The 56,493-nt window shown below is 52.4% G+C and carries 62 protein-coding genes and 1 pseudogene; 24 read left to right on the top strand and 39 right to left on the bottom strand.

Annotated features, from left to right (window positions below):
- Positions 1–106: 106 nt before the first annotated feature.
- Together JW885_11715 and JW885_11710 are read left to right on the top strand one after the other, a co-directional pair.
- Entirely contained in the window at positions 107–928 is an 822-nt protein-coding gene (locus tag JW885_11715; protein ID MBN1882833.1) for an epoxyqueuosine reductase, read from the top strand.
- 503 nt (positions 929–1,431) lie between these two features.
- Positions 1,432–2,253, top strand: a complete 822-nt coding sequence (locus JW885_11710) for a tetratricopeptide repeat protein (GenBank protein MBN1882832.1) — start codon at positions 1,432–1,434, stop codon at positions 2,251–2,253.
- Positions 2,254–2,304: 51 nt separating this feature from the next.
- Here the strand turns inward: JW885_11710 and JW885_11705 are convergent, their stop codons facing one another.
- Positions 2,305–2,850, bottom strand: a complete 546-nt coding sequence (locus JW885_11705) for a hypothetical protein (GenBank protein MBN1882831.1) — start codon at positions 2,848–2,850, stop codon at positions 2,305–2,307.
- A 261-nt stretch (positions 2,851–3,111) separates the two neighbouring features.
- Here JW885_11705 and JW885_11700 point away from each other — a divergent pair, with 261 nt between their 5' ends.
- Both JW885_11700 and JW885_11695 read left to right on the top strand, forming a co-directional pair.
- Positions 3,112–3,564 carry a hypothetical protein gene (locus JW885_11700; protein MBN1882830.1) on the top strand — a complete coding sequence of 151 codons (453 nt, stop codon included), beginning with the start codon at positions 3,112–3,114 and terminating at the stop codon, positions 3,562–3,564.
- Between the two features lie 144 nt (positions 3,565–3,708).
- Complete coding sequence (locus JW885_11695; GenBank protein ID MBN1882829.1) at positions 3,709–4,203, top strand: polymer-forming cytoskeletal protein; 495 nt, start codon at positions 3,709–3,711, stop codon at positions 4,201–4,203.
- Positions 4,204–4,329: 126 nt separating this feature from the next.
- On the opposite strand, the gene JW885_11690 is transcribed toward JW885_11695, so the two are convergent.
- Positions 4,330–4,899 carry a hypothetical protein gene (locus tag JW885_11690; protein MBN1882828.1) on the bottom strand — a complete coding sequence of 190 codons (570 nt, stop codon included), beginning with the start codon at positions 4,897–4,899 and terminating at the stop codon, positions 4,330–4,332.
- A gap of 64 nt (positions 4,900–4,963) precedes the next feature.
- Entirely contained in the window at positions 4,964–5,899 is a 936-nt protein-coding gene (locus JW885_11685; protein ID MBN1882827.1) for a DUF2156 domain-containing protein, read from the bottom strand.
- A gap of 29 nt (positions 5,900–5,928) precedes the next feature.
- On the opposite strand from JW885_11685, the gene JW885_11680 reads away from it, so the two are divergent.
- The 5 genes from JW885_11680 (at position 5,929) to JW885_11660 (ending at position 11,520) form a co-directional block, all read left to right on the top strand.
- On the top strand, positions 5,929–6,357 hold the full coding sequence (locus JW885_11680) for a hypothetical protein (GenBank protein MBN1882826.1): 429 nt from the start codon (positions 5,929–5,931) through the stop codon (positions 6,355–6,357).
- Positions 6,358–6,612: 255 nt separating this feature from the next.
- Positions 6,613–8,526 carry a KAP P-loop domain protein gene (locus JW885_11675; GenBank protein MBN1882825.1) on the top strand — a complete coding sequence of 638 codons (1,914 nt, stop codon included), beginning with the start codon at positions 6,613–6,615 and terminating at the stop codon, positions 8,524–8,526.
- Between the two features lie 26 nt (positions 8,527–8,552).
- Positions 8,553–9,365 (top strand): hypothetical protein, encoded by an 813-nt coding sequence (locus JW885_11670; protein MBN1882824.1) that lies wholly within the window; start codon positions 8,553–8,555, stop codon positions 9,363–9,365.
- Positions 9,365–10,744 (top strand): 7-cyano-7-deazaguanine synthase, encoded by a 1,380-nt coding sequence (locus tag JW885_11665; protein MBN1882823.1) that lies wholly within the window; start codon positions 9,365–9,367, stop codon positions 10,742–10,744. Before JW885_11670 ends, JW885_11665 begins: the two co-directional genes overlap by 1 nt.
- On the top strand, positions 10,741–11,520 hold the full coding sequence (locus JW885_11660) for a TatD family hydrolase (protein ID MBN1882822.1): 780 nt from the start codon (positions 10,741–10,743) through the stop codon (positions 11,518–11,520). The genes JW885_11665 and JW885_11660 overlap by 4 nt, the downstream gene beginning before the upstream one ends.
- Before the next feature lie 43 nt (positions 11,521–11,563).
- Here the strand turns inward: JW885_11660 and JW885_11655 are convergent, their stop codons facing one another.
- Positions 11,564–11,782: a hypothetical protein gene (locus JW885_11655; protein ID MBN1882821.1), complete on the bottom strand. Its 219-nt coding sequence runs from the start codon at positions 11,780–11,782 to the stop codon at positions 11,564–11,566.
- 226 nt (positions 11,783–12,008) lie between these two features.
- Here JW885_11655 and JW885_11650 point away from each other — a divergent pair, with 226 nt between their 5' ends.
- Both JW885_11650 and JW885_11645 read left to right on the top strand, forming a co-directional pair.
- Entirely contained in the window at positions 12,009–13,406 is a 1,398-nt protein-coding gene (locus JW885_11650; GenBank protein ID MBN1882820.1) for an MATE family efflux transporter, read from the top strand.
- Complete coding sequence (locus JW885_11645) at positions 13,403–14,743, top strand: MATE family efflux transporter (GenBank protein MBN1882819.1); 1,341 nt, start codon at positions 13,403–13,405, stop codon at positions 14,741–14,743. Before JW885_11650 ends, JW885_11645 begins: the two co-directional genes overlap by 4 nt.
- A gap of 182 nt (positions 14,744–14,925) precedes the next feature.
- On the opposite strand, the gene JW885_11640 is transcribed toward JW885_11645, so the two are convergent.
- Positions 14,926–15,342 carry a hypothetical protein gene (locus JW885_11640; protein MBN1882818.1) on the bottom strand — a complete coding sequence of 139 codons (417 nt, stop codon included), beginning with the start codon at positions 15,340–15,342 and terminating at the stop codon, positions 14,926–14,928.
- A 316-nt stretch (positions 15,343–15,658) separates the two neighbouring features.
- On the opposite strand from JW885_11640, the pseudogene JW885_11635 reads away from it, so the two are divergent.
- Positions 15,659–15,964: pseudogene (locus tag JW885_11635) on the top strand (hypothetical protein).
- A 594-nt stretch (positions 15,965–16,558) separates the two neighbouring features.
- On the opposite strand, the gene JW885_11630 reads toward JW885_11635, so the two are convergent.
- Entirely contained in the window at positions 16,559–17,293 is a 735-nt protein-coding gene (locus JW885_11630; GenBank protein ID MBN1882817.1) for a CPBP family intramembrane metalloprotease, read from the bottom strand.
- A gap of 28 nt (positions 17,294–17,321) precedes the next feature.
- Here JW885_11630 and JW885_11625 point away from each other — a divergent pair, with 28 nt between their 5' ends.
- Complete coding sequence (locus JW885_11625; GenBank protein ID MBN1882816.1) at positions 17,322–17,498, top strand: hypothetical protein; 177 nt, start codon at positions 17,322–17,324, stop codon at positions 17,496–17,498.
- Positions 17,499–17,614: 116 nt separating this feature from the next.
- Here JW885_11625 and JW885_11620 read toward each other — a convergent pair whose 3' ends face one another.
- Positions 17,615–18,469 carry a class I SAM-dependent methyltransferase gene (locus JW885_11620; protein MBN1882815.1) on the bottom strand — a complete coding sequence of 285 codons (855 nt, stop codon included), beginning with the start codon at positions 18,467–18,469 and terminating at the stop codon, positions 17,615–17,617.
- A gap of 485 nt (positions 18,470–18,954) precedes the next feature.
- Between JW885_11620 and JW885_11615 the strand changes: the two genes are divergently transcribed.
- Positions 18,955–19,164 (top strand): molybdopterin-binding protein, encoded by a 210-nt coding sequence (locus tag JW885_11615; GenBank protein MBN1882814.1) that lies wholly within the window; start codon positions 18,955–18,957, stop codon positions 19,162–19,164.
- A 163-nt stretch (positions 19,165–19,327) separates the two neighbouring features.
- Here the strand turns inward: JW885_11615 and JW885_11610 are convergent, their stop codons facing one another.
- The 11 genes from JW885_11610 to JW885_11560 all read right to left on the bottom strand — a co-directional run bounded on the left by JW885_11610 (position 19,328) and on the right by JW885_11560 (position 29,557).
- Positions 19,328–19,621: a hypothetical protein gene (locus JW885_11610; GenBank protein MBN1882813.1), complete on the bottom strand. Its 294-nt coding sequence runs from the start codon at positions 19,619–19,621 to the stop codon at positions 19,328–19,330.
- A gap of 125 nt (positions 19,622–19,746) precedes the next feature.
- A complete protein-coding gene (locus tag JW885_11605) occupies positions 19,747–19,974 on the bottom strand; it encodes a hypothetical protein (GenBank protein MBN1882812.1) in 228 nt (75 codons plus the stop codon).
- 324 nt (positions 19,975–20,298) lie between these two features.
- Entirely contained in the window at positions 20,299–20,475 is a 177-nt protein-coding gene (locus JW885_11600) for a hypothetical protein (GenBank protein MBN1882811.1), read from the bottom strand.
- A 13-nt stretch (positions 20,476–20,488) separates the two neighbouring features.
- Complete coding sequence (locus tag JW885_11595) at positions 20,489–20,932, bottom strand: hypothetical protein (protein MBN1882810.1); 444 nt, start codon at positions 20,930–20,932, stop codon at positions 20,489–20,491.
- Between the two features lie 5 nt (positions 20,933–20,937).
- Positions 20,938–21,324, bottom strand: a complete 387-nt coding sequence (locus JW885_11590) for a hypothetical protein (GenBank protein MBN1882809.1) — start codon at positions 21,322–21,324, stop codon at positions 20,938–20,940.
- Positions 21,324–21,911 carry a hypothetical protein gene (locus JW885_11585; protein MBN1882808.1) on the bottom strand — a complete coding sequence of 196 codons (588 nt, stop codon included), beginning with the start codon at positions 21,909–21,911 and terminating at the stop codon, positions 21,324–21,326. Before JW885_11585 ends, JW885_11590 begins: the two co-directional genes overlap by 1 nt.
- Positions 21,908–25,177 carry a hypothetical protein gene (locus JW885_11580; protein MBN1882807.1) on the bottom strand — a complete coding sequence of 1,090 codons (3,270 nt, stop codon included), beginning with the start codon at positions 25,175–25,177 and terminating at the stop codon, positions 21,908–21,910. Before JW885_11580 ends, JW885_11585 begins: the two co-directional genes overlap by 4 nt.
- Positions 25,174–25,677 carry a hypothetical protein gene (locus tag JW885_11575; protein ID MBN1882806.1) on the bottom strand — a complete coding sequence of 168 codons (504 nt, stop codon included), beginning with the start codon at positions 25,675–25,677 and terminating at the stop codon, positions 25,174–25,176. Before JW885_11575 ends, JW885_11580 begins: the two co-directional genes overlap by 4 nt.
- Positions 25,678–27,513 (bottom strand): hypothetical protein, encoded by a 1,836-nt coding sequence (locus JW885_11570; GenBank protein ID MBN1882805.1) that lies wholly within the window; start codon positions 27,511–27,513, stop codon positions 25,678–25,680.
- Positions 27,514–27,887: 374 nt separating this feature from the next.
- Positions 27,888–28,277: a hypothetical protein gene (locus tag JW885_11565; GenBank protein ID MBN1882804.1), complete on the bottom strand. Its 390-nt coding sequence runs from the start codon at positions 28,275–28,277 to the stop codon at positions 27,888–27,890.
- A 269-nt stretch (positions 28,278–28,546) separates the two neighbouring features.
- Complete coding sequence (locus JW885_11560; GenBank protein MBN1882803.1) at positions 28,547–29,557, bottom strand: DUF128 domain-containing protein; 1,011 nt, start codon at positions 29,555–29,557, stop codon at positions 28,547–28,549.
- Between the two features lie 446 nt (positions 29,558–30,003).
- Here JW885_11560 and JW885_11555 point away from each other — a divergent pair, with 446 nt between their 5' ends.
- The gene (locus JW885_11555; protein ID MBN1882802.1) at positions 30,004–31,599 is read left to right on the top strand and encodes an FMN-binding glutamate synthase family protein; all 1,596 of its coding nucleotides are present in this window, start codon (positions 30,004–30,006) and stop codon (positions 31,597–31,599) included.
- A 390-nt stretch (positions 31,600–31,989) separates the two neighbouring features.
- On the opposite strand, the gene JW885_11550 is transcribed toward JW885_11555, so the two are convergent.
- The 11 genes from JW885_11550 to JW885_11500 form a co-directional block, all read right to left on the bottom strand.
- Positions 31,990–32,553 (bottom strand): hypothetical protein, encoded by a 564-nt coding sequence (locus tag JW885_11550; protein ID MBN1882801.1) that lies wholly within the window; start codon positions 32,551–32,553, stop codon positions 31,990–31,992.
- Positions 32,546–32,797 (bottom strand): hypothetical protein, encoded by a 252-nt coding sequence (locus tag JW885_11545; GenBank protein ID MBN1882800.1) that lies wholly within the window; start codon positions 32,795–32,797, stop codon positions 32,546–32,548. Before JW885_11545 ends, JW885_11550 begins: the two co-directional genes overlap by 8 nt.
- On the bottom strand, positions 32,784–33,545 hold the full coding sequence (locus JW885_11540) for a TIGR04255 family protein (GenBank protein MBN1882799.1): 762 nt from the start codon (positions 33,543–33,545) through the stop codon (positions 32,784–32,786). Before JW885_11540 ends, JW885_11545 begins: the two co-directional genes overlap by 14 nt.
- Positions 33,546–33,909: 364 nt before the next feature.
- A complete protein-coding gene (locus tag JW885_11535) occupies positions 33,910–34,680 on the bottom strand; it encodes a hypothetical protein (protein ID MBN1882798.1) in 771 nt (256 codons plus the stop codon).
- A 43-nt stretch (positions 34,681–34,723) separates the two neighbouring features.
- The gene (locus tag JW885_11530; GenBank protein MBN1882797.1) at positions 34,724–35,170 is read right to left on the bottom strand and encodes a hypothetical protein; all 447 of its coding nucleotides are present in this window, start codon (positions 35,168–35,170) and stop codon (positions 34,724–34,726) included.
- A 34-nt stretch (positions 35,171–35,204) separates the two neighbouring features.
- Positions 35,205–35,546, bottom strand: a complete 342-nt coding sequence (locus JW885_11525) for a hypothetical protein (protein MBN1882796.1) — start codon at positions 35,544–35,546, stop codon at positions 35,205–35,207.
- Between the two features lie 275 nt (positions 35,547–35,821).
- A complete protein-coding gene (locus JW885_11520; GenBank protein MBN1882795.1) occupies positions 35,822–36,364 on the bottom strand; it encodes a cytochrome P460 family protein in 543 nt (180 codons plus the stop codon).
- Between the two features lie 186 nt (positions 36,365–36,550).
- The gene (deoC, locus tag JW885_11515) at positions 36,551–37,249 is read right to left on the bottom strand and encodes a deoxyribose-phosphate aldolase (protein ID MBN1882794.1); all 699 of its coding nucleotides are present in this window, start codon (positions 37,247–37,249) and stop codon (positions 36,551–36,553) included.
- Positions 37,250–37,297: 48 nt separating this feature from the next.
- Positions 37,298–38,791 carry a hypothetical protein gene (locus JW885_11510; GenBank protein ID MBN1882793.1) on the bottom strand — a complete coding sequence of 498 codons (1,494 nt, stop codon included), beginning with the start codon at positions 38,789–38,791 and terminating at the stop codon, positions 37,298–37,300.
- A gap of 24 nt (positions 38,792–38,815) precedes the next feature.
- Positions 38,816–40,036 (bottom strand): iron-containing alcohol dehydrogenase, encoded by a 1,221-nt coding sequence (locus JW885_11505; GenBank protein MBN1882792.1) that lies wholly within the window; start codon positions 40,034–40,036, stop codon positions 38,816–38,818.
- A gap of 103 nt (positions 40,037–40,139) precedes the next feature.
- A complete protein-coding gene (locus tag JW885_11500) occupies positions 40,140–41,588 on the bottom strand; it encodes a hypothetical protein (GenBank protein MBN1882791.1) in 1,449 nt (482 codons plus the stop codon).
- A 607-nt stretch (positions 41,589–42,195) separates the two neighbouring features.
- Here JW885_11500 and JW885_11495 point away from each other — a divergent pair.
- On the top strand, positions 42,196–42,720 hold the full coding sequence (locus JW885_11495) for a hypothetical protein (protein MBN1882790.1): 525 nt from the start codon (positions 42,196–42,198) through the stop codon (positions 42,718–42,720).
- An 11-nt stretch (positions 42,721–42,731) separates the two neighbouring features.
- Positions 42,732–43,217 (top strand): GNAT family N-acetyltransferase, encoded by a 486-nt coding sequence (locus tag JW885_11490; GenBank protein MBN1882789.1) that lies wholly within the window; start codon positions 42,732–42,734, stop codon positions 43,215–43,217.
- A gap of 86 nt (positions 43,218–43,303) precedes the next feature.
- Here the strand turns inward: JW885_11490 and JW885_11485 are convergent, their stop codons facing one another.
- The 6 genes from JW885_11485 to JW885_11460 form a co-directional block, all read right to left on the bottom strand.
- Complete coding sequence (locus JW885_11485) at positions 43,304–43,510, bottom strand: hypothetical protein (GenBank protein MBN1882788.1); 207 nt, start codon at positions 43,508–43,510, stop codon at positions 43,304–43,306.
- Between the two features lies 1 nt (position 43,511).
- Positions 43,512–43,778, bottom strand: a complete 267-nt coding sequence (locus tag JW885_11480; protein MBN1882787.1) for a hypothetical protein — start codon at positions 43,776–43,778, stop codon at positions 43,512–43,514.
- A complete protein-coding gene (locus JW885_11475; GenBank protein ID MBN1882786.1) occupies positions 43,778–44,065 on the bottom strand; it encodes a hypothetical protein in 288 nt (95 codons plus the stop codon). The genes JW885_11480 and JW885_11475 overlap by 1 nt, the downstream gene beginning before the upstream one ends.
- Positions 44,066–44,127: 62 nt before the next feature.
- On the bottom strand, positions 44,128–45,111 hold the full coding sequence (locus tag JW885_11470) for a hypothetical protein (protein ID MBN1882785.1): 984 nt from the start codon (positions 45,109–45,111) through the stop codon (positions 44,128–44,130).
- 11 nt (positions 45,112–45,122) lie between these two features.
- A complete protein-coding gene (locus JW885_11465) occupies positions 45,123–45,593 on the bottom strand; it encodes a hypothetical protein (protein MBN1882784.1) in 471 nt (156 codons plus the stop codon).
- A gap of 23 nt (positions 45,594–45,616) precedes the next feature.
- Positions 45,617–46,354 carry a hypothetical protein gene (locus JW885_11460; protein ID MBN1882783.1) on the bottom strand — a complete coding sequence of 246 codons (738 nt, stop codon included), beginning with the start codon at positions 46,352–46,354 and terminating at the stop codon, positions 45,617–45,619.
- A 136-nt stretch (positions 46,355–46,490) separates the two neighbouring features.
- Here JW885_11460 and JW885_11455 point away from each other — a divergent pair, with 136 nt between their 5' ends.
- Positions 46,491–47,069: a nitroreductase family protein gene (locus JW885_11455; protein ID MBN1882782.1), complete on the top strand. Its 579-nt coding sequence runs from the start codon at positions 46,491–46,493 to the stop codon at positions 47,067–47,069.
- A gap of 168 nt (positions 47,070–47,237) precedes the next feature.
- Here JW885_11455 and JW885_11450 read toward each other — a convergent pair whose 3' ends face one another.
- Entirely contained in the window at positions 47,238–48,806 is a 1,569-nt protein-coding gene (locus tag JW885_11450) for a pentapeptide repeat-containing protein (protein MBN1882781.1), read from the bottom strand.
- Between the two features lie 260 nt (positions 48,807–49,066).
- Between JW885_11450 and JW885_11445 the strand changes: the two genes are divergently transcribed.
- Both JW885_11445 and JW885_11440 read left to right on the top strand, forming a co-directional pair.
- Complete coding sequence (locus JW885_11445) at positions 49,067–49,507, top strand: NfeD family protein (protein MBN1882780.1); 441 nt, start codon at positions 49,067–49,069, stop codon at positions 49,505–49,507.
- A gap of 4 nt (positions 49,508–49,511) precedes the next feature.
- Positions 49,512–50,393 carry an SPFH/Band 7/PHB domain protein gene (locus JW885_11440; GenBank protein ID MBN1882779.1) on the top strand — a complete coding sequence of 294 codons (882 nt, stop codon included), beginning with the start codon at positions 49,512–49,514 and terminating at the stop codon, positions 50,391–50,393.
- A gap of 190 nt (positions 50,394–50,583) precedes the next feature.
- Here JW885_11440 and JW885_11435 read toward each other — a convergent pair whose 3' ends face one another.
- From JW885_11435 to JW885_11425, 3 genes are read right to left on the bottom strand one after another with little or no spacing between them, the layout of a single operon-like run.
- Entirely contained in the window at positions 50,584–51,048 is a 465-nt protein-coding gene (locus JW885_11435) for a hypothetical protein (GenBank protein MBN1882778.1), read from the bottom strand.
- 1 nt (position 51,049) lies between these two features.
- Complete coding sequence (locus JW885_11430; protein MBN1882777.1) at positions 51,050–51,496, bottom strand: CoA-binding protein; 447 nt, start codon at positions 51,494–51,496, stop codon at positions 51,050–51,052.
- 56 nt (positions 51,497–51,552) lie between these two features.
- Entirely contained in the window at positions 51,553–52,545 is a 993-nt protein-coding gene (locus tag JW885_11425; protein MBN1882776.1) for a 50S ribosome-binding GTPase, read from the bottom strand.
- Positions 52,546–52,709: 164 nt separating this feature from the next.
- On the opposite strand from JW885_11425, the gene JW885_11420 reads away from it, so the two are divergent.
- From JW885_11420 to JW885_11405, 4 genes are read left to right on the top strand one after another with little or no spacing between them, the layout of a single operon-like run.
- Complete coding sequence (locus tag JW885_11420) at positions 52,710–53,840, top strand: 2-hydroxyacyl-CoA dehydratase (GenBank protein ID MBN1882775.1); 1,131 nt, start codon at positions 52,710–52,712, stop codon at positions 53,838–53,840.
- Between the two features lies 1 nt (position 53,841).
- A complete protein-coding gene (locus tag JW885_11415) occupies positions 53,842–55,092 on the top strand; it encodes a 2-hydroxyacyl-CoA dehydratase (protein MBN1882774.1) in 1,251 nt (416 codons plus the stop codon).
- 36 nt (positions 55,093–55,128) lie between these two features.
- The gene (locus tag JW885_11410; protein ID MBN1882773.1) at positions 55,129–55,830 is read left to right on the top strand and encodes a transglutaminase domain-containing protein; all 702 of its coding nucleotides are present in this window, start codon (positions 55,129–55,131) and stop codon (positions 55,828–55,830) included.
- Positions 55,830–56,063: a hypothetical protein gene (locus JW885_11405; protein ID MBN1882772.1), complete on the top strand. Its 234-nt coding sequence runs from the start codon at positions 55,830–55,832 to the stop codon at positions 56,061–56,063. Before JW885_11410 ends, JW885_11405 begins: the two co-directional genes overlap by 1 nt.
- The last annotated feature ends 430 nt before the right edge of the window (positions 56,064–56,493 follow it).

The following is a 56,493-nucleotide window of genomic DNA, read 5'->3' as shown; positions in this document are numbered from 1 at the left end:
ATGACCAAGCCGGTTTTCACACGCCGCCGCCCGCATGTCCGGGCGGCGGTCGCCTTTCGACACCGTATCGGCACCGATACCGATCTCTTCGATAAGGAACGCTCCGATGGATATCCATGATCTTACCGCGGTCATAACCGATTTCGTACGAACGGACACACGAAATCGCCTCCCCAACGGCGGCTACCCCATATACGACGATCCCCTGGTGGGGGCGGCGGCCGCCGACGACCCGATCTTTTGCGAGTATAAACAGGAGGGGATCGTCGGCCCGCACCATTTCCTCCCGACGGACTGGCTGGAGTCCGCCCAAACCGTCATCAGCTATTTTCTCCCCTTTTCAGAACCGATTGTCGAAAGCAACGAGGCGCCCGGTCCCCCGTCCGACGAGTGGTACCTGGCACGGTACTGGGGGGAGGTGTTCAACGACGCCCTGCGGGGGTATCTTCGGGATCACATTGAATCCTCCGGCGGGAGCGCCGTGGCGCCGATCATCGATGAGCGGTTCGAATCGCTTTTCGGGGTCACCAGCAACTGGTCGGAGCGCCACGCCGCCTATGCCGCCGGTCTGGGGACCTTCTGTCTGACCTACTCCTTCATCACGGAGAAGGGATGCGCCGGGCGGTTCGGCTCGGTGGTGACCGACCTCGCCCTCACGCTCACCCCCCGAACGGCGGTCTCCCTGATGGAGAACTGCATCTACGACAACGACGGCGCCTGCGGGATATGCATCCAGCGTTGTCCCGCCGGGGCCGTCACTCCCGAGAAGAAGGATCACGGCCTCTGTCTTCAGTATCTCCTTGATGAGGTGCTCACGAACTATCCGCCGCGCCACGGGAACATCCACGCGGGAGGCTGCGGCAAGTGCCAGACCGCCGTGCCCTGCTCCCGGACGAATCCGAGACGAAGCAGGGCGTCGGGCGGGTAGCGACGGGGCGCACCGATACGCGGCGCGGGCCGTGTCCCACAAATTCCGATACGGGCATCACGTGCGTGTCTATGTAGACCATAGGTGCATACGGAGGGTGTACGGATCTCGCCGGGAACGGGTAGAACAACATGCAGATATGAGAACGGCGTCCGTAGAAGGGACGGCACACCCGGCCCGATCGGCTGTGGGAAGACGGGCCTCCGCCATCCCCCGTCTCCCCTCTCCGTCTACGATGGGATATCGTCTCCCCGCGGCCACGGCAATAACAACATGAAGGCACCCTCCCACCCGGGATAGGACGCTTCCCCGAGTAGAGGAAATCGACCGTATATTGATCAAAATATCTCCTCTGTGTGAAGCTCCGATTCCCGATTCCGGTGCATACCCGCAGACACGGGGCCGCTTCCTTGTGAGAATATCCGAAGACTTTATCCTTGCACGGAGACCCCCCATCTGTTATAGTTTTGTGCCTTTCTCTCAAACGATACGGGACCTTTGGGATGCGTGAAAATCGAATCGTCTTTATCATCGTCGCCCTCTTCGGCATCGTTCTGGCCGCAGGCACACCGTCGTTCGCCCAGTCGGCCGCGGAGCTGACCGACCAGGGCAATCGTCTGTATACGGAAGGCGACGTCAAGGGCGCGCTGGAATCCTACGATGCTGCCATCGCGGCAGATCCAAAATACGCACCCGCCTACAAGATGCGGGGTATGGTGTACTCGATACTGGCGAAATACGACGTTGCGGCGGACGACCTGACCAGATACATCGAGCTTGTGCCGGAGAGCGTCTCCGCCTACGCCAACCGGGGAAACGCCTACTTCAATATGAACATGCTCGATGAGGCCATCGAGGATTACACAACGGCCCTCAGCATGGAACAGAACGACCCCGATATTTGGTATAATCGCGGTGTCGTCTATACCGTTTCGGGGGGCCTGGAAAACGCCGTGGATGACTTCTCCCGGGCGCTGGCTCTCTCCCCGAACGATCTGGACGCGCTGTATGATCGGGGCAACACCTATATCGACCTGGGTGAGTATGACAAGGCGATCGAAGATTTGACGGACTTCATCGAATTGGAATCGAACGCAATCATGGCCTACATCAACCGCGGCATCGCCTACGGCAGCCTTGAGCAATACGACCGGGCGATCGATGATTTCTCAACCGCCATCAAGCTGGATGATGAATTCGCCCTGGCGTATTATTGCCGCGCCCTCGCGTATTCCCGCACGGGCAAAGAAGACAAGGCCGTTTCGGACCTGAATACCGCCTGCGACTACGGGATGATCGATGCCTGTGAGGTCATCGGGAGATAGAACATCACCCGATCACCCAAGGCGAATTAAACGAAATCGGCTCCCCCGCCCTTAATAGTATACGACCTCCGAGCCGAGATAGATAATCCTCACCTCTCCCGGCATCGACAGCTCCCCGGTATCGGGAATCGTCACCTCAAACGAATCACTGGCGCCGGATTCCAGCGCATCCAGAACGAACTCGCCTGTGTATTCATCGGTCAGCGCCACCCGAAACGTCGCGTTGTAATGATCCAGGGCCGTTGAATTGATAACGGAGCCGTTCAACGTCGTCCCGTCTTCAGTTTCTTCCATCGTCAGGTCCACGAGCAAAAATCCCCACCCCAAGGGCTGCACGTCGGTGAAATCCGACCTGACCCAGCCGGGCTGGGCCCGCTCCTGGGCCTCCGTGAGCGCCGCCAGGTCCGCATCCGTCCCCAGCAGCGCTGCGGCCGAATCCTTCCGCATGCTCGAGACGTTTAAAGATAACAGTATCAACCCCGCCACGAGCAGCAGCGTGACGACCGTGAGTATCGTCACGATCAATCCTAGGGTGGATTTGGGTATTTCCCGCAATTCCTTCAGGCGGGAGTGTTCCCCCGCATCGGTCTGAGCCATGGTTTCTCCTTGCCTGTATGTATGTCGGTTTTTTTCATCACGGTGGATGAATCCCGTCGATACACCCACACTATCAGTGTATGGTGAGGCATCCATGCTGTCAACGGTGAAAATGAGCCGCAGGGCATCGCGAACGAACCGACGACGGCTTCCCACGCGCCTTCTTCATAAGCATATTTTAATAATAATTTTAGTTGACTTATGTATCATTTTATATATAATTTAGCTATATTATACTATATATTTTAATCGGGGGGCTTCATGGGACGTTCATACCCGTCTCGAAAAAGGCGGGCGGGTCCGCCTTTTTCGGTTACGGCCCTGCTTCTGTACGGTCTTATGGTATGTGCCTGTTCGCTTTTGGTCTTGGCCCAGGAGGGAAAATACGATGCCGTCTATGAATCCCTCCATGACACACCGACCCCGCCGGGCGACAGGCTGAAGACAGGTGCGCCGGAGCCGGTCACGGATGATGCGATGTCGCTTCATCCGGATGCGGATACACGAAACGCCGACGATATCTCGACCTCCATATCCAACAGACACGAGATGCCCCCGCTTCTGTCGGTTCCCGCCAGCTCCAACTCTTCGGTGGATGCCGGAGTGAACCGACGGGGCGCCTCTTACGACAGCCCCAGCGAATTTCACCGGGCAACGGACAGCAACCACAACGACGACGAGGTATATTACCTCAATCTGAATATACGCTTCTGACGGGTCGTACGCCTCGGGGGCCGTCCCGCCTCCCGCAGGGAGGGGATGCGCCTGTGTGCATCCTCGTTGTCCTTAAGAAATGCTTGACAAGTATGAGGAGATTGGTATATCTTGTTTTTACTATAAAAGGAGGACACACAACTCATGGGTTTTTTCGATAAAAAGATCGACGAGGAGCCGAAAGTCGAACCCGTATACACACCAAAAAGCTCGAATGACGATATCCGCCCCCGCCGTGACTGCGAATGCTACATCGCCAGCGGGGTTACGGTGGAAGGAAAGATAACCGGATCGGCCAGCGTCGGTATCGACGGTGACTTCGACGGACAGCTCGATATTTCATCCACGCTGATGATCGGTGAAGCCGGCACGTTCCAGGGTGAAATCAAGGCCAAGGATGTGGTAATCTCGGGAACGGTGAAGGGCAATATCGCCGCGGAAAACCTGTTGGAGGTCCACCCCACCGGAAAGATCCACGGGGATATCTATGCCAACCGTCTGGTCATCGCCGACGGCGTTATCTTCGAGGGAAATATCACCATGAGCCGGGAGCAATCACCGGAGCCCTATTCTCCTCCCGAGCCGACGCCCGATGAGGAGGAGCCGGAAGAAGATCTCGGCCCGATTTCCAACTACTGATCCGCAACACCAGACGCCCGGAGAATCCGGGGTCTCATTGAAAAACCCCCGTTCGAAGGACGGGGGTTTTCATATTCCGTGCGGAACACGTGCGGGACGCCTCCCATCACCATTCACCTGCCCCCTTTACCTGACATACAAGAGCAGCATCAGCCCCGCCACGACACACCGCCGGTCCAAAAAACCTTCGCCTTCCGGGCAGAACTCCACGTCGCACTCAATTCCCCCGGCGGCCCATTTTTCTTTAAATCCCGCCGCGACCCGGCCCGAGGACACATCCACCACCTCCCAGGTTCGGGGGACTATCCTCGAAAGCGCCGAGGAGAAAAGAGACGCCGCCGACGTCATACGAATACGGGCGACTTCCCGCCCGGCGGTGTCACACAGGCGCCACCTGGCCCGATCCGTCGAGAGAAACCCCGGGCGGCACACGCTTCCAAGGGGAGTGCGGGCCGCCGTGTCGGTGACGTCGTACCTCATGCAAAACCCGACGATCTCCCGTCCGGTGATTGTGAGAATCGGGCGAGTGAGGTCGATGTCCGAATAAACGGTGATCCGCCGCCTCAGGCGGGTCATATCCGCCCGGGCCGCGGCGATCACCGTTCCGCCGGTGTCTTTCAGATACACCCGGGGACGGAGAAACGTCACGTCCCGCCGTGCGATATATCGATCGTCGTCGAAGCGGATCATAGGCAAAAGAAACGCTCATCCCACAGCCCGCGTGCATCGGACCGGCATGAATGACCGGCCGACGCACCGCCTACCGGGGACGGATCACGAATTTTTCCACCATCTTCACCGGGTGGTAGGATTCCTTCGCCCGGCGAAGCCCCTCCACGCCCAGGTCCTGCTCACGGTTCATGAAGCGTATGGAGTCCCGGTGCGCGAACTCGTGCTCGCAGAACTGCTGGTTGATGAGGGCGTAGAGTCCCGGCATGTCCGGGTCGGCCTTTTCCACGTGGGTCACCGCCGTATCGTTCGTGAGCGGCTCTGCAAAAGAAAACGCCGCCACGCGATCATCGATGATAATTGCGCCGCCGATCAATGAAAGCTCCGTCATGTGATCCAGCGCCTCGTACACCGCGTCCCACTCGCCCATCAGGTTCAGGTCGTCCTCGCACCGGCGCACCTCACACCAGCAGTCCACCAGATCCCGGCACTGGGAGATGTTCGACGCGTCCACGGGCGCGTAGCGAAAGTTCCCTTCCTTCCTGAACCGGTTGACGAAGTTCTTCTTCGAATGGTACTTTTTCCCGGAAAGCGCCACAAGATCATCGATCCGATAGACGTAGTCGAAGTGTTCCCGACAGGCCTCGACGGCGACATCCTCCGCACCGGAAAGCTCGTCGACAAGTCGCCCGTCCGCCCGGCGAATCGCGGGGTCCTTCGCCCCCCGGACATCCGCAAGGTGACGAAACAGCTCTCGGACGGCGTCGACCCGGGGCGCCGATCCCACCGGCATCATCGCGAAGGCCTGGCTTCCCTCGACATCCCCGGGCAGCGTGTGCGGCCTCTTTGGGGATACCAGCACCAGGAGGTCGTCCAACACCGACCACTCCCACCAGAAATGATGGCGCCAGATAAAGAGATTCGTAAACGTCAGCTCGCTGGTCTCGGGGCGGTACGCCTCCAGGTATCTCACGATCTCCGGGCGGTCATCCAGGGCCAGGGGCTTGAACTCGGGATACGCGGGCATGTGCGGCGGCTCCTTTTCGGGTGTGTGGTATGCATCACGAGGGGGAAATCGGCCGGTCCATCCGCTGTGGTGTGTCGTTCTGCAATCCTCCCCCTTCCCTCCATCCATCATATCGAAGGGGAGGACAACCCGCAAGTGGAAATAAACGGACGTACTGCGCCGCCTCTCGGGTCTGTGGGAATATCAACACGGGCGCAAGGGAGTTCAGCGCCCTGTGGAGTGACAAAACATATGACTACACCATACGGGAGCGCATTGAAAAGTTTCGGAGCAGCCGGGACCATAGGGGGCTTTTCATCACGGTTTCCCGGGTATTCCTGATCGCGAAGCGTCTGGAAAAGCTCTACAAAAAGTTCCCCTCTTCCATCGACCGTTTCGAATCCTGGATGTCCAAGCGCACCCGCCTCTATGGGCGGCTGTTCAAGGTCCTCGGATTGAAGAGAGGCATTTCTTCCTAAACGCCGTTTTAAAGCCTGATCTTTAAAGAGAAGGAGAACTCTACGTATCGTGCGTATGAGTTCTCCTTTTTTTCTTTTCTCTTTAGGTGGGGAAGGTTGTATGTAAGGGTTGTGGTCAGTAAAATCTGATAGGAAGTAATATATTCTGATTTCGGCTCCGTAATAGACCAATATTTATAAAAAGCATTAAACTTGACATATATCAACTAATTATGTATTTTTCTATTAAGTTATTATATTTTTTTGAGGTATTCAATGATTTTTCATGATAATGAAACAGATATAGACTTATTGAATTTCGAGGTTATTGTAAGAACTATCAAAAACTTAATCATTAGTACAAAAGGTTCACCTATAACAATCGGAGTCCACGGCGATTGGGGAGCCGGTAAAACAAGTATCTTAAAAATGCTAGAAAATTCATTTGAGAAGGATGATAAAGTAGTATGTATTTGGTTTAATAGCTGGCTTTTTCAAGATTTCGAAGATTCAAAAATTGTTCTATTAGAAAATATTTTAACTCAGCTTTTAGAATCAAGAAAAATACATGATAAGTTTCTAGATGAAATTTATAGTTTAATTCTAAAAATAAATTGGCTGAAATTAATTAAAGTAGGTGGAAGTATAGGAACCCTAGCTTTATCACAAGCAACTGGATACCCTGAGTTCTTGGCACTTCTCCCATTGTTTAATAATATAACTACTATAAACAATGATGAGATAAAAAAAAGAAAGATTGAAGAATTTGTTAATGTGATATCGGAGCTGAAAGAAACAGGATCAAATGTACCTAAGCAAATACAAGAAATAAGAAAAAGTTTTGAAGAACTACTTTCTAAAGCAAAAATTGACCAGCTTATTGTATTGATAGACGATCTGGATCGCTGCCTTCCAAAAACAATAATTCAAACTCTTGAAGCAATAAAACTCTTCCTCTTCGTTCCAAACATGGTTTTTATTATCGGTGCTGATGAATCAATAATCGAGTATTCAGTTAAACAGTATTTCCCTGATATTCCACTTTCTGTAACTCAACAAAATTACGCAAAAAATTACTTAGAAAAGCTAATACAAATCCCGTTTCGAATTCCGTCTTTAGGACAAAAAGAGACACTAGCATATTTATTACTTCTTTTAACCTATAATGAATTAGCTGAAAAAAATAAATTTAAAGAATTGCGGAATTTGTTGTTTGAAAAAATAGGACTACCATGGACTACTTCTTCAATAGATGCGGACTTTTTTAAAAATAGTGTTGAAATAGAAAGCGAATCCATAAAAGAAAGCATTTTTATCGCAAATCAGATAGCAACCATTCTTACAGAAGGGACTAAAGGAAATCCTCGTCAAATAAAAAGGTTTATAAATACACTATTTTTGCGCCAAGATTTTGCGAAAGAACGTGGATTGGATGAATACATAAAAATTAGAATTTTATCCAAGCTCATGCTTCTAGAGTATTTCAAACCAGATACTTATCAGAAAATTGGTGAAGAGATTATTTCCTCTATAGAAGGAAAAAGCGAGAACCTTAAGCTACTAATAAGTACTTATTATAATGAAGATGAAGCAAATAGGGGAAAAGTTAAAACTGACAAGGATAACATGCAGGTACCTGATGATTTTTTTGGTGATTTGGAAAAAGATAACTGGTTTAGAAATTGGCTAGACATCAAACCAGATATTTCTGACATAGACTTGAGACCTTACTATTTTATATCACGCGAAAAACGAAGGCTTTATAGTTCTACACTCCTATCTGATCATCTTAAAGATACTTTAGAAGTCCTTGCGTCCGGTGAAAAATATAAAATAGCTGAGATTTCGAATGGTATTAAAGGTCTTTCAAAACAAGATTCTGAAGAACTTTTCAATAAATTAAGGGAATTGATTTCAGTTGTTGATGATTTGTCTAACCAACCAAAGGAAATCGATGGAATAGTTACTCTATGCAAAGAACATATTCATCTTCAAAAACCCTTTTACCTTTTACTAAATAGTTTCCCTGTTGAGAAGCTTGGCCCTTGGGCTGCTTCAGCATTAACAAACTCTTGTGGATCTCATGAATTGGAAGAAGCCACAAGAGAATTGTTAGAAAGGTGGTCACAAAGCGAAGAAAATACTAAATTAGCAAAATCTGCGTCTGCTGTTATTAAGATTAAAAAGTAAACAACTATCCTTCATGGAGGTTTTTTATGGGAACTTCAAAACCTTTTGGGGGCATACCAAATGGAACACCTTTGGTTCCAAGTTGGATAGAAGAATTTGACAATATTTCAAATGAAGATGAAGAATCAGAGATAGTTGAAGATAATGATACTTCTTCCATAACAATACCAATCAATAATAGGTTTACTAATCCTCGATCCTATTTCACTCATTTTATTAATTCGAAAGGTACAAAAAAGTATCATCTAACCAATTCAATTAGACAATATGTTAAACATGGTCTTGGAGGTCCAAAAACAGCTGCAAAACGAATGAATGTATCAAATGTTACAGCATTAGAGCTTCTGCAGACTCTTCAAAATATTAGAAATACAGGAACAGAAACAACTCTCCAACAACTTAATTTAGATTACTTAATAGGTCAAACACATGAAGCTATTATTGTTGGTTTAATCGATTTTTTTGCGCCACCAGGAGGACTAATCGACGAGGCTATAGCTCGTCAATCTTTAATCGACGCTACAATAGAATTGATCGAACAAGGATTTGAGAATCTTGAGGAATTGAATGAATCACAATTAAGAGAATATACTATCAATTTTATAGCCAAAACCATTGAACGCAGATTAATAGTTGATATTGCTTTAAGGATTATTGAACTACCTAGAACTTTATCTGATTACAAAACTATCGAAGAAATATTACATTCGCATATTAGAGGATGCGTTGATCTGGCGATTAAAAATGTAAATATCTTGAATATGGAATTCCTTGATAAAAAATTGAAGCTTATCTATGAAAATGCTTTCGAGATACTCGAAATTGAAGAGGTGCAGTAATGAAACGATTTAGTATTGTGGCAAGGGTAGGAAGCACCGACACTTCAGAGATTGAATTACTCGATAAATCTTCCAAGATGGTTGAACTTAGTTTTATTAGAAATAGTACTCAATGGAAATATGGATTAAACGAAGCTTTTCATTCTTTAAGCAAAATTGGATTAATTCCTCATACCGATGCCGTGGATCTCTTGGTTCTTGCTTCAATAGTATATGCAGTCGATACAAAAATTGAAAGAATTACTCATTCTCAAGATGGCTGGTCTAGAGAGATTGATCTCTATTTGCCAGTAGGCAATCCTGATCTTTGGGATAAAGCAAGAGATAATATTCTCGAGCCTATGCTGAGATTTCTTACAGGTGATATATGGCGAATAAGATTTCGTAGACATATTGAAGATATTCTAAAATTCATTCCTTGTAATCAAGAAAAAACTCTAAATAAAATTGATGCTGTATGCCTTTTTTCAGGCGGACTTGATAGCTTTATAGGCGCATTAGATCTCTTCCAAAATGGGACAAAACCTCTTCTTATAAGCCATTACAGTAATTACATTGATAGTAAAATACAGAAAGCTTGTTTTGATATACTCAGAAATGAATATAATAATGATACTGATATACATATTAAAAGTAAAATCGGTTTTAAAAAAAATACAATAACGGAGGGCGAAAAAGAGGATAGTCTAAGATCGCGATCTATGCTATTTATTTCCTTGGGAGTTCTTGCCGCGTCCACAGTCTCTGATAAAATGACATTATTCATTCCAGAAAATGGTCTGATCTCTTTGAATGTGCCAATAGATCCACTAAGAATTGGTGCAAATAGCACTAGAACAACACACCCCTTCTTTATAGACAAATTTCAGAAACTATTAGATCATCTTGGATTGGAAGTGAAATTGGAGAATAGATATCGTTTTAAAACGAAAGGTGAAATGCTTCAAGGATGTATGAATCAAGAAATAGTTAAAAAGCATGCGAGTATTACTATGTCCTGTGCACACCCTTCAAATAGCAGATACTCGCCCAATCAGAGCCCTTATCAACATTGTGGTAGATGCTTCCCTTGTATTATTCGCCGTGCTGCTTTCAAACACGCTGAAATAGAAGATTTGACAAATTATGTTTTAGAGGATTTATGGTCAAGAATACTTGATTCTAAAAAAGCTGAGGGCAAGGATATACACTCTCTAAAACGTCATATCGAGGAAATAGAAGGAAATCCTAATTTAGCGAAATATAATGTATATAGATCGGGACCTCTATTTGAGATAGAAGATGACATTATTGAATATATAGATATATATCGTCGAGGAATCATAGAATTAAGTGATTTCGTTGAAGGTATTGAAACAAAATCTTCTGAATTAAAATGACGAAAAAACAAAAACCATATAAAAAGATTGTTGATGTTCATTGTCATATAGACCTCTACTCAAATCCAAAGGAAATTATTGAAGAATGTGAAGATTTTGGAATACAAACAATCGGTGTTACTACTACACCTTTGGCTTGGAAAGGAAACAAGCAACTTGTTAAAAACTCAAAATATGTAAAATGCTCACTTGGACTTCATCCTACAATTGTCTGCAGCAAATACTCTGATATCAAGCTCTTCAAGTCTCTAATAAAAGAAACAACTTTCGTTGGGGAAATAGGTCTTGATGGTAGCGCTCCCTATCTCGATACTTTTTCTAGACAAGAAGAAATTTTTATAGAAATTCTTCGCACATGCTCTGAACAAGGCAATTTGGTTTTATCTGTTCATAGTTACAAAGCATCAAAGAAAACTATTGAATTGCTTGAAAAATTCCTTAGTTTTGAAAGATGCAAAGTTGTACTCCATTGGTACACAGGTAATATATCCGATGCAAAACACGCTGAATCTCTTGGGTGTTACTTTTCAATCAATTATAAAATGATTAAAACAAAAAAAGGTGTTAGTCTAATAAAGAATATTTCCCCCAAAAAGATCCTAACAGAATGTGATGGTCCATTTATTATCTTTAAGGGAAAACCATCCCGACCTCTGGATATACCATATACTATTGAATTGTTATCTAATGTGTGGGATTGTGAAATGGAAAATACTTATAAGAAGGTACAATCAAATTTTAATTCTCTTATACAAAATAGTATTATTCATTCTTGAAAAAACCTAATAATCGATTTTCTTAACCTGAACATTTCTATGATTAAAAATTCTTTGTTATCCCATTGATCTTCTCCTCCACCTCCCGATTCACCGCATAGAAAATCACCCGGCTGTCTTTCAGGTGTGAAAGCTTTCCGATATTCGCCTCGATGTCGGACCTCCCGGTCTCCACCTCGACGGCCCTTTTGAAACCGGCGGCGGCCGCCGTGCACACGAGGACCGCAACCGCCGGCACGACCGCCAGTGTCCGACATTTCATGTCATCATTCCCTTATCCAAATAAGTAATACTCCTCCCTCATACCACATCCCCACAAACCGGTCAATTGATGTCCGCAATGAAACAGCGCCGGTTATTGCATATCCATCCGGCCAGGCAATTGTACAAAGTTCCTCCAAAAATCTCCCTTTCGTGTTATACTATTATTCTTTTTACCCGATGCCGTATCACTCCGGCACGGTTTTTCCTTTCCGAAAGCGTACTACATGTCCCGTTCGACAGATCTCACCACAGGCCCGATCCCCAAGACCTTAACACGGCTTACGCTGCCGATGGTGATGGGGTTCGCATCGGGGATCACCTTCAACCTGGTCGACACCATCTTCGTGGGACGGCTGGGGACGGAACCCCTGGCGGCCATCAGCTTCACCTTTCCGGTGGTAATGCTGATCGTGAGCCTCTCTGTGGGGCTGGGGCTGGGGGCGGGGTCCACCATCTCCCGGGCCATCGGCCGGGGAGATACCGATCGTGTCCGGCGGCTCACCACAGACAGCCTGGTGCTCTCAATGGCCGTCGTGATAGTCTTCGTCACCGCCGGAATGCTGACCATCCGTCCCTTGTTTACGCTCCTGGGCGCCACCCCGGATATTATCACGCTGATCAACCAATACATGCTCATCTGGTATCCGGGAATGCTGTTCGTGATCATCCCAATGATGGGCAACCACGCCATACGGGCCACGGGAGACACCCTCTATCCGGGACTGATCATGGTGACGGGCTCCGTGACAAATCTCATCCTCGACCCGATCCTGATCTTCGGCCTTCTGGGATTTCCCCGCATGGAGCTCGCCGGGGCGGCCCTGGCCACCGTTATCGCCCGGGCGATCACCCTCGTGATGTCGCTCTATATCCTCGTCTATCGGGAGCGAATGATCGATTTTTCCTTCCCCCGCATCGCAGAGGTGGTTCGCTCGTGGAAGGACATCCTGTATATCGGGATTCCCGCCGCCGCCACCAATCTCCTCTTTCCCCTCTCGATGGGGGTGGTCACCTACCTTGCCTCCCGGTTCGGTCCCGAGGCGGTGGGGGCCGTGGGGGCGGGGCTCCGGGTGGAATCCTTCGCCTTTATCGTCATCATCGCCCTGTCCACGGCCATGGTGCCCTTCACCGGACAGAACTGGGGCGCCGAGCGTTTCGACCGGGTCTACGACGGGCTCAATCACAGCAACCGCTTTACCGTCTGGTGGGGGATGGGGTGCTGGATCATGTTCGTGCTGCTCGCCCGGCCCATCGCGTCGCTCTTCAGCACGGACCCGATCGTCATCGCCTATATCGTCATGTATCTCTACATCATGCCGGCGGGCCTCTCCCTCCAGGGGATATTCCAGGTAATCAGCGCAACCCTCAACGCCATTAACCGCCCCATCGACGCCGCCGGCCTGAACATCATCCGGGTGTTCCTGTTTTACATCCCCCTGACGTTCCTGGGCACACTGCTCCTCGGATATCCGGGACTCATCGGCGGCATCGCCCTGACGAACAACATCACCGGACTCATGGGCCTTTTCTGGACCAGGCGCACCTGCAGGCGCTCCGAAGCCGCATATCTCCCCGTTTCCCGGATATGGCCCTGCCCCGAGGAGGGTGAGGCGACTCCATGACCCACACCAGAGACCTGACCGAAGGGCCGGTGGGGAAAACGCTCTGGAATCTGACCCTCCCCATGATCGCCGGCTTCTTCTCCATGATCGCCTTCAACCTGGTGGATACGATCTTCGTGGCGCAGCTGGGGACAGATCCCCTTGCGGCGATGAGCTTCACCTTTCCGGTCATCTTCTTTCTTGCCGGCATGATGGTGGGCCTGGGCACCGGCACCGCGTCGGTGATATCCCGGGCGGTGGGGGCCGGCGACGCCGATCGGGCACGCCGCCTCACCACAGACGCCATCCTCCTGGGGTTCGTGTGGGCCATCGTCATTTCCGTCCTGGGGCTTCTCACCATCGATCCGCTGTTTTCCCTTATGGGCGCCTCCCCGCCCATCATCGCCCTCATCGGGCAGTACATGTCCATCCTGTTCGGCGGGATATTCGTGTTCATCGTCCCGGTCCTGGGCAACCACTCCATGCGGGGGTATGGAGACACCCTGACCCCCAGCATCATCATGATGGGGGCCGCCGTCATCAACGCGCTTCTCGATCCGGTGCTGATCTACGGCCTGTTCGGCCTTCCCCGGATGGAGCTTGCCGGGGCGGCGCTGGCCACCATCATCGCCCGGTCCACCTCTCTGGTGGCGGCCATCTGGGTGCTTCACTGGAAAAAACACATGCTCGTCCGGGTCAGGCCGAGGCTGCGCGCCGCGTGGGACTCCTGGCGCCCGATACTCATCGTTGCCGTTCCCGCAGCGCTGGCCAACCTCTCGGTGCCGCTTTCCATGGCCGTCATCACGAACCTCGCGTCCCGCTTCGGCCCGGGTGCGGTGGCGGCGGTGGGGACGGGAATACGCCTGGAAAACATGGCCCTCATGGTCGTGCTGGCCCTCGCCGCGGCGGTTATCCCCTTCATCGGACAGAACTACGGGGCGGGACGACCGGACCGGGTCCGGGGGGGATACTTCTTCAGCGCCCGGTTCTCGGTATACTACGGCCTTGTGATATGGGCGCTGTTCTTCGTCCTGGCGCACCCCATCGCAGGCCTTTTCAGCGACGATCCCGAGGTCGTCGGATATATCGTCTGGTTCGTCAGGATTATGCCGGGGGGGTATCCGCTTCTGGGGATCGGGCATGTGACCATCGCCGCCTTCAACTCCATCAACCGCCCCATTCACGCCGCCATGATAAACCTGGTGCGGATGTTTTTCTTGGCGGTGCCGCTGGCGTATCTGGGGGCGCGGCTCTTTTCGGTGCCGGGGATTTTCTGCGGCATGGCGCTCGCCAACATCATCTCGGGTGTGGGCGCGTTTTTGCTTTTTAGGTGGATGAGCCGGAGAAAAAGGCTGTAGGGATACAAGCCTCCCGAAGGGAATACGGTGCGGGAGGTGACCCTCCCGAAAGGAAAGAGGCGGGGTTTTTGAGAACCTGCAGGGGCAGCGGCGGAGTGGAACCGGCGCGGGGGAGGAAGTGCACCCCGACCGAATAGTCGATAGGAGGGTTTATGATTTCTCCGGGAGCCGGCGGGCGGAAATCAATTCTCCGGCTCCTCCGTGAGGGTCAGCCCCTCGCGGATGTACTCAAGGATTTTATCCCTTTCTTTGTTTGCGATTCCCAGAAAGAAAAAGAGCATCGATCCGTACACGTCGTCGGCCGCGTCCCCTTTTGGGGGAGAGACAATCTCCCGCCCCACATGCACGATCCCCGGCTCCACCACGATGACGAAGCGGAACCTCCCCTTGGTCTCCCTCTCAACGAGCCATGCGGTCTCCATGCGGCCCGTCGTCTCGTCGACCTCCTCCAGGGTGTAGTGCTCCTCCACGATCCCCCGGACCGCGGCGAAGAGGGAGACGCCGCCGGATTCCACGGTCAGCACGTCCCAGATTATCGGCGGCTCCTTGCCCATCCGATCGAAGGAGAGGGCGAGTATATTAAACAGAGCAATTACCAATACTATAACCAAGCATAAAGAAATTGATAAAGTTCGATATCTTTTCATTGTTTTATGAATCTCACAAAAAGCAGTAAATAAAGATGTATTTTAGAAGTATACTATATCTCAAAAAAAAACAAAATTGATATAAATGAAATAGTTTTAAGTATTTTCAATCAAACACTTTGTAAAACTAAACCACAGACATTTGTGATCTTTTTTTGATGCAAATAAATATAATAGTCAGCTTAATCTTTTATTGTTCAAATATGAAATTGACAGCAACCATTTAATTCTCTAAAATAAAATCCACCTATTTGATTAAGGTGACCATATGGTAAAAAAAGACAATTCTTTGTTTGCATTTGTTCTTATGCCTTTTGACTCTACTTATGACGATATATATAAACTTGGGATAAAGGCAGTTGCAGAAGAGTTAAACTTTAAAGCTGAAAGAGTTGACGAACAAATATTCAGAGAGGGAATTCTTGATAGAATATATAGACAAATAGAAGGAGCAGATGTAGTTATTGCTGATATGTCAGACCAAAATCCCAATGTTTTCTATGAAGTTGGTTATGCACATGCAAAAAATAAAACTTGTATTCACCTGACAAAAACTTCATCGGATATTCCTTTTGATCTAAAACATCATAGACACATTGTTTATGAAAACTCAATAACATCACTAAAAGAAAAATTGAAGGCTGAATTAAGTTGGATAAAAAACGATATAGAAAAAATTAAAACAAGAAATATAAAAGTAACTCTTAAACCAGTCAGAGGATACTTAGAAATAGACAAATTCGATGCCACTGGAGAGGTTTATTACCAAATAGACTTATCAAATGATTCTGACATACCTTCTCCAACAATAGAAGCAATTTATATATATACATCGAGTGGTTGGACTTTTTATCAGGATGATAATAAACGTCCATCAAAGGAATCAGATATTGAAGGATTTGAGTCGCGCCATCTTTTATTAACACCCCTAAATAGATTTGTTAAAGGGTCATGGGCTCCATTAAATCTTAAATCACGAAAAATAATAGCTTCTGTTTTTGCTGGAGACGAAATACTTAATGAATATACACTAAAAGGTAGAATACTTCTACGTCTTCAGACATCTGAGGGTAATTACGATTACCATTTCGAAGTTGAAGTCGTAGTTGACGAAATACCTTTCTGATTTTGTTACATCAATATGAGCTTCACATCCTTTTCCCTATCCCTACCACAGCCCCGCGCTCAACAGAAAGATTGCCCCGCCGTGAACCAGGGTGGCCGAAACCAGGCCCCATTTCATCCTGACCAGGCCGCAGATCGTCCCCTCCCACAGGCAGAAGAGTAATACCGGTAGTCCCACGTTCGTGACGGTGAAGGCAAGAAAGACGTGGGCAAAGGCGAAGAGGACGCCGGAGGTAAGCGCCGCCCTGAGCGGCGTTGTGAGCCGCTCCATGTGGCCGTAAAAGAGGCCCCGAAAGAGGGTTTCCTCCAGAAAATTGCCGAAGATCGTCACGCAGAGAAGGGGGAAAACCAGAGACGTCGCCACCGCCCCGCCCCGGGCGGCGATATCCACCCATCGATACCCGATGAGGAGCGGCGCCGCCACCACCGCCGCCCCACATAATCCGATGATGACAGAAGAGATTACCCCTTCCTTGAACCAGACGATCAATCCCCGGAGTTCCTTATCGAAAAGGAGGATCGCACACGCCCCCGTTCCGGAGGAGAGACCCAGCACCACCAAGAGAAGCGGCATATCAGCAAACCTGATCCGGAAAAACCCTTCCGTCCCGAACCGCCACATCCCCAGAGGCGTCATGGCGTCACGCATCAGGACGAACATGAGAATATACGCCATGACGCGATAGGCCGCATCGCGCTTTCCCACGAGGAGCACGAAGGCGATCCCCACCACCAGGCCGGGGAGGATGCGGGCGCAATAGGAGATCAAAAGTGACATATCCACGGGATTTCCCTCCGGAAGATCGGTGATCAAAAAGACATCGGCACGTACGGGCGGCATCCCGGCCGCCCCGCACCGGTGCCCATCATACCAGAAAGCCGAGGGCGTGTCGAGCATCGTCAAGGGAGGACCGCCCGAAAACCATCCCGTCAATCCGCTGGCGTCGTTAAAACAGTTCGGCCTGTTCGCACTGATGATATAAAAATCGGTCTCGCGCCACTGTTCATCGAGCAACACGTGAAATGGTACCGAAAGCCCGATTATGACCTGAACGGCGTGATGTCGATGCGCCTCTGCGTATTCCCTCTCCCTTCCCCGTTACACCCGGGCACACATCACATGGGAAAGGCCGCCGACGATAAGCCCGTCGTCCCGGTTTGAAAAGTAGTGTGCGTTGATCTCGCCTGGCGTCCAGTCCCGGACACATCCAAAGCCCATTTCCCGGACGTCCTCCGCGAGCCGCGCGGGATCGAAGAAGGTGCGCCACACCTCCCCGGTCTCCGCCACTCGTGCCGCCAACGCATGAAAGGCCGCCCGACCCGCCCCCGTCATCAACGACGGGGAGATCGTGTAGTCGAAGGCTATCCCGCTTTCGTGTGGAAACGAGGCAACAAAACGCAGAGTCCACATGACCACTTCCACCGGGAGATAGAGCGTCACGCCGAGCCATGAAAAGAAGGTAGGCGCATCGAACGCGAAGCCCGCCGCAATCAAACCGTCGGAAAGGGTCCGCGTCTCGAAATCAATCGGGACGAATCTGACATCCAGAGAGATTGCGATGTCGGCCTCTTTGAGCCGCTCCCGCTTGTATGCCTGCGTTGTAGGGTGATCGACCTCGAAGATCGTAAGCGTCCCCTCCGGATAGGGACTCCGATAGGCAAATGTATCCAACCCCGCCCCGAGGATAACGTACTGCCGTACACCGTGCAAAACCCTTTTGGCAAGCTCGTCCTCGGCGATCCGGCTCCGCGCCGCCAGAAAGGCCCGGAGATACGACGACACCCACGTAGCCTCGAATCGCTGCGGGTCGGCGGTAAGCTGTGACGCCGCCTCCTTCCCGATGATGCGAAGGGCCAGTGGGTCTTCGAAGACCAGGGGATTATCAAGGAGCTGATGGGCCGCCCGCCACTGTGCAACGCTGTCGGCCGTGGCGCTCGGGAGGCCTTCTTTCATGACAATCGTCCTATTTCATAACAGATAACGGGGGAGGAAGGATCAGTGTAATCGAACCGGAAGAAAATGACAAGGTGTAATAGAAACGTCCTCGTTCGACACAGCCCACATGCATATACGATCTCTTTCACGTAATGAAAAAGAGGGATCGTTTGAACAACCCCTTCCGATGCCGGCGAACCCCAGACCGTCTCGGTGAAATTAAACATCGGATTTCGTGCTCTGAGGTACTCGTTCTCCGTTCAACAATTCAAAATCCCAGATATGTGAAGAAGGTGGTGTCTTACCACGGTGGTCATTCACCCGCAACCGCCGGGAGAAAGAGACATAATGTGTGAAACGAAAACACGGCCACCGCATCAAAACATAAGAAAAATTGTAGGAAATTGATATTTATGATGTATAATATAAAGACAATAGACTATTTAAATAGAAATCTGCACCCGGGTCCGATGGGTGCACACACCACACACATGGAGGCTATCATGAAAATAAGCGCACGAAACGTCATAAAGGGAAAGGTGAAAAAGGTCACCCCCGGCGCGGTCAATACCGAGGTGCTGATGGTGACCGATGGGGGGACGGAGGTCGTCTCGATCATTACCAAGGAATCAGCCGATAAACTGAAACTCGCCGAGGGTAAGGATGTGTACGCCGTAATCAAGGCGTCCAACGTGATGATCGCCGTGGATTGATACGACATATCAAGAGATCAAAAGGAAAGGGGGACCCCGATGGGGTTCCCCTTTCTGTGCAAATAACAGTATCTGTCAATTAACAAGTCCCTAAGTATGACAATCCAAAATTGTAATCCCAACCGTCTGGGCCGGAGTCTCTCGTTACGGCACGGAGCTGATATTATAAGCCCGAAAAGACGGCGATTGCGACAGCGATAATGACACTCCAAATCCCCGCCGTCCCCAGGTCTTTCTTCACCGCCTTCCCGAACGTCTCCCGGTGATAGTCCCTACTGAATGCGATTATCTTCTCTTTCTGAATCTCGTACATGACGCTTTTCGTGAGGGCTTTCTTGTATGTCGGGGCCTTGACCTCATACCGATCCGTTTCGGGATTGTAGAGCACCGCGTCCGGATCGGATGGTTCCTGCTTTGAGATACGGCCGAAGTATTCCACGACGTCATCCTCCGTCATGTACAGGTCTGATATATGCGGCGGGGGGTTGACAATCCAGGAAGCGGTCGAACAACCCTGTGTTGCAAAAACCAGGAACAACAGCACACAAAGCGATGTGAGTTGTATGGATGTCACACGATATTTCACTCGCCCCATACGACACCCCCCATTCGTGAAAGATCATCGACTGTCAGGGCTTCAAGCTGTTCCGGGACATACTCCTCTTCGAGATAGCCTTGGAGTGAAAACGCCTGATTATTCTCGATTTTCGACTGGAGCCGTGATATGTTGTGGACCTGAATCGCTATCGTTACCACCATGGCAATCACGACTAAGACCTCTACAAACATCACCCAGTGACGAAATCTCATCCTCATTCCCCTTGTATTTTTTCAAAAAGTACATCCCAACATACGACAGACACCCGGCGGTGAACGCGGCGTCAAACAGCGCAAGATTATCCGCTCCCGCTTTCCAGAAGAACGCTGCAACGTGTACGACAATCCACACGAAAGTAATGAACACCGCGATCCACGCGCCTTTCGGAGTGCCGTCGTCTTTGATGAGGATGATTCTCATACCATTTCAGATCATTAAACAGTCAATTCCGTTATGTATGTAAAGGCCGTTTTCTTTTAATACGGCCGGGCAGCCCCACAGGATCGCCCGTTACTCCATCGCCAATGGCGGACGGGCTACACGCCCTTGATCCACGCCGCCGCCCTCTCGATGACGGAATCGAGCTTCCCGTCGGCCTCGTGATACTTTTTCACAACATGGTCCATCCAGTCTCCCAGGTATCGGATGGCGACAAAAAGACCGCCGCCGAAACCGAAAAAGAGACAGATACATCCTGCAATGACACAACCCATTGTTCTTCTCCTATCAGATGAGTCTATACGCCTCGTTATACGTGACGTACGTTTGTTTTCCGTTCCTGTGTACCGCCCCCCACCGCGCCATATATCCCCTTGTGTCGAGGTGAAAGCCCGGATTGTTCCAGTGCGGATATAGACCAAGACCGACGGACTGCCACACATCGAGTCTCCGGAGGCTGAATTTCATCAGATCGGCCGCGTCAAGATAGTCAAGGTTTTCCACATGGAAATCCACCGCCCTCCCGTGATTGTGCTCACTCGGCCACAGTTCCGGCGGGACGCCATCGGGCGGTTTTCTCCAATCGCTGTGTATAACGAATTGGAATTTGAACACGTCCCGGAGATCGTCGAGCAATGCAATAATGTCCGTCTCCATTTTATCAGGATGATGGAACTCTCTTGGCGTGAAATAATTCACCGCCCGCCAATCGGCACTCGTCATCTTCGCCATGCCCCTCATCTCCCATTCTTCGACTGTTTCTCGATAACGCCGGTGAGTTTTCGCATCTGTTCGGTGAATTCCTTCAACGCCTTTGTGTTTTGTTCGACACCCCAGCCGAATTTTGCGACACTCTCCGCCACCCTGTCCATGACGTCCCTGTACCCCCTGGGCATGTAGACCATCGGCAGTCCATCTCCATCGGTTTTGCACTGAATGTCCATGATGTGCCCCACCCTCTCACTTACTGAATAAACGGTTTTAGCGAGATCCTTAATATCAATATCCTTGATCTCGAACCTCGCGCCGTTTCGATGTTTGAGCCAGTCGAATAGGATTTTGCCGACCACGCCCACAAAAAGAGAGAACAACGCTGTGACTGCGACCGCGCTCAATTCATCCATCACATTTCCCCGCCTTCCCACTCCTCCCACTTAACCCCGGTCACGCTTACCAGAAGCCCGTTTTTACTATCGAAGGATTCTCTCATGCTCTCAATGGAGAGATTGTCCCCCACAAGCCCGGCTTCCGGAGCGACGACTCTCAAGACGGAGCCTGGACGAAGGTTCTCCATTCCTGCCCGGGTCAGGAACGGCACAGTGAAACGAAGCCCGATCTTCCCGGCTTTCAGCTCGTCTTTCGCCCGGATAAAGGCTTCGTCTTCCGTCGTGATCAAGGGATCCTCGATCCCCGATTTCTCGTAGTCTCCCTCCCCGTATATCACCGTCGCCATAACCGGATTGGTCTTTGACGACAGTCCAAGAATTTGGGCGTTGTTCAGATCGCCTCCGGGGAGAATCAGATTGACCCGGTCCCCGACAGAAAACTCCGTATCGGCCGACGCCCGCACACTCCCCCTCCATTTCCCCTCCATCAATACGGAGTATCGGCGGGTGTCCACCACTGCGGTGATGGTTCCTACCGCGATGTTGTCCGGCGCCTCCTTTTTGATCTGCCGGGCGGTGATGTCGTAGAGTTTTGACGGTATCATATCTTCTCGTAAATAATGGGCACAGAAAACGACCCTGACATATGCTTATAAAAAACTTGATCTCCGACGGTCCCCCGTTCATCTCCGACCTGTCCTGGGATGGTGATTGTCCCCAAGTATTCCAGAAACCCCAGCGGTGCATCCGGACTCTGGGGATTATCGTGTGTAATGGTGATAATATGAGTACCGCTTACCCCCATCGTGAAGGTGAATACTCCTTCGGAGTTAGTTTTAAGACCCGATTCGGTGTGGCCGCCGGATTCATCCCCTCCATTCCATTCTATTTTCACACTTGCATTCGGCACGGGTGTTTCGGTATTGATGATATATACCCGCCTACTTCCTCGGATATAATCTCCGTTCCAGTAGTCACCTTTCGCCGATGTGTCCCGCTCTCCATGAATCGTGGCTACCACGTTTTCACCGATCTTCATTAATCCAACTACCTGACCATTCGAGACCCCGGCTGAAAGGCCGTCAAGCGTATACGACCCGAGTACCGCCACAAATCCCGAAACCTGGGGAATCGGCTCCGAAAGCGTGATCCGTCCCCTTTCCGCGCTTGTTGGGGTGTGATCCACGTGGAAAGTAACAACGCCTACCCGCTTACCGCCGCCCACCGACGGGGTTGTAGCCTCTTTTCGCCCCACATCAATGAACACCAGGTGATTCAAGCCTCCTGCCCACACCTCTATGACAACTTCCTCCCCCTCCCTGTCGACAAAGGACGGTGCGGTGTATACGATCTGCGCCGTACCGCCCGATTTATAGGTGACGACTACCCGCGTCTGAGGTTTCGGGAGATTGTCTGAAAGTGTGATCGTAGACCCTTCCGTTATGGCCCCGGTTGCGTAATCATAAGAAGTATCTATCTCATCATCGTCAATCGTTCTTCCCTGATACTCATGGGAATCATCCTTCAGTGCATAGATATGTGTGAGGTTCGATATGGGGTTTTGCACCCTGATAGATGTATAGGAGCTTGACACCTGCTCCTCGTTTTCTATGGTGTTTGTAGTCGTGATGTCTAAGTCTGCCGAAAGCGCACCGTTCCCGGCGATTATCTTGAACTTGACAGTGTACCCATCCCCCACAGGATCGCCGTCGGGATCGTAGACTCTTGCAGTGATAACACTCGTCTCTTTGACAAGGAGAGATGAGGGATTAGCGTTCGCATCCAAATCTCCCACCCGCGGATCTCCGAGAATCAAAGCGACGGGATTGGATTCCTGACCGTCATAGGTGGCTTTGACATAAATGGTACCCGCACCAAGCTCGTTTCCGTAGAGCTTTGTTCTCCCTTGCCCGTTCTCGACCAAAACAGAGTTTTCCTCTACAATCCCCGGTCCTTCTACGGAGAAAGATACCGAATCCCCGCCGTGATAGGTGACGAGGTGCGGCCCTTCCAGCATATTCCCTGTCGTGGTAATCACAAAATCGTCGAAGATATACGGCCCGTCGACCTTCGTGCCCGGCACCCCGCCGCCGATGTCCGGCCATATCCCCACAACCCCACCGTTTGCGATGCGCTTTAAGACGGCGATTGTATTTGCGTTCGAAGGTGTGGCAGATTCTTCTTCAATCAATCCTGTATCCACCAACATCCCCTCAGAGTCGTAGCAGGTTGCAATCAACACTGTGTAATCATTCCCATCGGCGGCCAACGTGGATTTAAAATTTCCCCGCGAATCCACGGAGACAAGCTCCACTTCGGCCCATGCTCTAAAGGTCGCCTCGTTATTAGCCCTTCCCTTTACTACAATCTTGTTGAAAGACTGCGGGATTTCTTCGAGTATCTCTATCTGATGAATATCCGAAGAATCCACAGAGAACACAGGAGGATGATTTCTCGGAGTGTAATCATTTGCATGAAAATAGAGTTTGTCATTATAGCCGGTTGAAATATGCCCGCCGACCGCCGAGACTACTTCTTTAATGACTTCCATCGGAGTGCGGGCATCGAAAGTGTGGTACTCAATCGGTCCGTCGGGGAGGCACCATTCATATTCAAGCCCGGCTTCCTCCACCAAATTGGTCACTATCGCCCGCTTTGTGGTGTTCTCATAGGAGACGGTGTTCTGAGCGGAATACGGCCTATCAAGGAGTGCGGCTTTGCTTCTCCCTGAGATCCGTTTTGCATGCCTTCCGTTGCTCATGGTTTCGGAGATTTCCTCGATAAAGAATTCTCCCCGCGTGATATACATCCCCGATGAATCGTGATCGACCTGAATCTCTATCTGAGGGATCTTGAAGTCGGCATTATTCTTTCGGTAGATTTCCGCCGAGATTGACCAGTCAAAATCGATTCTCAACATTTTGACGAATCGCTCACTCCAATCTATGAAGTACGAAAGCACTTGTGAGGTAACGTCTCTTTCATTCAATAGTACCTTGACTGATGGAATATATACCTGCGATCCACCCCCGCCGATGCGATTGAGGACGATAGAATCCGACTCAACGAGATCATAATCAAGAATATCGTTTTTGATTGTAAGTGTATCCGCAACTTCCGTTGTGAAATCATTCAAAACCCACAGCGCGGAACCGTTGAAGTGATTTGAGTGATATTTCTCTGTCAGGAGATTGTTATGCGAGATAAAGGTATTTGCGATTTCCGTTTGTTCAACGATAATATAATCGAATTTAATTATACCATGCCAAATATTATCGTTGTTGTCCCCCACAAACCACCAGTAATGATCATCGTAATACTGTAATTGCTCCGAATCGGTTGATTGTATACCATTATTTAAAAAAACGGTCTTTGTTGTCGGATCATATTGAATTATAAGTGTGTATTCTGTGTTAAGACTTACAGTCCTGACATAATTACTTGTAGTCCCCCATGTTCCACCAATTCCGTTGTATCCTCTTGCTGTTCCCGATGAATTAGTAATAAACCAATATTCTCGATAGTTAGAACCAATTCGATAAAGGTTACATGATAATACCCAATTGGTGAACGAACCTGATGGCTCTGGCTGTGCTGATAACGACTGAATAACAAACAGCCTGATATAATCACCATCTCTCAATGCCGACAGCTTGTATTTTATAGATGTTCGAAATGGTATTGTAACAAATTCCGCTTTTTTCAACCCCTTGTCGCACGTAATCATTGCTGCGTCTGTGTCTGCATACGTGGCAGTTATGCCCCACCCGTTAGATGTGTAAACATTACCGTCATTTTTCGTTGCGGTTTTAATCGATTCCTGAACCGCACCATTAGGTAAATTGAAATGTTCTACTACAAAAAAGCTCATTTTGCGTAAACTCTTATAAGCATCACGCCGATATTCGGTGTTGCGATTCCATCAACGCCCCACCATAATTGTTTATCGTCTCCAATCGTCAATTCCACCGCTTTCCCCTCAAATTGAAGTATCGCATAATACGGATCGTCATATTCACCGTACGTCCCGAGCGTTGCATAATCAACTTTGGTAACAAGATTGACAAATGCTCTATAAGGTCTTATTTCCGCCCCATCGTTAAAGTAACCGCTTACTGCTTCGACTTTTACGGATTCATATGATTGAAGCGTAATGTATCCGATATAGCCGCTGTAATCTCCAGGATTCAAAGAAAGCATATTCCACAGTGAACTGTCTACCGCGATTGTGCAAATAAACTTCCACTCCTCGTTTTTATCCCCCGCCGAATTAATCGGAGTTAAGTAATAGTTCTGTCTATTCGACTCAACCGGTTTGAGATAGTACACCTGGGGTGTAGATTCAACGGGAGTGAGATAATAAGTTTCCATTTACGACTGCGCCCGACAACTTATCTCCACCTTGTTCCCCGAACTCGCCTCCGTGGCGGCGGGGACTACCTCTTTCGCCCACACACCCCTTGCGCTCTGAACGAGGGAGAACGATAAGGTATTTGCCGCCACCCAGGTCCCACCCCAACCGTCCGATTGAATCGTGAAGTAGTACTCTCCCTGGTGCGGGATCTGAAAATCGGTGTTGATATCACCCGCCCCCAGGTTCGTGGAATTCCCATCTACCACCATTGACACGGTGAAGTTTGTATCATTGGAAAACGTCACGGTCACATCAGCCGTGAGAGTCCCTTTTTTATATGTCAAAATCGGATATGTAGAATGATCGTATATTCCCGATCCAGAAGCCACGGGAGTGGTTACAGTCGGTTCGATATCACCCAACTGTAATACACACGATGCCACCATGCCGTCGGTTCCATAGACAATGGAATTTGAAAGCCCGAGGACTATATCGGCGGTTGATGCTGAAAGTATCTGGATGGAACCGGTGGTATAGTATGAATCCGACCGAATTGCCACTTTCCCCGAAGTATATTCATATGTCGTCGCCCCTGTGAGAGAAATTTGAGCCACCACTTGGGCGGCCGTTTGGCCGTTACCCGAAAGGGTCACGGACTGAGAGTCGCCTCTATCAACTTGGACTATCAGGGTGAGACCGTCCACATTAAAGTTTTCGCTTTCCGATCCCTGCACTTCCGCACGGGTCTTGACAGCGTAGTCTGATTGAATTGTCGTCTCCGTAGCGATAAAACACTCTCCCGTCAGGTTAGGGGACCCATCCGAAATTTTGAGAAAATCGATATATGACGTGACTCCGCTCGTCGTTGTCCCTTCCTGACGTAACGTCACCAGCCCATCGGTAGCACCGGAGGCATCGGAACAGTCTATCCCGGATTCAATAAGAAAGTCGTCCTTGTAGAGATCAACGGTTTCGGATCCACTTAAGGAACCGTCCACCACAAGCCGCCACACCGTCCATGTATCCTCTTCTACGATGTTTGTCCCCACCTCATTCCATGCCGCCCCGTCATAAATGAACATCCCATCCGTACCGAATCGTACAGATAAAACGATAGTCCCGTTGTCCACTATCAGGAGAAAGTTGTCTGCGTCTCCCGTTGTTCCTATATCATTAAAATAGGTGCGAATCTGAACCGTGAAAGAATCTTCGAGTGTTCCTACATTCCGATATCGCTCGGCCTTGTGTCCGCCACCGATGGATGCAATGGTGAACTTGAACGTATCTCTATCTTGAAACGTCTCCTGTGTGCTCTCTCCCGATAAGTCGCCGTCGGTCCATCCAGTGAGAGATGAGCAGTCGTCATCATGCACATTCCCCTGCCCTATTGTGAACGCGCATCTATCTACCGTCAGATATTCAACGGGAGGTCGGCCCGTAGACGGGTTGGGATTACCATGATTTATGAGTCCGACAAGGGAAGATGGAAATATCCCGTCGGCGTCCTCAAAGTCGGCCACGATGGTACAAGGGGTGTTCGACGCGGTGATCGCTTCGGCCAAATCCCCCGCCCCGTGCCAGAATGTTGCGGCGATGTCCCCCGCTACCGGGTCTGAGCCGTCACTCATCGCATCGATAACGAAGGTTGTGGAATGTGATGTGTCAGAGGAAACGAAGGCATACCCCTTATACGTCCCGTCGGGATTAAAGAAGTACACCTCGTCACCTTTGGCCAGAGACACAGCATTTGCAATCGTGACGGTCCGGGCCGACCAAGCGATGTCATATTCAATCCATCCGTACGTCTTCGCCGTCGCCCTTGTATCAAGGTCCGTCCCCTTTTTCAACACCACCCGGTCGTCGGCGGTGGAAAGCCTACTGATGAACTCCTTCGCCTTGTTTGCCGTGCCGGATATGCATTTAACGAAGTATTTTACGACTCGAGTCAACCCGGATGTTCTTTCTGATTCGGTGACGTTCGGAAAAAGGTTTTGGGACACATTGGAGGGAAGTTGATCGTCGCTCATCCCACCCCCAGAGGTGGGACCGGTTCGTCTGTTTGGGTAATAACGTGAAATCGTCATGGTTTATCCCTGAACATTCGCCAACGCCTCCCATGCCTCTTCATAGGCACAAATCAGGTCAGCGATGGCATTGTGAATACAGAATTTCTCACATTCCTCGATATTCGGGAACGTAATCTCGCATCCTCTGTAGTAAAGTGTTATCATCCTGTGCACATCAAAAAAATTTTGCCATAATACCAGGTATCGTCTTCCGGAAACGCCGTCGGGGCGAGCAGTTCCATCTGTATCGGCCCGCCGGACACCTCGTGCCTGAAACGTACGGTACAATCCGCGCCGTTACGACTGAGAGTGTAAGAGGCATCACGCACCCGTGCCATCTCTATCAAGGCGTCAACCGTTGTTCTGGAAAGCCAGCCGGTTTTTTCCGTCGCCTCCAGTGTGATGGAAAAGTGTCCCATCCGAAATCCCACATACATGTTTTCCGTCCCATCCAGGGCGACATATGATGTCCCCGGATATATTTCTTGATTGAACTCATCGATCCAGATCGGATCGTGATCAAGGGCGACGCCGCCCAGTACCGTGGTCATCGGAGAACTCTCCCGAGAAAGGATTGCATGTGTCACTTCACATGTGCGGCAAGTATGACACAGTCCCGTTCCGTCTATAGAAAATATAAACAAGGATTTTTTACGGGGAAAAAAAGACGGTTCGTCGGAAGACGAGCCGAGAGACATACCTGGACGTATGAACACCCGCACACGTACAGGTATCCTGAACGTCTTCGGCATGACATGCATGACTAGGACACTATGAGTATGAAAGTGTTGAGGATTTTTTTAGGGAGACGAAGATTGACTTAGAGAAAGGGGCGGGCCCTCTCCTGTAATTCCTGGAAGGGAAACAGTCGGGAATATTCCATCAAGCCGCTGAGGGCGCCGGGGCGTCGCACGCGAATGCCCTGCTCCTCCAGGATGGCCACCGGATTGAGACCCCCGATAATCACAACGCCCACCCGTCCCTCCCCCACGGGGATTTCCAAAAGCGGCTGCCCCGGCCACCCAACGCTCATAAATCCACCGAGACCCGCATCTTCCAGATACTCCGCCAGCTCCAGCACCCGGGATCGGCTCTCAGCGGGAACCTCACGAAAGCTGGCGCCGATGCGGCCGGATCCCGTTTGTGTTGCTCCGGTATAATCGGTCATTCCGCTCCTGATAAACACCTCAAGGGGATCAAGGGTTGTCCCCTCGTAGTGTATGAGCTCTACAAAGCGGGTGGGGCGCCCCCCCATCAGCTCAAGGAGCCCCCCGAAGCGGGACTGGGTGGGAATACCGTGGGCGAGAAGCACCCCGTTGATGGTCACGGAACAGACGGTACCCACGGCGACGAATCCCGAAGGGACGATTACTTCCCCGATACGTTCATTCTCTCCGAAGAGTGCCGTCAGCGTGCCCATCGAGTACTTATGGGCATACACTTTCTCTATGAGCGGAACGGAACGGGCGAGATTTCCCCTTTCTATGAGGCTCGCGTTTAAAACGACAGTGCCGGATCTCCGTGCCAGGTCAAAATCCATCTGATAGGTCAGCCGGTCGATTTTTGACGCAAGATACCCCACTTTTTCATACACCCGGGCGGAGGAGAGCTCCCGCCGCCCGAGATCGGTAATCATTCTGCCGCGTTTTCCCAAATTTTCGGTTAAACCGTTATCATCAAGCTCTCCCAGGTAGAGGCGAACGGTCCGCTCGCTGATATCGTGGCCCAGCGCATTGAGGGAATCGGTTATCCTGGGGCTGGAAAGGGGGGCTTTCTCGTCATTGAGGATACGAAGAATGGCCAGTTTTTTCTTTTCAATTTTTTCCGTCATGGACACATAATATCGGCAACCATGCCAATTGTCAACCACCTTTTCGGCAATAATGCCGTTATATGCGTTTTTTCGATACGTTCAACGAGATATTTCCCCAATATAACACCACTTTTTTCATCAGATTATACGGAGATCGTCCCGGATTCGGTATGTCTGCCGTTGGGTCACATGGCAGGAAAGATTATCGGCATTTATACCGATATATTTTCCTTAATTTGATAGGCGAAATTCCCAAGAATATTATGCAAATAAAATCAATATTTTATCTTGACATTAGCATTTCTCTTTGGATATATTGGCAATGCTATGCCGTTTCATGGTCCTTTTCCCGGTATATGTTTCCTCATTGCAAACGGCGCGACAGGCATCGTTTCCCGTTTCCGGGACATATAAACATCGGCATTCTATTGCCGAATTAAGCAATTATTTCAAGGAGAGTTTTCATGAACCTGCAAAAACCGAACGCCAACGAGGCGGTTCTAACCGTGAATCGCTCCCGGAACGTGGCGCCCCAGTCCGGCATCTGCAGCCGGTGCGTTGACGGATGCCGCGGCGGTTGTGACCTGTTTGTATCCACGTTTCGTGGACGCGAACTGCTCTACCCCATGCCATACGGAGAAATAACCGCCGGGGCTGACAAGGACTATCCGGTGGACTATTCACACCTGAACATCATGGGATACGCCATGGGTGCAGAGGGAATTAAAGCCAATTCCGACCATGCAATATTCCCTGCGGTGAATACGGAGACCGAATTCGGTACCAAAAACAAGGTTAAGATGAAGGTCCCCATTTTTACCGGCGCCCTGGGCAGTACAGAAATCGCCCGGGTAAACTGGGAACACTTCGCCATAGGCGCCGCCATCAGCGGCATCAGCCTGGTCTGCGGCGAGAACGTCTGCGGCATCGATCCGAAACTGGAGCTGGATAAAAACGGCAAGGTTAAAGAAGCGCCGAACATGCGAAACCGCGTGGAGGAATATCGACGTTACCACGACGGATACGGCGATATATTGGTACAGCTCAATGTGGAGGATACCACGTTCGGAGTCGCCGAATATGTCATCGAAAAGCTGGGGGTGACCACCATCGAGCTGAAATGGGGTCAGGGGGCCAAGTGCATCGGCGGAGAAATCAAGGTGGACAATCTCGAGCGGGCCCAGGAGCTGAAAAAACGGGGTTATATCGTTACGCCGGATCCGGAGGACCCTGCCATACAGGCCGGTTTCAAAGACGGGGCCATCAAACAGTTCGAGCGCCACTCCCGTCTCGGCTTCATTGACAAGGAATCATTCATGGATGAGGTCAAACGCCTGCGGAAGCTCGGTGCTCAGCGGGTAACCCTCAAAACCGGGGCGTACCCGATGCGGGAGCTTGCATTGGCCATCAAGTGGTCCTCCGAGGCGGGAATAGATCTTCTGACCATTGACGGCGCTCCGGGCGGCACCGGCATGAGCCCCTGGCGTATGATGAACGAATGGGGCATCCCGGCCATCTATCTGCACGCCATGGCCGCTGAGCTGGCCGACCGCCTGGCCGATCGGGGTGAGCCGGTGCCGGACCTGGCGTTTGCCGGGGGCTTTTCCGCTGAAGACCACGTTTTCAAGTGTCTGGCCCTGGGGTCTCCCTACGTCAAGGCGGTGTGCATGGGTCGCGCCTTGATGATACCGGGCATGGTCGGAAAAAATATCCAGAAATGGCTCAAGGGAGAAGATGGAGGACTGCCCAAAACCGTCTCGAAGTTCGGCTCCACCAAGGAAGAGATTTTCGTGGCCTACGAGGAGTTGAAGGCCCGCTTCGGTAAAGAGACGGACTCTCTGCCCCTGGGCGCCGTCGGTATCTACAGCGCAACGGAAAAAATCAGGGTCGGACTGCAACAGCTCATGGCCGGGGCGCGCAAATGGGCCGTCCCGTTCATCTCCCGGGACAACCTAATCTCCTTGACCGAGGAATGCACAAAAGTCACCGGTATTCCCTACGTCATGGACGCCTACCGGGAGGTGGCCTTGGACATCATCGATGGAAAAATCCCCGAATAATGACGGGATATTGACGACTGTTTCCAAAAGGAGAGCGGAAACGGAAAAGCGGGGGTCAGAAAGTTGTTGAACAGCAATTCCTACAAGTCATACTGTACGGAAGGTTCTTGACTTTTTCATTTAACTATAGCGACGAAAGCCTATTTTATATTACCTTCTTCTCTATGGTTATAATGTTCTTCTGGCTGTAAAAGGTTGTTAAATTCATACCTTTTTCCTAGAGCAGTCAACAGTACGCCATCCTCATGTCACTGCATGGGGATGGCCCTTTTATAACAAGAAGTCAATTCCTCTTGCCGCTCAACTGTTAGTGAAAACCTTAACTTTTTTAATTTATAGGACTTATACCACTAATTTAAGGATATTTGGTATTGCTTGATATATCAAATTCTAATCAGGAAGACCAATTCTTGCAAGATATTGGGAAAATCTTTGTGAAACATCCTCTCTAAAAAGAGGAGCCAAACGACAAACAAAATGCTCTTTTCGTAGACTTCTTAGATAATTGCCATTAACAGAGAAATAATGTTTGAAGTCAATAACAGAATCAGGAATCAAATTTGAGTCTGTTTCCGAAACAGTGATAAAATGATATCTCGGGATTTCATTATTTCTAATATGTTTTTTTGTTGTTTTTGAATCTATAACCCACATTTCCATATTAAGACTAGAAAGGTGCTCTCCTTTGAAAACATGATCCAAATTATATAAAGGAGCAACAAGAACAGAAAATAACCATTTGTCATGCTTAATACTTGGATTTCTTGACCATCGCACTTTATATTCTTGTTTTAGGTCACAATCTTGTGTAAGTACAATTACTAATGGGAAGACAATTTTTGATACTTCAAATATTCCAGAATCCTCGACTGCATACTCGATCATTTCGACATTACTAAAAATGTCACCTTGGCATACTCTTACTTCTTTACTAACCCTTACTTTTCTAGCCAAAGAAAATCTTACCTCGTATGATAATTCTTTTGGGTTTTCCGATTTCGTATTCCTTATCATCTAAAAAAGGATAATCACCTACATTGCTAGGTTCAGTAGATGTTGATTTCTTTTTTGATACTTCTATCCGAGAATCTTCTCCAGAAGTTGTTTCTTGTGCAAGTGTATATTCTAAGGAACTGACTTCTTCTGTTGAAGTCCCTTCTCTAAAGTACACTGAGTTGTTATTATTATTCTTCTTCATTCATAATTTCTCGCAAGTCACTAGTAATGCTTTGTTCAAATAATCTTTGTATATAATCATGCGAATTTTCTAAATGATTTTTAATCTGTTGAAAATCAAGAAGCTCTTGAATATATGCATCAATGTCTAAAACAAATAAAGGTCGAGTAATTTTTGCCGGGAAATCGGGGTTAGGTACTCCAAATTGGAATTTAACTTGAATTTCATTATCATGTTTATACTCTACGACATGAAATATACGAGTAATAGAACTTCTTTCATCATGAAACCTGTTAAATAGGCATAATAGTTTTTTATCAATATATTTCTCCCAATTGAAAGGATCACAATCTTTCATTTTTATATTATTTATATATCGCAATCCTAATCTTTTTCCTCTAAGTTCAATATCTTCCTTGAATAGTAAGTCTAGTATTCCTAGAAAATCCTCTTTAAGTTCTTCAAAGTTCGAATATCGAGAATATGATATAAAAAACTTTTCCATATCAATTGTAAGTCTCTTTTCCCTATTACGTCCATAATAGTTCCATTGCATAAAATGTTCTTGTTGCTGTTTGACTCCTTTTGGAGAAACCTGGAACTCTTGTGCTATCATATTTGCTGGCTCACTAATAGAAAAGCGTTCCAGAACTTTATTAGATATGTTTGTAGGCATATTTTTTTGTAGATTCTTGAAATGAGCAGAGAAATCAATGCGAACAATGACTTCTTTTAAATAAGTTTTCTTGTATTGAATTTCTTTGTACATTTTTTATATTTGTTATGTATTGTTTTTTATCTTTTCTCTATGTTTCAAAAGTTTATGATTATTTCTTTTGGCTTAAAATATATATCAAATGCAGGGATTAAAAGCAAATCAAAATATATTTATAAGAATATCTAGGAACCTTTCAATTCATCATTACTTTACACACTATATTACCTGGCTGAATTCTTTTTCTCGTTGGAGCCATAGTTCTTGTTAGTAAAAATTGATACCGACCCTCCAAGTCCCACATCATTCATCGCATTAATGATATCCAAGCCCAGCGTATACCGCAGGGCATCGTTTTGCGATGTTCGGTCCGGTTTCTGTACATTTGAATCGGAGTCTTCTCTCATTCTGTTGCCCCTCACGGCGTGTATATCTCCCATCGGCCGAAGGGCCCGTATATGCCTTCTATATCCTTAAGGAACCTGACGCCACTCTTCACCCCGGCCCATTTCCCCTCACTCCCCGGCGCCAGGGGAAGCTCGACGGAACATGAGAAAACAACCCGGCTGTGGGTGACGCGAAAGACGTCCCCGCCCGTGAGCGGCTTCGTCAGGCGAAGGGAAGTAGTGTATGCCTCACCCCCCTCCCAGGGATGGAAACAGCGGCCGGAGAGACACCGCCGCCGATAATCGACGAAGACCGTCTGTCCGTCGGTTATCGCGCCCCCCGGAATGCGCACGAGGTGTCCCCCCCTGCGATCCAGGTAGTAGTCGACATCCTGTGCATACGCCACGCCGCCCCCCGCCGTATCGTGTACCGATACCGTGCAGTCGGTCATAAAGTCCGCGGCGTGGAAAATAGGCGTCCATGCGGTGCCTGAAAGGGTCACCTCCTCGTCGGCGACATCCTCGGTTCCGGATTCGGTCACGGTCACGGCCCCTCCGCCCATCACCAGCCTCCAGAGGGCGATATCTCCCACTTCCGCCCAGATGAAATCGATATCCACCGACACATCCTTCACCAGTATCCGGTCGATGCCGAAGGGGCGGTCGGTTGTGTCGATATGGGGCATCTCCACACCGTTTACCCGAATGACCTCCTCATGGATAATGCCGAGATCGACCCATCCCTCGTCGGTGAACACCTCAATAACGCCCACCGCCGATCTGTCCAGTTTGTCGCTTCCCATCTCTCTTTCCGTTGTCGCGGTGTTAAAACCATGTCGGTCGGATCTACCGCGGTAGAAATCGTATCGAAAGGGTATACATCAGCTCCACGATCCGATCATCCGTCGCCCGCTCCTCCCTCGCGATCTCGACCGTATCATAGACAAGAAAGCTCTCGGTCACAAAGCTTTGTCGGTGAAACAGCGTGCGAAACCGATCGACGACCTCACGGCGAAGCTCCCTCTTCTCGGGCAGCGAGAAAAGACTCACAAGATAGCGCTCCCGCCAGTCGTCCACGGTCCCGCCCACCCTCTGGGGCTGATCGGCTGAATCGAGCCGTATCATCACGTATCCGGGCTTGGAATCCGATATCAGGGGGCACTCTTTCGTCCTCCACGAGAGATATACCCGCGGATCCATTTCGTCCGCGCCCAGAAGAGTCGCCAGGGCGTCGTCCCCGGTCAGCGTCTCGTACAGCAGCCGTTCAATTTCCGTCTCAAATGTCTGTGCCATGTCGCCCGCTTAAAAAACCGGTGCAGGTGTGATATCACTCCACCGCCTCGGCTGTCTTTTCCAGTTGAAACTCGAGATGCGTCTCTCGGTCCAAAAGCCGCGTCACCAGGTGCCATGATCCCTCGAGGGCCGTCCTGTCTCCGGGGAGGATATCCGCATCGGACCCGGCAAAACACAACCGGCATCCCTCAACGCCGATGCCCGTATGATCCCGCATGTGGGTGGAACCGACGGGTTGGGTGTGTACCACAACACCCGTAGACGCGGCCCCCCATTCCCCCAGGGCGTCCCGGCGCTGGAAATCCATCGATTCGCCCAGCGTCTCGATGATCCGCATCACTGTGGCCTTCATGCCGCCGGTCGGGATATCCGCCATATCTCTTATCTCTCTTTCGTTCCGGTTGTTCACGTCTCTGCCGCCCCCGGACCCGCCGCGCCCTAACCTTATTTACACTGAGCTTGGTGATGTGCGGGACCTACCGGCGGGTCCGGAGACACAGAGTTGAAACGTCCCTCATGCTCACCGTACCGACAGTATGACCCATAAGGAATAGCATCATGAAGAATATGAATCGACGGGCAGACTTTTCCCAAAAAAAAGCGGGGGACACATCCCCCGCAGCTATTGCGCAATTTATCCGGTATTGTGCATCAGAACGGCGTGAAGACCCAGTCCGTATCCGAAACCGCTGAATGACAGGCAATACACCCCGACTCGTTTTCCTCGGCCATGACCTTGAACGTATCCCCGGCCAAAAGCGTGCCGTCCTCGGCGGTGGAAACCGTCCCGTCGGCTTTATACTTGACCCAGTACCAGTCGTCCCTCATCGGATCGTAGCCCTCAATCTTGATCATGTTGGTGTACGCAGCCAATTCTCCTTCCGGTGTGTAGTTCTTCTTCATGATATGGGAACCGTAATCGAATACGTCGTTTCCGGCCTCGATGCTTTCCATGGCGACATCATTGACGAGGATGGTCACAAACGCTCCGTGGGGGGAATTGCCTTCCTGCATTTCGGCGGTACCGGGAAACAGCACGAATGAACCCTCGTCGTCGGTGTATTCCATAAATAACTTATCCGGGTCGACGGTCATCATCTCTTCGGCCGAAATGACAGGATGAAGGAGCAGCGCCGCTCCAAAAGCCAGGACAATGGCGACACTCACCATGATCCATTTCATGTTCACCCTCATGTGCGTACCTCCTTTCCTCAAAAAATAAAACGGGCCCACCGGGCCCGCCGCCACCGGCTTTTCGAGAGGAAAAGCCCGTATACATGCCCGACACAGGCATATCGTGCATAATAATTATAAATACTTTTTTGAAAAAAACCAGATTTTTGTTACAAATAGATGCTCACAGGAGGTAATTCCCGGCGACTATACTTCGACCGACGATCCGGGCCTGGCGTCACATTCGGCCATGATGTTCTCGGCGGTCACCGCACCGATGCCGAAGCGGCGCGCCCCCAGGCGATAGAGATCGACGAGCGTCTCGAGACTTCTCACGCCGCCGGAGGCCTTTATGGAGAGGTCATCGCCCACCACGGACTTGATGAGCGCGATGTTTTCCGGCGTGGCCCCGGTGGGGGTGTGTCCGGTGGCGGTCTTCACGAAATCCGCCCCCCCCCTCATGACGCACTCACAACCCCTCTTTATCTGATCGTCGGTCAGCCAGTGGACCTCCAAGATAACCTTGAGGGTCCTCTCCCCGGTGACGTCCTTCAGCGCCCTGATATCGTCCACCACGTAATCCGTGCGTCCGCTCTTGAGGGCGCTGACGTTGATAACCATATCCAGCTCCCGGCAGCCGTCATTGAGCGCCAGCTCGGCCTCCTTGACCTTCACCGGCGTCTTATTGTTGCCGAAGGGAAACCCGATCCCGGTGCCGATGAGGATATCCTCCTCGCCGGCAAGCAAGGAGTTCAGCTCCGCCACGAAGTAGGGGAGCACATGTGCGCCGATATATTGATATTTCTTCACCGATTCCGCAAACCACAACAGCTCCGCCTCGTCCACTTCCGGCCGCACGATGCTCGAATCGATCATTCCGGCGATGTCATTCCTGGTCAGTTTCATGGGTTCGTCCTTCGTCTGTCGTCCTGTGTGCTGTGGATCGCCGGGGCGTCAGGTATCCTGATAGAATCCGACCATGTGCTCGTATACCCTGTTGAAGTTCTCCTGGTAACGCTCGTAGAGACGGGAGTTCTTCTTATCCGGCTTGATGATCGTCGTATACCCGCAGCACTTCTGAGCGGCGTCTGCAATATTGTCGATAAATCCCAAACCGTAGGCCCCTAAAAGCCCCGCCCCCTTGAGGGTCGCCTCCGGCTCGTCGGCGATATAGAGCGGCAGTTTCAACACATCCGCCTTTATCTGGTTGAGTAAATAGTTCCGGGTGCCGCCCCCCACACAGTAGACCTTGTCTATGTCCACTTGCCGATTCCGAAAATGCATAAGATTCATACCCATCGCCAGGGCGACACCCTCCATCACCGCCCGGGCGAAATGATGCGCCTTGTGATTGATGGTGATTCCGAAGAATCCGCCCCGGGCGGCGGTATTGTCCGGTCGCCGTTCCCCGAGCATGTAGGGATAAAAAATCAGACCGTCGCTGCCGGGAGGCGCCTGCTCGGCCATTGAGATCAATGTCTCATAGGACAAATCCTTCTTTCTCGCCGAACTCATCAGGTCCAAACACCACTTGACCGACAGCCCGCCGCAATCGAGCATCACAAAGGGCACCCAGCCACCTGTGACGTAGCGGAGGTTCTGCATGGTGGGGTGGACGATCGGCTCGTCCTTATGGACGACAAACAGGGTGACCGTGCCGGTGATATCCACGGCGGCGTCGGTCCCGACCATCCCCATGCCAAGGAGCGACACCAGAAAGTCGCCGCCGCCGGCCATTACCGGGGTCCCTGCGGCCAATCCCGTCGTCGACGCGGCGCTTTTTGTCACCTCGCCGATAACCTCGTGGGACTTGTGTACCGGGGCGAATTTACTCAGATCGACGCCCAGCTTCTCCGCCATGCTTTGGGAATAGGTATCCTTCCCCGCGTCCCAGAGGTATGTGCCGGACGCCTCGCTGGGATCGGTGGCGGCCACGTCGGTGAGCATATAATTGATAAAATCCTTGGGCACCAGAAACCACCGGCTTTTATCATAGATCTTGGCCTGGTGACGCTTGAGCCACATAACCTTGATGCCGGTCCACCCCGCTGTGGGGGGATTGCCGGTCAAAGACGAGAGCACCGTCTGTTCGTAGGTACTCCTGAGATGGTCGACCTGATCCTGACAGCGCTTGTCGCTCCAGATATGCGTCCACTCCGTAGTCACGGTGCCGGACTCATCCAGCCCCACCGGGCCGTGCATCTGGCCGCAGGAAATAACACCGGCGACCTGCTTCGGATCGATACCGCTCCTCTTCAAGACCCCCTTGATAACCCCGCATACCTTCAGCCACCAGGCATCGGGCTTCTGCTGGGCCCATCCGGGATTCGGGCTGTGAACTTCCTGGGGGAGCTGCTCGATGCCGATGATATGCGCATCAACGGAAAGGAGCGCCGCCCGGACGCTCTGGGTCCCCAGGTCTACGGCGAGTATGTATTGGTCACTCATGCCGGGAGCGTGTCCTTTGTTTTTTTATATCCTCTCGAGCAGTATCTGGCGCATCTGGTCGGCCGTGAGCGGTGCCGGGTTGTTCTTGTTGTCCGCTTTTTTGACGATTGCGTCCACATCCTTTTCGGTCATGCCGTATGTCCCCAGCCGGGGGATGTCGAGCCTGTCCGTAATATCATGTACGCCGTCGACCAGCCGTCGGGCGCCGCCGATTACATCCAGCGCGTCGCGGTCACGTCCGTCCGAAAAGAGCATACCGATGCGGGCGATTTTATTCAGGACGGTGTACGATTCGGGATCATCGCCCGCCTCAATGAGTTCCGCCACGGTCAGGCGCAGGGCGGGGCCCATGAGGTTTGCGCACACCACGCCGTGGGGAATCGGAAAGCGACCGCCGACGGGGGCGGCGAGCCCGTGGACGACGCCCAAACCGGCGTTCGCCAGGGTGACGCCGGAGAGAAATGCGGCATACGCCATGCTCCCCCGCACGGCCACATTCCCTTTCCCCTCCGTCGCCGAGGAGACGAGAGCATCCGTGATGTACCGAAGCCCGTTCTCGGAAAGAGCGTCGGTCATCGGATTCGCCTTCGTGGACACGTACGCCTCAAGAAGCTGGGTAAACGCATCCATACCGCAGGCGGCGGTAATATTGTGGGGACAATCGACGGCAAGCTCCGGATCGATAATCGCCGCATCGGGGATGTACTTGTCATGCCTAAGGGATTTTTTAAAGCCGGCATCCCCCACCCGGCTTAAAACCGCGTTTTTCGTGGCCTCGCTGCCGGTCCCGGCGGTGGTGGGACACGCCAGAAAGGGGAGCTTCTTCCCATCCGGGGATTTCGTCCCCACACCCTCCAGGTAATCGAGGACGGAACCCTCGGCCGGCATCATGGCGCTGACCGCCTTGCCGAAGTCAATGACGCTGCCGCCGCCTATGGAGATGACGAGATCCACCCCTTTCCCACGGTACTCGCTTACCACCTCGTCCACACCCTCCGGGGAGGGCTCGCCCGTGACCGTCGTGTGGGATACGGTTATATTCGCATCTTTCAGTCGAGAGACGATGACCTCAAGGTTGCCCGTGCGGGCCAGAGAGCTGCCGCCGGTTACCAGAAGCGCCGATGTCCCATACCGGGATGCGGTGGCTCCGATGTTTTTGATGACACCGGCGCCGAAATAGACGGCGGGGATGGACGCACATTGAAATCGATCGATGTTGGGTAGATTCATTTGCTGACTATTCACATGTAAAAAAGAGCGTCCTTAAAATAACCGCTACGGTGCAAACCGGCGTGTGTCGTGGTATCGTGAGCGGAGGAATGATCCGCGTCTGACAGGTACATGCTATCTAATAGATATATCCGCCCGGACTGGACGACATGCCCTCTCCGGTACCGTAGGGCCCGGTTCTCCCCTCGTTATACACGGCTGACCATTCCCCCGCACCCTCTTTGGAATATATCTTGACGTAAAACACTCCACCGCCGATAAGCTGGATGATCTCACCGTTATCCAGATCGAAGTCTCCAAGCTCGGACTTGCCGTCCTCGCCCAGGATCGTCACCCAAAAATCAACCCCGCCCGCGGGATACGTGAAGGTGACCTCAACGTAATCGATGTGGGCGTTGATGATGAATGTCTTGAAATCGCCGCTCCCATTCAGGAATCCGGTCTCGTGGACGCTTCCCGGCGGGAGCCCTGCGATCTCGGGTACCGTGTGCTCCATCCTGCCCGGAATCTTCGGAGGGAACTTGGGACCGATACGCGGCTCCGTGGGCAGAGTCTCCGGAGGCGGCGTGATCCGTGCCATTCGATCCAGGTCCTCGCCGCCGAAGTAGAACGCCCGATACGATCCGGATCCGCTCCGGGAATAGATGGTAATGAGATATACGCCCTTTTCATCCAGGTTGATGATCTTGCTTTCGGATAAATCGAAGTCCCCCAAGAGGGTCTTACCGTGATCGCCGGCGATTTTTACCCAAAACTCCGTACCCACATCAGGCGTCTCAAAGAGGATGCTCATATTATCGAGCTCGGCCTCAAATATCACCTCTTTTGTGTCCCACACCCCCGAAAGGATCCCCTGGGCAAGGATGCTCTCTTCGGGAACCGGGGCGCCCTGGGGATTGAAAGTGGCGCTGAAACGCCCCCCGCCCTCGGTGGTGTACACGGTCACGTAAAAATTATCGCCGCCGAAAAGCTGAATGAGTTCCCCCCGTTCCAGGTCGTAGTCTCCCAGGATGGTGATCTTGTCCTTCCCCACCACCCTGACATGGAACGATGCGCCGCCCCGGGGATAGTCAAACGCCACCTCCACATAGTTGGAGACGGCGGGAATCCGAAACGTATATTCATCCCCGGGACCGCTGATGGTGCCGTGGATGGTGATTTCATCCCCCCCGGGAACGGTCTCATCCCCGGAGCCGGTGGCGGGTGTTGTCTCGACGTCGTAGAAAAGGGTCCAACCGCCCGATCCTGACCGGGAAAAGACCGAGAGGGTATACCGTCCGGGGCCGGTCAGCGTGATGATATCCCCCCTGTTCAGGGTATACTCGGTCGCAAGACCATACGAGTCGACAACACTCAGTCCGTACCCGGCACCAGGACCCAGGTATTCGAAGGTGAGCTGCAGGTTTTCTCCGGGATTGTCTACGGTGAAGGTGTCGACATCGCCGGTTTGATCGAGGAATCCTCCCTCGCGAATCCGCTCCCCGAAGGCTGGCGAGGACACGGCCCATACCGCAACAAAAAGTGTCGCCGCGATCACCAGCGCACACCTTTCGAACCGATTTTTCATCCTACATTCCCGACTGTATTATTCTTCTCTCTGTCCTTCATCAAGTATAAAAGGAAGCGCATGTGATGTCAAAAGCTTTTTCAGAATGTGAAAAACGTTACACTGGAACGGGGGCGTCATCTCAAGAGCACCCCCGTTTTTTTCCAAAAAAAAGGCCCGGATGGGGATCCGGGCAAAACCATAAGGGTAAGTATGGAGGGTTATGATGTGGGCTGAGTGAATGGCATTTTTTTGTTCACGACTTTTTTCCGTCCGGTCCTCTGTTGTTGCTTTCCGTCGCGCCCGGTTGATTCCGGTGCCTTCCCCTGCTGTTTCCGTGGACCTTTCGATCGCGACTCGTATTTTCCTGTTATCTGAATCATTCGATATATACTCTCTTATGTTGAGTATAAGATATCACATATCATGACGGCCACTGTAACCCGCATCACAAAAACTCAATAAATACAGATACTTATGTGACATACATCACACAATTGACGATTTTTTTACGGGTATGTTTCAACCGATCCCATTGCGGCCTTCAGCAGCGTTTTTTCTAAAAAATACTACTCCGTGATATGGTATAGTTGTTTTCTCCCTTCAAAAAGAATCATGGTGAATATCGATGAAACATATCGCCACTCCGATCTTTATTGTCGCCCTGGCCGCGGCCGCACTGCTGTTTTTCTCGAACGCCGCCTGTGGCGCCGAAACTGAATATGTCGACAACGGTGTGAGATACAGCCGCTATATCAACACCCGGTACGGCTTTTCCATTCCCTATCCGTCCGAGCTCCTCATTCCCCAGCCGCCCCCCTCCAACAACGACGGGCGGGAGTTCCTCTCCCACGACAAGCAGTCTCAGATGAGCGCCTGGGGAACATTCAACATCATGGAGGAGACCCTGGCCGGGCGCATGGCGTCGGAAAAGAGTGATCCCGACCGCACCGTCACCTATGAGGCGACACAAAACGACTGGTTTGTGATTTCCGGATACATCGACGGCAGGATATTCTACATACGCACGTATCTGGTTGATGACATCTTCTATACCTTCTATATCGTCTACGACGAAACGCTGTCCGATATCTTCAACCCCATCACCGCCCACATCAGCGGGGAGTTCAGAGTTCCGGGCGCAATGGAATAGCGATGGAGACGATCACCATCACGGAAGCCCATCCCGACGACGCAAAAGAGATCCTGGCGGTCCAGAAACGGGCCTTCGCTCCCCAGGGGGAGCTCTACGGCGATCCTGCGCTTCCGCCGCTGACAGAGACCGAGGAGACAATACGGGAGAGCTTTGAAGCGTACACAGTTCTGAAGGCGGTGAAAAACGGCGTTATCGTGGGGGCGGTCCGGGGAAGGATGAAAGGGGAAAGATGCCTGATCGGGCGGCTCTCTGTTTTGCCTGAGCTCCAGAACCGCGGCATCGGGAGGATGTTGATGAGGGAAATTGAGTCACGCTTCCCCGAGGCCCGCTCCTTCGACCTCTTCACCGGCCACAAGAGCGAAAAAAGCATCGGCCTCTACAAAAAGCTGGGGTATGAGATTTTTCGAACCAAGAAGGAGTCGGACACACTGACGCTGGTGTTTATGAGGAAGGGGAATGAAAAAAACAACAATACATCACCCGCCTCCCCGTGATCCCGTCATATCCAAAAGGAGTATGGACCGGCGGCCCCGAGAGGCGGGCGGTTTTTGTGTAAAAAACATGTTTGTATCGGGACATCTCACTCGTCCACACCGGTGAGCCGGGACCTTCCGAAAGAAATCCCCCCGCCCCTGTTGAGTCCCGCCCGGATGACATCCCGCATGCGGATGAGGGCGGCCAGCGTCTTCTCCTGATCGACGCTCAGCTCACCCACGCTGAAGCTCTCGGCCTTGAGGCTTGCGATCTGTTCCTCAACGGCGTCGAGCTGTTCTTTCGTGAATCCCATGTCATCCCCCCCGCCTGTCCCGTGCATCGAAGTCTTCTTGTCGTGTTCCCTTCGCCGCCGTCTCCGTTTCCGTCCCCTTCATCGTCTCCTGATCCGTCTCCCTCACTGCCTGTCCCGTCGCTCCCCTTCCCGTCTCCTCCGCCGTCACCCCACCGGCCTTTTTCGCCGTCTTGTTCATCGCCTGCTTTTTCTGTGGCCTCTCGGCGCGCCTCTTCGCCGTCTTCCTCTTCGGGCCGGGCGCATCGGCCCTCCGTAAAAATCCGCTCATCAATACACCTCCAGCCGATACAATTCGCCGCCGCTCTCGCCTCTAAGCCACATCCGGCGCTGGCGGCGAAAGTCCATCACCCTCGACTCCCCGGCAAGAAGCCGCCCGTGGACGTGCTCGCCGTCGAACGAATATTCGATATGCCCCGCGGCGTCGTCGTTGATGATCAGTATGGAGAACGACGAAAACCCAAAGGACTGGGCCGTAAAGGACCCGGTCAGCGCGGTACCGGATTGGTCTTCGAAATACCGATTGGTGGAAAGCTGAATATCGCTGATAATCGCCATGCTCCTGTTCCTTCAAGCGATGCATCCCGGGGGAGCCACTCCCCCGGGACACGAATTATAAATTAACTGGCGGCCTGGTTGCAGCCGTACCAGTAACGCCACTGGACCACGCCCACACCGAAACGGCGCTTGACCTTCGCAAACCAGGTGTCGGTCTTCTCGTCCCGGTAGACGGTGATCTTGGGAGGCATCCTGTCGTAAAAGCGGATGCCGCGCTTGGCCACGCCCATGAACCAGGCGTCGGTATCCTCGAGATACCGCCAGTAGACCGGCACAAACAGGTTTCCGATGACGTTCTTGTTGCCGTAGTTGTCGATCTCGTAGTCGCTCTTGAGGATCTGATCCAGCACGAAGCGATTGTTCGGATTGGTGACGATCACGTTCGGCTCGATCCTGATGTTGTCGCCCCGCTCGTTTTTTGCGTTGGCGACGCTCATGGCCGTATAAACCGTCTGGATGTTCGAGTAATCAAGGTTGAGCGACTCCGTGAGATTCCCCAGCACGCTGGATGCGTCGAGCTTGAAGGGGTGGCCCGAGCCCGAGGGCGCAAAAAACGGCTTCCCGTCGTAGATGTGGGCGGGATGCGGATCGTCCTCGCCGGTGAAGCTCCCGTCGAACGCTGGTTTATCCCCCGCGGTGAGGGTTCCCGCGTTGAAGAGCCGGGCCACGGCCTCCTCCTCGGTGATGCGCACCCCCTCGCCCCAGCCCCGGGCGAACTCCATCAGGTCGCCGCTGATCTTCCCGCCCATCAGGTCCGAGAGCATATCGTCGGTGACGGCGATCTGGTCCTTGTATGTCTTGAACTTGATGTACCAGGTCCAGCCCTCCAGCGGCTCGGTCAGGGGGATTTCCTGGCCGTCCGGTACCTCTTTGAGCTTCGAGACGCCGATGACCTCCGTCCCCTTGATTCCGTCGCCGGAATCCATCGGGATGACCTCGATGATCTTGTCGTACACGGTCTCCTCGGCGTCGTACGCCTCGAAGTACCACTCGTACAGATCCTGGGCCAGAGCCCGGGGAAAGTTACTGCCTACCATTATTCCCATGTCGTTCCTCCTTAGGCCACGCCGTAGTCGATGGTGCCGGCCGCACCCACATCGGTGAAGGGGCCCTTGAACATCACATACGCCAAATCCATGTCCTCGTCCACCTCAACGATCCATGCGTTCTGATAGGTGTCCGCGTCGAAATCGATGGATTGTCCGCCGTCGATGTCACAGCACTGAAAACACGCGGCCTGGGTGACGCCCGACGCCGGATACACGAAGACCGTGCCGGGGAGTGCCAGGACCACCTGGACGGTATCGCCGCCGTCCGCCGCCGGTGCGGTCTCGACGCTCTCCAGGGCCGCCCCCACCACCGCGTCCGTGGCCGCGGACCACTTCTTGACGTATCCGGAGCCGGTCGCTCCGCCGACGGCGTCCAGCACCACAATATCTCCGTCATCGATGGCGCCAGTATCGGCCACCTTCGCCGTAATCACCACCCTGGGGCCGTATGAATAGCCGTATTTCATATAGGGTGCCATATAAATCTCCTTCTTTCAGTCAATCATGTGTCTTGTGAAAAAATCGAGAGCTTCCGTATCCTGGGACGCCGCCACAGGTCCGCCAGGGGAACGCCTTTCCCCAGGCGATCGCTTCTCGAGCGGGAGAGCTCCCGGGCAAACTCGGGGCTCACCCCCAGCTCCGCCGCCAGCCTCTCCACATCCGCCGACGGGATCATTCGATCCGACGCTGGGTTCGTCTCGGCGCCTACGTCCTTTTTTGCATACGGATTTTCGAAGAGATAGGGCTTTCGGTCGAACAGGTCCGACACGGCCTGGGCCGCGCCGGTCACCTCCCGGGTGACCGGATCCACCGCAATGCCGCCGGTGTCCGCCAGGGCGAAGGCATCACCGATCACATCATCGGCCATGCCGGCGTTTTGGGCCTCCGCCTGAAACGCGGCGAATATCAGGGCTTCCCGGGCGGTGTTCACGCCCTCCACCGCCGCCCGGATGACCGTCTCCATCGATTGCGTGTTATCCAATCCCAGGGCCGCGGAAATCTCCCGCACGGCCTCGGTCAGTTTCGTCTTCAGGCCGTCGATCTCTTCTTTAAGCTTCAGGTTTTCCAGGCGTCTGGCCTTGTTCTCCTCGCGAAGCTCCCGCACGTACTCCTCGGAAAATTGTCGCTGTCCGGTGTCATCCCCGGGAACGGGTGCGGTCGTCTCTCCGGCCGGGGAGGCGGGAATCGTCTCGTTTCCCGCAATCGATCCGGAAGCGCCCATGACATATGTGTCATCCATATCGTCGCTCCTTATGTAAGAATAATCACCGCTCAATTGTATGAAGCAACCGATGGAAATATAAAATTTATGAACGGGGCTGGACAACGGCCCGATTCGCCGGTAAGATGGGAAACATGTTTCATGGAGGACGTCTATGAATGTGGCCGATGCAATACGGACAAGAAGGACCATACGGCGGTTTCAGAGAATGCCGGTGGAGAAGAGCCTCCTCGTCACTCTCGTGGACCTGGCAAGATTGGGGCCGGCGGCGGCGAACCTCCAGCCCCTCGAATATATCATCGTGGATGAAGACGGACCGGTGGACGAGTGTTTTTCCCTCATCCGGTTGGCGGCTCTTCTTTCGGACGAAGAAAGGCCGACGTTCGACGAGCGTCCGTCGGCATACATCGTGATCCTGGTGAACACACGCATCATGAAGAGCGGTTATCAGTGGGACGTAGGAGCGGCGGGGGAGAATATCATGCTTGAGGCGACCGCCCGGGGGCTGGGGAGCTGTTTTGTGGTCAACGTGGACCGCGAGGGCATGACGAAGCTTCTCTCAATCCCAAAGGGGTACGCCGTCGACGCGGTCATCGCCCTGGGGCACCCGGCGGAACGGGCCGTGGCCATTGATACCGAGGGCGAAGACACGCGATACTACCGGGAGCCGGACGGCACCCACATGGTCCCCAAGCGGAAGCTTTCGGATGTCATGCACACGAATCGGTTCTGAAAACCATCATCGCAGACAAAAAGCGGCGGCACACGCGCCGCCCCTCACCGGGGACTTTTATCCGGTTATATAACGGATCGGTTGGGCGCGGCACCGCTCGTCAGGAAGACATGAGGCGATAGTGATATATATAAATGACACGGAAACAAGGCGAAGCGCCGACATATTTCAATCATTCTTCGAACCGGGAGAGACTCCGCCTTTCCGATTTTTTTCCGTATTGGATGACTCCTTTTTCTTTTTCCTGTCCCTTCTCCATTTCACGTTCTGCTGGTGAATCCTGAAAAGCCGCATCTTCCAGCCGGAAAGCCCCCGAATCCTGCACTCGCTCTGCCAGAGCCTCGCTGACTCTTCATCATCAACCATGCCCTGTCGGTCGTATTGATCGACGAGCCAGGCGTACTCCCCCTCCGCCCGACGCCATGCCGCGCGATTTCCCTCGCTCCCTTCCGGGTCCCTGTTTTTCAACGCCCGGCGGTGGCTGTCCAGCACCGGGAACTCCCGGCTCGACGGCTCAAGGTGTGAAAAATCACAGCGAAAGCATCCATCCACACGGATGTCTTCAAGTCCCACCATATCGACAATACGCCCCCGTTCCCGATGCATCGCCGCCACGGTTTCCGTCTCTTCAATACGCCGCTTTACCCACCGCTCCCGCTCATCACCTTCTCTTTCATCGGACGTCCCGCCTTCCTGAATGTCCATGCCTCGGGACACGACATTGCAGATATCATCCATGCTCTCCTCCCAGCGGCTCCCGAAGAGAGTCACGTCCCGTTCGCACCGGGCGCCGGTAAAATCCAACACGGAAAAGGGGGTGTCTACTATCCGAACGGGCCCGCTTGCCTGTGCCCCATCGAGGGACAAGACATTTCCCACCGCATTGCCGACCGACAGCACACCTTTAAAAACCGCGTCCTTCATCTCTACGACCAGGCAGAAACAGGAGCGATCGAAGAGCGCGTCCTTCCCGAACACCGATGCGGGAGCATACAACATTTGTGCGAAGTGGGAGCCGACCATTCGAGCTTCGTCGAAAAATCGGGTTTCGGTAAAGAATGCGTTTTCAAAAAAGACGGCGTCTTCAAACGACGCCCTCCCTTGAAACTCGACTGCTACAAATTGGGCCGTACCGTGAAACGTCGCGCGGTCGAATGTCGTATCTTTTATAAAACGGGCTCCCTTGAACACCGCGGTGTCAAAGAAGACGGCGCCCGTGAAATCGGCGACGTCATGAAATCCGGTCCCCTCGAAAAAAATCAGGTTGGAGAACTCCGCCCCCGTGACACTCACGCTCCCCTGAAACTGCGTGCCCGTACAATTGACCGCGCTCAGAAAATGATTGGGCGCGGCATCCGTCTTGGGATTAAATGAGGCGTCCAGGGCCATGTCTCCGTGGGTGGGGTCGAGGATCAACCCCTGGAGCGCCGTTACATGAATGATGGACTCCTTGATGACGATCGGAACGCAGACGGTGAGAGATTCCCCCTCGATCCTGATGGAATCGCGTTCCCCCATCCCCGTATCCGCCATGACCCGGGAAAAGCCCTCGGTGGTAAGCCCCGTCACGAAGGCCTTCCGAATGGTCTCCCCGTTGAGAATCCTTCGCTCTGTTTCGCCGATCTCCAGATACTCATACCGCATGCCCGGATAGCGGGTGTATTCAACCCATCGATTTAAGCCGTCTTCGACGAGAGAGATTCCGCTTTTGTAAAGTGGTGTCCGCTTGATAGCCACCGTGTCGCACAACCCATCAATACCGTATGAAAGATATCTCCCTTTGATTGTATCGACCAACACAGAAAAACACAAGGAGAATGGGAGGAGAAAAGACCGTGAGCGCCCCGCGAAGGACGGCGATATCGTGTGATTTTCCCCTCGGTGTACAACTCATCAACCGCCTTTCATTACAACCCTTGACATCTCAAACGACGACATGTATCATTAACTGCCTGGTGTATCAATATGTGTACATATCGTCATGAGAGGGGAGGCCGATGGAGAAGATTTGGCTCATCTGGTTCGCTCTCGCCATACTGTGTGTTATCGGCGAGATATTCACCACGGGATTCTTTCTTTTATGGTTCGGAGTCGGCGCCGCGGTCACCGGAGTTCTTGCCCTCCTGGGTGTGGGTCCCATAGTGCAGGTTACGGTGTTCGTGGTGCTTTCGGGTATACTCTTCGCCTCAACCCGAAAACTCGCCGACCGGATCACCGGATCCCAGCCGCCGGGAATCGGCGCGGATCGGTTCGTCAATAAGTCGGGGGTGGTCATTGTCGAGATCGACCCAAAGAAGAACACCGGCAGGGTGCGCGTCGATTATGACGAGTGGCGGGCGGAAAGCGAATCCGGCGAGGTCATCCCCGAGGGGACGCCCATCTTCGTGACCGGGATAGAGGGAACACACCTGATCGTACAAAAAAAAGAGGAGAAATAATATCATGGGTGGAGTCATTGCGCTTCTGGTCTTTTTGTTTATTCTTGTCTTTATCATCATGGCCACCGGCATACGGATCGTCCGGCCCTGGGAAAAGGGGCTGATAGAGCGGCTGGGAAGATACACGCGCACCGTCGACAGCGGCCTGACAATCGTCATCCCGTTCCTGGAGACCATGAGAAAAATCGACATGCGGGAACAGGTGGTGGACGTCCCCCCCCAGGACGTGATCACGAAGGACAACGTGGTGGTGGAGGTGGACGCCGTGGTCTACTACGAGGTGACCGATCCGGTCAAGGTGGCCTACAATGTGACCAACTTCTATACCGCCGCCACGAAGCTTGCCCAGACAAACCTGAGGAACCTCGTGGGCGACCTGGCCCTGGATCAATCCCTAACGTCCCGGGAACTGATCAACTCGAAGCTGCGGGAGATTCTCGACGAGGCCACCGACAAGTGGGGGACAAAGGTCACCCGGGTGGAGCTCCAGCGCATCGAGCCGCCGGCGGACGTGACCGACGCCATGCACCGCCAGATGAAGGCGGAGCGGGATCGGCGGGCGACGATCCTGGAGGCAGAGGGAACCAAGCAGGCGGCCATCCTGAAGGCCGAGGGGCAGGCGGAAGCCATCTGCAAGGTGGCGGACGCGGAAAAGTACCAGAAGATCGCCATCGCCCAGGGGGAGGCGGAAGCCATCGAAACGGTATACGGGGCCATCCACAACGGCAACCCCACCAACGACCTCATCGCCATCAGGTACCTGGAGACCCTGGGCACCATCGCAAACGGCCAGGCGACGAAGATATTCCTCCCCATCGAGGCATCGGGGGTGCTGGGCAGTATCGGCGGCATCGGCGAGCTGTTCAAGGACAAAGAGGCGAAATAGCCGGACATCGCCGCGAGGATTTCGCTTGGAACCCGGGCGCACATCCCGCAGAGGATGCGACCCGTCGGGATCGGATCGATATCATGTAAGAAAACAGGCCGGAGAGGGCATCCTCTCCGGCCTGTGTATTTTTATTTCTTCTGGATAACTCTGGATGTTGGGAATCGGCCCGACGACACCGGGTCCTTTTCTACCTGGAGTTCAGCGTCCCGTTTTTATCCATGGAATAGACCAACTCCTCACCCCCGACCCGGGTGCGGGCGAACGCCTCGAAATGATCCCCGGTCACCACCACCTCGTACTGAAACCAGGTGTTTCCCGGAAGGGATACCATCAAATCGTCCCAGCCCGCGGCGGCCGATGGATTCCACGGCACCCGTTCTGTCGGCATCTCAGCCGGGTTCGGGCCGCAGGGAATATATATGCCGTTGAGCTGGTGGTAATTTTTCTCGGCGTTGACGACGGCGCTCAGATTCAGGCGCATCTCGGTAACCGCCTCTGTCTTCGAGGGCCATCCGGTATCCTCAACCGGCGCCCATTCTACAACCTCTTTTTCCCTCAGAAAGAAGAAATATAAAACCGCTCCCACGATGACGACGGCGACGACGAAGCGCCAGCCCCCTCCCCGTACCTGACCATCAGCAGCAGATATCATGTCATCCCCCTATTAATCTTGCATGTTCTTTTAAAATACAGCGATCCATGATCACCAGCACGCCCGCCTCCCGGGCGATCCGGGCCGCTTCCCGATTGATAACCCCTTCCTGGATCCATACCGCCCGAAGGCCGTTTCGCGTCACGGCGGCCTCCACAATGGGCACAACCTCCTGGGAACGACGGAAGATATTGACAATGTCAACGTCTACAGAAAGAGGAATATCCGCAAGATCGCCGTAGGCCGCCTCCCCCAATACCTCTTTCACCAGCGGCCGCACCGGGATGATGCGGAACCCCGCACCCTTCATGTATGCGGCCACCCGATGGCTGGGCAGGGTTTCCTTCGGCGAAAGACCGACAACGGCGATGGTACATGACTGTTCCAACAGCGAACGAACGAGGTCATCGGAGGGAGTGTCCCTCCCCGGCCGGGGGACGTCGGTCATCTTTTTTCTCCTTCTGTCACCGCTTGCGGGAATGGAACCTCGCACCTTCCGGAAGATTACATGTGAAGCTGTATAATATCCTCATCCGCCAGGACCTCGTCCCGGTTGACCATCTGACCGTCATATTTGTCCGTGTTCTTGGACCAGATTTTCGCATACTTCATCGACTTCACGAAATCCTTGTGAATCTCCGCGGCGAAGTCCAAAAGCGTCGCCCCCCGCTTGAGCACCACCGGCTCGTCGAAATTCGGCTCCTTCCCCCTGGACTTGGTATAAATCCGGATGACTCCCAGCGTATCGAAGATCATCCGCCTGAGATCCTCCAGCCCGTCTCCCCTCAGGGCGGAAACGATGTGGATCGGATATTCCTCGCCGTAGAGCTCTGTGATCTCCGCTATGTTCGCTTCGGCACCCTCGGCGTCGGCCTTGTTGGCAAGCAGCATTCCCTTTAAATATGCGTCTCCGTCCGGGTTAAATTTCCTCTCCGGGTCCCTGTGGATAAACACCTTGTGCTCTTTGAGCACGTCCCTGACCTCCTCGATTTTCGCCATCGGGTCGGGATCTGACGCGTCGAAGACAAAAAGCACCCTGTCGGCGTTTCTGATCATGGAGACCATCGCCGCCTCGGTAAACTCCTCCGAGACGGGGGGCAGATCCACAAGCTGTATCTGAACGTTTTCAAACTGCATCATGCCAGGCACCGGCTTGACGGTGGTGTACGGATAGTCGGCCACCTGGCACTTTGCGTTGGTCAGGGCCGAAACCAGGCAGGACTTCCCGGCATTGGGCGCCCCCACCACGGCGATCTGGGCGATGCCCTCCCGCTCGACCTGGTACGGGTTGTATCGCTTCGACTTCGACCGCTTTTCAAGGGACTCCTTGGTTCGGGAGATGCGCCGCTTGATGTCCGCCTGCATCTTGTCGGTCCCTTTGTGTTTCGGGATCGTGGAGAGCATCATCTCCAGATAGCGAAGCTTCTCCTCGGGCTCCTTGGCCTGTTTGTAGCTCTCTTCCGCCTTTAAATATTCCGGGGTCAGATTTGCCGACATGTCACACAACACTCCTTGTTTCCTCCCTTGATGATAGAAAAAACCGTCTCGCTTGGCAAGAAGTTTTTCACCCCGCCATCGCCGAAAGGCATATCTTTCCCTTGATTTTGCCTTCGGTTCCCGCTATTCTGAGGAGAATTGATATCCTGACAGAAGAGGCGAGCATGTCTTCTCCCACAGACTTCATGTCCGAATTCACCCGGGCGCTGGAACATCCCGGGGAGCTGATCGACGAGATATCCCAAAGCGGGAAAAAGGCCATCGGGTACTTCTGTACCTATACGCCCGTGGAATTGATCCACGCCACCGGCGCAGTACCTGTGCGCATCAGCGGCGGCCCGATGCGCATCGACCGCGCCGACGGGCTCGTTCCCTCGTTCGTCTGCCCCTACATGCGCGCAGGATTAGAGCGGGCCCTCTCCGGTGACTATGAGAACCTCTTCGGTCTGGTACAGGGATACAGTTGCGATGTCGCGTGCGGCATGTTCAACGTCTGGAAGGGAAACATCCCGCTTTCTTTCTATCATATTCTATCTCTGCCATATGGGGACAGTTCATCCGCGAAGCTCTTTTTCGAACAGGAGCTTAAGAACCTGACCGAGCGCCTGGCCGATCACGGCCTGGAATTCTCCGACACCGCACTTTCAAATTCCCTGGATATCTACGACGACATACGCCTTACGGTCCTGTGGCTTTACGACAAAAGGTACAAGGGAGAACTCCTTCTTTCCGCCGGGGATTTCTACACGGTGATACGGGGCGTCCAGGTGACGCCGCCGGAGCGGGCGGAGAAACTCCTCTCCGAGTTGGTTTCATCCCTGAAGGCAAACACCGAAAAGGGATCACACACACAGGACGGCACGCCGATACTGGTATCCGGAAGCCTGGTGGAGGATCGGAGTATATTCGACCTTATCGAGCGATCCGGCGGCAGGATTGTGGCCGACGACCTGTGCACCGGCTTTCGTTATTTCGACCCCCCTTCCGGTGACGGCAAAAAGGCCGTCCATCGGCTCATCGAGCGCTCCATCGCCCATTTTCCGTGCCCCTCACGGCAATTGGCGAAAACAAGGGCGCCGCTGCTTTTGGACCTGGCCCGTCGCTCCGGCGCCCGGGGCGTGGTGTTCCTCATCCAGAAATTCTGCACCCCGCACCTGACGGATATCCCCATTGTGGGCCGGAGTCTTCGGGAGGAGGGCGTGCCGTATCTCGTTATTGAGATTGAGGAGACCGGTGTCATGGAAGGACAGGCGGCCACCCGTCTGCAGGGTTTTTTCGAGATGATTGGGGATTGAAATGGAAAAGACGAAAAAGTCCACCAAACGGCTGGCCACGGCGAAGGAACTGAACCGGGTGGTCACGGAGTTTTACCTGGAATGTCATCAGGCGAAGGCCGAGGGAAAACCGGTGGGTTGGATGCCCCCCATGAACGGGGCCATCGAGCTGTTTTACGCCATGGACCTGCAGCCGGTCTTCCCGGAGAACTGGTCACCGGTCTGCGCCGCCTTCGGCCTGACGCCGGCCAATTTCGAGGTGGCCGAGGGCATGGGATATTCCCAGGATTTATGCGGGTACCTTCGGAACATCGTCGGCTTCGTCCACGGCATGATGGGGGGGGATCAGGTCCCCCTGGGGGGGCTCCCGGAGCCGGATCTTTTGGTATACGCCAGCGGCGGGTGCATACCCGCCATGAAGATTTTCCAGATCATGGAGCATCGCTTCCCCAACGCGAAAGTGTTTCGCGGGGACCTGCCCCAGGTGGCCCTGGAACATATCCAGCCCCACCACGTGGAATACGCCGTACACCAGATGAAACAGCTCATCGAATTTCTCACCGAAACCACCGGCAGAAAGCTCGATTACGACCGCCTCGCGGACGTCGTGCGGCTCTCGGATGAATCCTGCGCCCTGTGGGATGAGATCTGCACCTATCGCCGCCATGTGCCCACGCCCATCTCGGCGGCGGAGATCGGCATCATGTTCGTGCTGGTGACCCGCCAGGGAACCCAGATCGCCGTCGACTTTCTCACCAAGGTGCGGGACGAGCTGAAAGAACGGGCGGAAAACGGCGTCGGCATTATCGAGGACGAGCGGCTTCGCCTCTTCTGGGACAACATCCCCCTCTGGTACAATATGGGCCTGTTTAACTACTTTGAAAAAATGGGGGCCGTTGTGGTGGCCGAGACCTACTCGGCGGCCTGGTCCATCCGCATGGACACGTCCGATCCCCTAAAGGCTTTAGCGATGAAAACCCTCAAGTCCTATCCGCTGGTCTCCTGCGTGTCCGTGGAGACCAGAAAAGAGATGGTCCTCAAGGCATGCAGGGAATACAAGATCGACGGAGCGCTGCTCCATTCCAACAAGTCATGCGTTCCCATCACCCTGGGACAGGCGGACATCAAGCGGGCGCTGGAGGAGGAGCTGGACATCCCGTCGGTGGTCATCGACGCCGATCACATGGATGATCGCAATTTTTCCCCCGCCCAGTTCCAAACCAGGGTGGACGCCTTCATGGAGATGCTCCTTGAAAAAAAGGGCCTTTTGTAACCGAGCAATCCGTCTTCAATTCCGATCGGAGAACATATGACAGACGAAAAAAATTCGATGGAACAGTACATCAATCCCACGGACATTATCGACAGCGATCACCCGACGATCGTCGAACTGGCACAGTCGCTCACGGCCGCCGCATCCACCGACGCCGAGAGGGCGTCGCGTTTGTTCTATCATGCCCGGGACGCCGTCAGGTATAATCCCTACTCCCCCTTTCACCACCCGGATTTCTACCGGGCAAGCACGGTGCTGAAACGGGGATACGGCTACTGTATCCAGAAGGCGGTGGTTCTGGCCGCCCTGGGCCGGGCCGTGAATATCCCCACCCGCCTCGGCTTTGCGGACATTCAAAACCACCAGCTCCCAAAGAAGCTCTTGGAACTCCAGGGTACGGACATCATCTTCAGCCACGGCTTCACGGAATTTTTCATCGAAGGCCGCTGGCGAAAGGCCACCCCGGCCTTCAACATCGAGATGTGCGATCTATTGGGGCTCATTCCCGTGGAGTTCGACGGTGTACACGACGGCGTCTTCCCGAAATACGACCGATCGGGAAACCTCTCCATCGTGTACCTGAAAGACGTGGGGCACTGGCCGGACCTCCCCTTCGATCACATTATCGACGCCTTCTTTCGGCTGTTCGGGGAAGATCGGATGAACTTACTTCTCGCGCTCATCGAGGAGCACGGCTTCGACGGGGCAATGACGCTTCTGGGAGCGGGCAAGGAATAATGCCTTACGAACAAAGGGTAGACGAACAGGGGCTAAAAGCGTTTCTTGACCAGCGATTGATAGACAGGCGTGGTGAAGAATGGTTTGAGGAAAACAGATCCCGCTTGGATTTCGAGTGGGAATTTGTGATGGACCTGTTCGACCCGCCCTCGATGTATAAAAAAAACCCGGACGGCACTTTTTCCGTGAAGGATAGGTATCGTTTCGATAGAATCCAGAGTGAGGATGAATGAGAACGATCAATAGTGTGATTATGAGGCCGGCGGTGTACTAGTCTTTTTTACGGATAAGAATTGATTCTTTCATAGAAATATGATAAGACGGGGAACACTGATAATTTAAATAACGGAGTGATGATATAAGACGACTGGTAATCGGTGTGGTATTAACAGCCCTGGTGTGCGCAACTGCAGTGCCTTGGGTAATGTATGCAATTGAGTAATATAACAAGAGTGAGGATGCTTATTAAGAAGGTACTATAATAGGGGTATTTGATGAACAAGGAAATCAAGCGATTAAATAAAGTGCGGTAGTCACGAGTTGTGTTGACAGTTTGCCTTCCTGCAAGACGGTTCTACTATACTGTCCTGAACGAGACTTGAGTTGACAGTGGCCGTACCTCCCGGCATGTCAATGGCGGTTACACAGTCATAACCTGCCGAT

The organism is Candidatus Zymogenaceae bacterium (genome assembly GCA_016931225.1).
Classification (GTDB): Bacteria; Desulfobacterota; Zymogenia; order Zymogenales; family Zymogenaceae; genus JAFGFE01.
Note: the sequence above shows the minus strand (reverse complement) of the source record. Positions and strands in the feature narration are given on the sequence as shown.

What these genes read in the sequence shown, in the direction of transcription:
- JW885_11715 (MBN1882833.1), top strand. Translation starts at nt 107, where the DNA reads ATGGATATCCATGATCTTACCGCGGTCATAACCGATTTCGTACGAACG.
- JW885_11710 (MBN1882832.1), top strand. Translation starts at nt 1,432, where the DNA reads ATGCGTGAAAATCGAATCGTCTTTATCATCGTCGCCCTCTTCGGCATC.
- JW885_11705 (MBN1882831.1), bottom strand. Translation starts at nt 2,850, where the DNA reads ATGGCTCAGACCGATGCGGGGGAACACTCCCGCCTGAAGGAATTGCGG.
- JW885_11700 (MBN1882830.1), top strand. Translation starts at nt 3,112, where the DNA reads ATGGGACGTTCATACCCGTCTCGAAAAAGGCGGGCGGGTCCGCCTTTT.
- JW885_11695 (MBN1882829.1), top strand. Translation starts at nt 3,709, where the DNA reads ATGGGTTTTTTCGATAAAAAGATCGACGAGGAGCCGAAAGTCGAACCC.
- JW885_11685 (MBN1882827.1), bottom strand. Translation starts at nt 5,899, where the DNA reads ATGCCCGCGTATCCCGAGTTCAAGCCCCTGGCCCTGGATGACCGCCCG.
- JW885_11680 (MBN1882826.1), top strand. Translation starts at nt 5,929, where the DNA reads ATGCATCACGAGGGGGAAATCGGCCGGTCCATCCGCTGTGGTGTGTCG.
- JW885_11675 (MBN1882825.1), top strand. Translation starts at nt 6,613, where the DNA reads ATGATTTTTCATGATAATGAAACAGATATAGACTTATTGAATTTCGAG.
- JW885_11670 (MBN1882824.1), top strand. Translation starts at nt 8,553, where the DNA reads ATGGGAACTTCAAAACCTTTTGGGGGCATACCAAATGGAACACCTTTG.
- JW885_11665 (MBN1882823.1), top strand. Translation starts at nt 9,365, where the DNA reads ATGAAACGATTTAGTATTGTGGCAAGGGTAGGAAGCACCGACACTTCA.
- JW885_11660 (MBN1882822.1), top strand. Translation starts at nt 10,741, where the DNA reads ATGACGAAAAAACAAAAACCATATAAAAAGATTGTTGATGTTCATTGT.
- JW885_11655 (MBN1882821.1), bottom strand. Translation starts at nt 11,782, where the DNA reads ATGAAATGTCGGACACTGGCGGTCGTGCCGGCGGTTGCGGTCCTCGTG.
- JW885_11650 (MBN1882820.1), top strand. Translation starts at nt 12,009, where the DNA reads ATGTCCCGTTCGACAGATCTCACCACAGGCCCGATCCCCAAGACCTTA.
- JW885_11645 (MBN1882819.1), top strand. Translation starts at nt 13,403, where the DNA reads ATGACCCACACCAGAGACCTGACCGAAGGGCCGGTGGGGAAAACGCTC.
- JW885_11630 (MBN1882817.1), bottom strand. Translation starts at nt 17,293, where the DNA reads ATGTCACTTTTGATCTCCTATTGCGCCCGCATCCTCCCCGGCCTGGTG.
- JW885_11620 (MBN1882815.1), bottom strand. Translation starts at nt 18,469, where the DNA reads ATGAAAGAAGGCCTCCCGAGCGCCACGGCCGACAGCGTTGCACAGTGG.
- JW885_11615 (MBN1882814.1), top strand. Translation starts at nt 18,955, where the DNA reads ATGAAAATAAGCGCACGAAACGTCATAAAGGGAAAGGTGAAAAAGGTC.
- JW885_11610 (MBN1882813.1), bottom strand. Translation starts at nt 19,621, where the DNA reads ATGACGGAGGATGACGTCGTGGAATACTTCGGCCGTATCTCAAAGCAG.
- JW885_11605 (MBN1882812.1), bottom strand. Translation starts at nt 19,974, where the DNA reads ATGAGATTTCGTCACTGGGTGATGTTTGTAGAGGTCTTAGTCGTGATT.
- JW885_11600 (MBN1882811.1), bottom strand. Translation starts at nt 20,475, where the DNA reads ATGGGTTGTGTCATTGCAGGATGTATCTGTCTCTTTTTCGGTTTCGGC.
- JW885_11595 (MBN1882810.1), bottom strand. Translation starts at nt 20,932, where the DNA reads ATGGCGAAGATGACGAGTGCCGATTGGCGGGCGGTGAATTATTTCACG.
- JW885_11590 (MBN1882809.1), bottom strand. Translation starts at nt 21,324, where the DNA reads ATGGATGAATTGAGCGCGGTCGCAGTCACAGCGTTGTTCTCTCTTTTT.
- JW885_11585 (MBN1882808.1), bottom strand. Translation starts at nt 21,911, where the DNA reads ATGATACCGTCAAAACTCTACGACATCACCGCCCGGCAGATCAAAAAG.
- JW885_11580 (MBN1882807.1), bottom strand. Translation starts at nt 25,177, where the DNA reads ATGAGCTTTTTTGTAGTAGAACATTTCAATTTACCTAATGGTGCGGTT.
- JW885_11575 (MBN1882806.1), bottom strand. Translation starts at nt 25,677, where the DNA reads ATGGAAACTTATTATCTCACTCCCGTTGAATCTACACCCCAGGTGTAC.
- JW885_11565 (MBN1882804.1), bottom strand. Translation starts at nt 28,277, where the DNA reads ATGACCACGGTACTGGGCGGCGTCGCCCTTGATCACGATCCGATCTGG.
- JW885_11560 (MBN1882803.1), bottom strand. Translation starts at nt 29,557, where the DNA reads ATGACGGAAAAAATTGAAAAGAAAAAACTGGCCATTCTTCGTATCCTC.
- JW885_11555 (MBN1882802.1), top strand. Translation starts at nt 30,004, where the DNA reads ATGAACCTGCAAAAACCGAACGCCAACGAGGCGGTTCTAACCGTGAAT.
- JW885_11545 (MBN1882800.1), bottom strand. Translation starts at nt 32,797, where the DNA reads ATGAAGAAGAATAATAATAACAACTCAGTGTACTTTAGAGAAGGGACT.
- JW885_11540 (MBN1882799.1), bottom strand. Translation starts at nt 33,545, where the DNA reads ATGTACAAAGAAATTCAATACAAGAAAACTTATTTAAAAGAAGTCATT.
- JW885_11535 (MBN1882798.1), bottom strand. Translation starts at nt 34,680, where the DNA reads ATGGGAAGCGACAAACTGGACAGATCGGCGGTGGGCGTTATTGAGGTG.
- JW885_11530 (MBN1882797.1), bottom strand. Translation starts at nt 35,170, where the DNA reads ATGGCACAGACATTTGAGACGGAAATTGAACGGCTGCTGTACGAGACG.
- JW885_11525 (MBN1882796.1), bottom strand. Translation starts at nt 35,546, where the DNA reads ATGGCGGATATCCCGACCGGCGGCATGAAGGCCACAGTGATGCGGATC.
- JW885_11520 (MBN1882795.1), bottom strand. Translation starts at nt 36,364, where the DNA reads ATGAGGGTGAACATGAAATGGATCATGGTGAGTGTCGCCATTGTCCTG.
- deoC (MBN1882794.1), bottom strand. Translation starts at nt 37,249, where the DNA reads ATGAAACTGACCAGGAATGACATCGCCGGAATGATCGATTCGAGCATC.
- JW885_11510 (MBN1882793.1), bottom strand. Translation starts at nt 38,791, where the DNA reads ATGAGTGACCAATACATACTCGCCGTAGACCTGGGGACCCAGAGCGTC.
- JW885_11500 (MBN1882791.1), bottom strand. Translation starts at nt 41,588, where the DNA reads ATGAAAAATCGGTTCGAAAGGTGTGCGCTGGTGATCGCGGCGACACTT.
- JW885_11495 (MBN1882790.1), top strand. Translation starts at nt 42,196, where the DNA reads ATGAAACATATCGCCACTCCGATCTTTATTGTCGCCCTGGCCGCGGCC.
- JW885_11485 (MBN1882788.1), bottom strand. Translation starts at nt 43,510, where the DNA reads ATGGGATTCACGAAAGAACAGCTCGACGCCGTTGAGGAACAGATCGCA.
- JW885_11480 (MBN1882787.1), bottom strand. Translation starts at nt 43,778, where the DNA reads ATGAGCGGATTTTTACGGAGGGCCGATGCGCCCGGCCCGAAGAGGAAG.
- JW885_11475 (MBN1882786.1), bottom strand. Translation starts at nt 44,065, where the DNA reads ATGGCGATTATCAGCGATATTCAGCTTTCCACCAATCGGTATTTCGAA.
- JW885_11470 (MBN1882785.1), bottom strand. Translation starts at nt 45,111, where the DNA reads ATGGGAATAATGGTAGGCAGTAACTTTCCCCGGGCTCTGGCCCAGGAT.
- JW885_11465 (MBN1882784.1), bottom strand. Translation starts at nt 45,593, where the DNA reads ATGGCACCCTATATGAAATACGGCTATTCATACGGCCCCAGGGTGGTG.
- JW885_11460 (MBN1882783.1), bottom strand. Translation starts at nt 46,354, where the DNA reads ATGGATGACACATATGTCATGGGCGCTTCCGGATCGATTGCGGGAAAC.
- JW885_11455 (MBN1882782.1), top strand. Translation starts at nt 46,491, where the DNA reads ATGAATGTGGCCGATGCAATACGGACAAGAAGGACCATACGGCGGTTT.
- JW885_11445 (MBN1882780.1), top strand. Translation starts at nt 49,067, where the DNA reads ATGGAGAAGATTTGGCTCATCTGGTTCGCTCTCGCCATACTGTGTGTT.
- JW885_11440 (MBN1882779.1), top strand. Translation starts at nt 49,512, where the DNA reads ATGGGTGGAGTCATTGCGCTTCTGGTCTTTTTGTTTATTCTTGTCTTT.
- JW885_11435 (MBN1882778.1), bottom strand. Translation starts at nt 51,048, where the DNA reads ATGATATCTGCTGCTGATGGTCAGGTACGGGGAGGGGGCTGGCGCTTC.
- JW885_11430 (MBN1882777.1), bottom strand. Translation starts at nt 51,496, where the DNA reads ATGACCGACGTCCCCCGGCCGGGGAGGGACACTCCCTCCGATGACCTC.
- JW885_11425 (MBN1882776.1), bottom strand. Translation starts at nt 52,545, where the DNA reads ATGTCGGCAAATCTGACCCCGGAATATTTAAAGGCGGAAGAGAGCTAC.
- JW885_11420 (MBN1882775.1), top strand. Translation starts at nt 52,710, where the DNA reads ATGTCTTCTCCCACAGACTTCATGTCCGAATTCACCCGGGCGCTGGAA.
- JW885_11415 (MBN1882774.1), top strand. Translation starts at nt 53,842, where the DNA reads ATGGAAAAGACGAAAAAGTCCACCAAACGGCTGGCCACGGCGAAGGAA.
- JW885_11410 (MBN1882773.1), top strand. Translation starts at nt 55,129, where the DNA reads ATGACAGACGAAAAAAATTCGATGGAACAGTACATCAATCCCACGGAC.
- JW885_11405 (MBN1882772.1), top strand. Translation starts at nt 55,830, where the DNA reads ATGCCTTACGAACAAAGGGTAGACGAACAGGGGCTAAAAGCGTTTCTT.